Below are 57,671 nucleotides of genomic sequence, written 5' to 3'. Positions count from 1 at the left end.
TCTTGGCGACCACGACGTCGCCTGGTCGGGGTGCGATGTCCGGGTGGATCTCGGTGCCGGGGGCACCCTCGGTGAACAGCCCGGCCTGCACGGCCGCGGACACCACCTTGTTGCGGAGGCTGACTTCCCCGGGGACCGGCCGTAGAGCGATGACCACGTAGATCACCGGGATGCCCTGCGTACGGGCACCGTCGATGGCCTTGCGCAGGCGGGACAGATATCCGGAGCCGTCGTCGGCGATGTCCACGATCTGCTGTTGTACGTCCATCACCAGGAGCGCACTGTTCGCCACGCTTGCCGTCCCTTCGTCGCCGGGAAAGAACCGCCAGTTTGAGCATCGGCCGTATTGCGGCGGGGACTTCGCAGACTCCGCCGGTGTCGACGGGGGATCGCCAGGTCCCGAGGGCCGACGACGGCGACGTGACGGCGACGGCGACCGCGTCGAGTCGCGTTGGGCCGGGCCGGGTCGGCGAAGTAGGCGCCTTGCACCAGTTTGGGAGAGTCGATCACCGGAGCGTGCTGCACCGGAGCGCTTGTCTGGGGGACTGGGCGCTACCAATGTTATGGATATGTCGCATATTTGTGATCATTCAGCGGCCGTGCCCGGGGGTGTGGGCGGGCAGCCGCTCGGCATGACGCAGCACGATTCATCCCGGGAGTCAGGCGCCGACGAACTGGCCGCGCTGGTGCGGCAGGCTCGTCGGTGGAGCGAGTCGGCGCCGGATCCGGCATCCGGACAGCAGTCGCCCGACGCGTCCGGGGACTCGCTCCGGGCGCGGGTACGACGCCTGGTGGCCAACCGCCCCGACGCTGAACCACCCCGCACCGGTTCGTGACGACTCGGTCGAACCAGGGCGTACGTACGGACGTACGGACGGCCACCGTGCCACGGCCGCCGCCCCGACGACCGCTCATCGCGTACGAACGCCCCGCCGGCATGGTCGACCGGCGACGCGGCGGCCTGTTCGCCCGCGAAGCGCCACGCCCGGCGCTTCGCGGGCGACGGGTGCACGGCGGCTCGTCGGGCGCGCGCGTCGACTATGCTGCCCCGTTCGGCCCAGTCGGCGCCCGCGTCGACTCGGTCGGGCGCGGCGGGCCAGGGCCCGACGCTCGGACGGCGGCGATCGAAACGGGGTTCGGGATCATGGCCGGCGATCAGGTGACCTTGCGGCCGGTGGCCGAAGCGGACATATCCCTCCTGGAGCGGTTCTCGACCGACCCCGAGGCGGTCGGGTCGTTCGCCTGGTACGGCTGGTCGGACCCGGGACGGTGGCGGCGCAACTGGACGCAGAACGGCCTACTCGGCGACGAGGGTGGGCAGTTGCTGGTGGTCCTGGGCGACGAGGTGCTGGGCTTCGTGGCCTGGCGCAGCATCCTCACGTCGCGCGGCTCGCACTGCTGGAACGTCGGGATCAACCTGTTCCCCGAGGCGCGCGGCCACGGATACGGCACCCGCGCCCAACTCCTGCTGGTGCGCTACCTGTTCGCGCACACCCAGGTGGCCCGGATCGAGGCCGGCACCGAGGTGGGCAACCTCGCCGAGCAGCGCGCCCTGGAGAAGGTGGGCTTCACCCGCGAGGGAGTGGCCCGTTCCTACACCTACCGCGACGGCGAATGGCGCGACGTGGTCTTCTACAGCCTGCTGCGCGAGGAACTTCCGCCGCCGACGAGCTAGGCGCCTCAGCGCACGGCGCCTCCCGCCGACGGCCGCAACCCACCGAAGGATACTTCCCGCCCGAAGCCGCTGCCCTCTGACGCCTGAGAGCGCGCCGTCGAGGCCGCAGCCGGCCCGGCGTCGACGACCGTCCGCATGCCTCGCCTCCCCGGGAAGCCCGCCGACCCGCCCGCGATACCCGGGAAGCCCGCCACTCCCGGAAGCCCCGTCCCGCTTCCATGTACCGGCTGCGCCCCACCCGCGCCTGGTGGTGTGGCACCGAAACGCGGCCCGACCTTGGTCCGAAGCCACGAAGTCCGTGACCTTCCGATCGCTCTAGCCTCGGGGAAGCGCCGCCGAGAGGCTCCGACGCGACCGTTGAGCTCCAGCCCCGAACCGGCACCCGCCTCACCTCAGGCGGGGGCCGGTTTCGGTGAGTCGACCGGATACCCGTTGCCCGGGTCCGCGACCCGGCGCTCGCGGAACCGGGTCGACCCAGGATCGGGGGCCGCCCGGACGGGCCGACCAGGATGGAGAAAGCCATGGCACGACGTCTGCGTCTGGACGACCTGACCGCGATCACGGTGCCGGCCGAGCCGGCCGTGTCGCCCGACGGCACCCGGGTGGTCTACACCCTGGTCGGCGTCGACGCGGCGAAGGACCGCAACGTGCGCTCGCTGTGGTGGGTCCCGACCTCGGGCGGCGAGCCCCAGCGGCTCACCGAAGGCCCCTCGGACAGCACCGCGGTGTGGTCGCCGGACGGGACCCGGGTGGCGTTCCTGCGCGCCGTCGACGGCCCGCCGCAATTGTGGGTGCTGCCGATCGAGGGTGGCGACGCGCGTCAGGTGACCCGCCTGCCGATGGGCGCCGGCCGCGCGCTGTGGAGCCCCGACGGCACCCGCGTGGCGTTCGGTGCCGTGATCGACACCTACGCGACGGCGGACGAGGACGAGTCCGCCCGGGCCGCCCGGGCGAAGGCGCCGCTGGTCATCGACCGCGTGGACTACCAGGTGGACGGCGCGGGCATGCTGGGCAGCCTGCGCCGGCACGTGCACGTGGTGGACGTGGCTTCCGGCGAGGTCACCCGGGTGACCGAGGGCGCCTGGAACGCGACCGACCCGGCCTGGTCGCCGGACGGCACGCGGCTGGCCTACGCCGCCGGCCCGGACGCGAACGCGGACCTGACCATGCGTTCGGCGGCGTACGTCGTCGACCTCGCCACCCCCGCCGCGCCCGCCGAACGGGTCGGGTCGGCGGAAGGCATGGTGGGTTGGGTCGACTTCACCCCGGACGGCGAGTCACTGCTCGTGCTGGGCGCCGAGCAGACCCGCACCGGGCACACCCGGATACTGCGGGTGCCGCTCGCCGGCGGCCCCACCGTCGACCTGACCGGAGCCCTGGACCGCAATGTGATGCCGGGCGGCTCCGGCTACCCGGGCGGCCTGCCGCAGCCGACGCCCGACGGCCGCGAACTCCTGTTCTGCCTCCGCGAGGCCGGCAACACCCACCTGTACGCGCTCGACCTCGAAAGCGGCGACGCGCGCCTGGTGGTCGGCGACACCGGAAGCTCCGTCTCGGGCCTGTCCGTGTCCCGCAGCCCCGGTGGCGTCGCGTTCGTGCTGTCCACCACCACCTCGTACGGCGAGATCGCCATGGTCGATCCGGCCGGCGGCACCGAGCGGGTGCTCACCGCGCACGGCACGCAGGCCCTGCCGGACGTGGAGCTGTTCACCCCGATCGACCGCCGGTTCACCACCTCCGACGGAACCGTGGTGCACGGCCGCCTGCTGCGCGACCCGCAGGTGACCGGCCCCACCCCGCTGCTGCTGGACATCCACGGCGGACCGCACAACGCGTGGACCGGTACGGCCGACTCGGTGCACCTCTACCACCAGGAACTGGTCGCCCGCGGCTGGACGATCCTGACCCTCAACCCCCGGGCCAGCGACGGTTACGGCGAGGACTTCTACGCCGCCACCGTCGGCAACTGGGGCACGATGGACGCCCCGGACTTCCTGGAGCCGCTGGACGAACTGGTCGCCGAGGGCATCGCCGACGCGCAGCGGCTGGCCGTCACCGGCTACAGCTACGGCGGCTACATGACCTGCTATCTCACCAGCCGCGACCAGCGCTTCGCGGCGGCCGTCGCGGGCGGCGTGGTCAGCGACCTGAACAGCATGGCCGGCACCTCCGACCTGGGCTCCTACATGGGCTGGGCCGAGTTCGGCGGCACCCCGTGGGACGACGTCGACCTGTACACGCGGTCGAACCCGTTCACCAAGGTCGGCGACGTGCGCACGCCCACGCTGATCCTGCAGGGCGCCGCCGACGTGCGGTGTCCGCTCGGCCAGGCCCAGCAGTGGTTCGGCGCGCTGCGCGAACGCGACGTGCCCGCCCGGATGGTGCTCTACCCCGACGGCTCGCACCTGTTTATCCTCGACGGTCCGCCCTCGCACCGGCTGGACTGGAACCGCCGGATCGTCGACTGGGTCGAGCGCTACGCCGGATCCGCCGGCCGCACCCGGCCCGCCCCGCTGGACGCCGCGCACTGGCAGCGCCGCCTGTCCACGCTGGCCGAGCGGCACCGGATTCCCGGCGCGACCCTGGGCATCCTGCGCTTGGACGAGCACGCGCCGGACGACCTGGTCGAGGCCGCCTACGGCGTGCTCAACCGGAACACCGGGGTCCCGGTGACCGCGGACAGCGTGTTCCAGATCGGCTCGATCACCAAGCTGTGGACCACGACACTGGCCATGCAACTGGTCGAGGACGGCCTGCTCGACCTGGACCAGCCGCTGATCGAGGTACTGCCCGAACTACGGCTGTCCCGAACTGAGTTGGCCAAGCAGATCACCATGCGGCACCTGCTCACGCACACCAGCGGCATCGAGGGCGACCGGTTCATCGACAGCGGGCGCGGCGACGACTGCCTGGCCCGGTACGTGGCCGGCCTAGAGGACGCGGCGCAGGTGTTCCCGCCCGGCGGCGCGTGGTCGTACTGCAACACCGGCTTCAATCTGGCCGGACGGGTGATCGAACACCTCACCGGAAAGACCTGGGACCAAGTGCTGCGCGAGCGGCTGAGCGGGCCGCTGGGCCTGGAGCGCACGATCACACTGCCCGAGGAGGCCCTGCTGCTGCGCGCGGCGGTCGGCCACGTCTCGCAGGACGGCGGCGACCCGCAGGTCGCGCCGGTGTGGATGTTGCCTCGCTCGGCCGGACCCGCCGGTCTGATCGGTTCCACCTCGGCGGAGCTGTTGCGGTTCGCCCGCCTGCACCTGGCCGACGGCGTCACCGCCGACGGCAAGCGACTCCTGGGCGCGGAGCATGTCGTCGCGATGCGCGAGAAGCACGTCGACATGCCCGACCTCGCGGCCATGGACGCGTCGTGGGGCCTGGGCTGGCACCGCTACGCGTGGGACGGCCACGAGGTGGTCGGCCACGACGGCGGCACCATCGGGCAGTACGCGTTCCTCCGGGTCCTGCCCGAACAGGGCCTGGCGGTGGCGCTGTTGACCAACGGCGGAGACGCGCCGGAGTTGTACGAGGACCTGTTCCGGGAGATCTTCGCCGAGGTCGCGCAGGTCGCGTTGCCCGCGCCGTTCGCCCCGCCCGCACAACCTCCGGCCGTCGACCCGGAACGCTACGTCGGCGTGTACGAACGCGCCATGCAGCGCTTCGAGGTGCGGGCCGGCGCCGAGGGCGAGGGCTTGGTGCTGCGGATCGAACTGACCGGGGAAATAGCGGAAAGCCTGCCGGACGCGGTGCGGGAATTGCCGCTGGTCGCGGTCGCCGAGGACCTGTTCGCGATGCGCGAGCCCGGATCGGTGATCTGGCGCCCGGTGACCTTCGGAACCTTCGAGGGGGGCGGGCGCTACCTGTTCAGCGGTCAGGTCACCCCGCGTCGGGACTGAGCCTCCGGCTCCGCGCGAGCCCACCCTCGGCGGGCCGCGATCGCTCCGCTCCGCTACCGCTCCACCCCGATACCGCTCCACCCGATACCGCGTCTGCCCCGGACGCGGTCCCGATCACCGCGTTCCCCCCGTGACGCGGTGTCGACCGGCCCGTCGCCCCGGCTCCCTGTGCCGAGGCGGCGGGCCGGTTCGCGTGCGGCCCGGGTCGCGGGTGACGGGGGCGGTCGGGAACGCACTCGCGGGAACGGGGACCACCCGATCGGCTCTCGGCCGGATGCGGCCGGCCGGGTGAGCCATGCGGGTGCCGCGTGCCGGATCGGTCCGGATCGTCCGGTTCGGGCCAGCATGGGCCGGGAGACGCGATCAGCGGACCGTACCCGGCGCGGCCAAGGAGCACGACGATGGACGAGTTGACCACACGGGTCGACGGCATGCTCGACAACCTGTGCGACGACCTGCGGCGACTCACCCGGATTCCGTCGATCGCCTTCCCGGGGTATCCCTCGGAGCCGGTGACCGAGGCCCACGACCTACTGGTCGAGCTGCTGCGCGAGGCCGGCGTGCGGGATGTCGGCGCGTTGCGGCTGCCGGACACCGCGCCGGTGATCACCGGCCACATCCCGCCGCCGCACCCGGACGCGCCGACCGTGCTGCTGTACGGGCACTACGACGTACAGCCCGCCGGCGACGAGACGTTGTGGACGACGCGGCCGTTCGAGCCGACCGACGTCGACGGCGCGATCCACGGGCGCGGCGCGGCCGACGACAAGTCGAACCTGATCGTGCACCTGGGCGCGCTGCGCGCCTTCGACGGGCGTCCGCCGGTGGGCATCCGGATCGTGTTCGAGGGACAGGAGGAGTACGGCAGCGAGTTCGACGACTATCCGCAGGCCCACCCGGACGAGTTCGCCTGCGACGCGATGGTGATCGCCGACATGGGCAACATCCGCCCGGGCACCGGCACGCTGACCGTCGCGCTGCGCGGGGTGGTCGAGGTGATCGTCGAGGTGCGCACCCTCGAAGAGGCCAAGCACAGCGGCAACTTCGGCGGCGCGGCCCCCGACGCGCTGCTGGTGCTGCTGCACGCGCTGTCCGCGTTGCACGATGCGAAGGGCGACGTCACGGTGCCCGGTCTGCGCCGCGATCAGTGGTCGGGCGGCGGCTGGAACGAGGACGAGTTCCGCCGGCTTGCCGGCATCCGCGACGGCATGCCGCTGATCGGCACCGGGAACCTCGGCTCGCGCCTGTGGTCGGGACCGGCGATCACGGTGACCGGCCTCGACGCGCCCTCGGTTGCGAAGGCCGCGTCCGCCGTGGTGCCGGCCGCCCGGGCGAAGCTCAACATGCGCTGCCACCCGGCCCAGGATCCGGCCCAGGCACAGCGTCTGCTGATCGAGTTCCTGGAGGGCCTGCGGCCGTTCGGGGTACCGCTGACGGTGACCCAGGCCGGGGCGCCCGGGTCCGGATTCGCCGCGGCCACCGACGGGGTGGCCTACCAGGCGGCGCACGAGGCGCTGCGCACCGCGTGGGGCGCGGAGCCCGTACACGCGGCGGCGGGCGGGTCGATTCCGCTGGTCAACAGCCTGGCGGCGGCCCAACCCGGCGCGGAGATCCTGCTGTTCGGGGCGCAGGACAGCATGTGCAACCTGCACGGGCCCAACGAACGGGTGTTGGTGAGTGAACTGCGCGACGCGGTGGTGGCGGAGGCCGCGTTCTTCACCGCGTACGCCAAACGGTTCCGGCGCGGCTGAGCCGCGGAGCACGACTGCGGTTGTCGTTCGGGCCGTTCGTGCGGCGCCCGTTGACCCACCCCCGTAGCCACCAGCACTCGCAAGGAGCAGCGTGTGAGTACCGATCAAGCCCCGGCCGAGGCCGAGGACGAGGCACCCCCGCCCAAGGGCGGGTTCCGCTTTCCCAGCGCGCTGACGGTGCTGGCGATCGTGACGCTCGCGGTGTGGGCGCTGACGTTCGCGATCCCGGCCGGCGAGTACGAGCGCGGCGAGGACGGCAAGCCGGTCGCGGGCAGCTACCACCACATCAAGTCGCCGGAGGACTTCGTCCAGCGGCTCAACGACCTGTTCCTGTCGCCGGTCAACGGCTTGTACGGGATCAAGGACCCGCAGAGCGGTCAGGTCACCCCGGACAACTCGGGCGATCTGTACGGCAGTGCGGCGGTGTTCCTGTTCGTGCTGGCGATCGGCGCGTTCATCACCGTGGTGTTCGCGACCGGCGCGCTGGATCGAGGCATTGCCCGGCTGGCGCACCGACTGCGCACGCGCGGTGCGGTGTTGATCGCGGCGATCATGACGGTGTTCGCGATCCTCGGCTCGGTCGAGGGCTTCGCCGAGGAGACGCTCGGGTTCTACGGCCTGATCGTGCCGTTGATGCTGGCGCTGGGCTACGACCGGATGGTGGCTACCGGCACGATCATCCTGGGTGCGGGCGTGGGCGTGTTGTGCTCGACGGTCAATCCGTTCGCGACCGGCGTCGCGTCGTCGGCGGCGGGGATCTCGCTGGGCGACGGGATCGTGTTGCGGCTGGCGATGCTGATCGTGCTGACCGCGGTGACCATCCTGTACGTGGTGCGGTACGCCCATCGGGTCAAGGCCGATCCGTCCCGTTCGCTGGTCGGATTCCTGCCGGGGGACCGCGAGGCGGCGGAATCGGCGGCCACCGGCAGCGAGCCGCCACCGCTGACCCGTACGCATCAGCTGGTCCTGGTCGCGGTGACCATCACCTTCGTGTTCATGATCTTCTCGATCATTCCGTGGGCGCAGGTGCTCACCGGCGAAGCGGACGCCACCCCGTACGGCTGGGAACTGGACTGGTCTTTTGCCCAGTTGGCCGCGCTGTTCATCGTGGCGGCGGTGATCGTCGGGGTGTTGGCCCGGCTCGGCGAGAAGAAGCTGGCGGAGACGATCATCCAGGGCGCGGCCGACTTCATCTCACCGGCGCTGATCATCATGTTGGCGCGCGGGGTCACCGTCATCATGAACAACGCGCAGGTCACCGACACGGTGCTGCACTCGATGGAGGGCGCGGTCTCGGACGCCTCCTCGGCGCTGTTCGGCGTCCTGATCTTCTTGGTGAACCTGCCGCTGGCGTTCCTGATCCCGTCCACGTCGGGGCACGCGACCTTGGCGATGCCGATCCTGGCGCCACTGGCCGACTTCGCGGATGTGCCGAGGGCGTTGGTGGTGACGGCGTGGCAGTCCGCGTCGGGGTGGATGAACCTGTGGGTGCCCACCACCGCGGTGATCATGGGCGGCGTGTCGCTGGCCAAGGTCGGCTACAACCAGTACCTACGGTTCGCAGCGCCGCTGCTCGGGATCTTGTTCGTACTGATCTGCGGGTTCCTGGCGCTGGGCTCGGGGTTGTCCTGACCGGGAGGCGACGGGCCCGGCACGCACGGGCCCGTCGGCGACCGGTGACGTCAGGCACGCAGCGACGCGGTGAGGGCGGTCCACGAGGCTGCGCCGATTATGAGGTGGCCGATGCCCGGGGCTTTGCTGTCCCGGACGGGGACGAGCGTGGCGGCGACGCCGACCTCCACGCAGTTTCCGCCTGCTTGGTTGCTGTAGGAGGACCTGCGCCAGTCGACGGATTGGTATGCGGGCCTGGTCATATGTCCCCTGCCATATATTCGAGCATTTCCAGCGAGAGTACCGGCGGCAGGGCAAGCTGTTGAACGCGTCCGAAGGATGTTTCGTACCGTCGGACATCGGCCGGATCCTCGTACAGGCGACCGTAATCTGCGCCTTCCGTGTAGGCCGCCTCGGAGCCGTTGGGAAGCGTCAACATCGAGAGCGAGCCGCCCATCGAAGGATGCTCTCCCTCCGCGAAGCACAGTACGTGCACCGTGATCTCGGGCAGGTTTGCCATGGCCCGCAGGTGCCGAAGTTGGGTCACCATGATTTCGCGACTGCCGACCGGCCGCTGTAGGACCGACTCATCAAGGATCACCGACAGGCTCGGAGCGTCGGTGCTCTTCAGGCGCTTCTGCCTCGCCAATCTCAGGCGGACCTGCCTTTCCGTTTGCTCCGGATCCAACACGGTCCGCAGAAGGGCGCGCGCGTAGTCCTCCGTCTGGAGCAGTCCTGGCACGGCATGCGCTGCGTACTCCCTGATTTGGGTCGCCTTCTCCGCCAGTTCCATGAACCGCGCCACCCAGTTCGGGAAGCTCTCGCGATCCAGGTAGCCCCAGAGGTCGATCAACAACCCCTCCGCTCCCAGGACTTTGTCCAGGTCTGCCGCCTGTTTCTCCGTCGGAGGATGGCCCAAGGCGCGTTCGATCTGCCCGATGCGTGAGTAGTGCATTCGGTCGGCAGCGTGGCCCAGCTCTGTCTGTGTCATCCCCCGGGCCGTGCGCAGCAGGGCGACGCGTCGTCCGAACAGAGCAGCGAACGACGAGCCGGGGTTCATCTCGGCGACCAAGATCATCCGTTCTTAAGTCTCGAACCTTAAAAACTTGGGGCCTTTGCACCATAGTTCCGCGTGCCGATGCTTGTTCACAGAGTGGCCGAATCAGTACTGGCGGCAACCGAGAGGACAGGTATGCCCACTCCCCAGAGCTATCCCGAAGACCCCCGTGAGTGGACCACGGACGACGTGGCCCGTTTCTGGAAAGCCAACGCCAAGCGCGCCGTCCGTTGCGAACTCTCCGGCCGAATCGGCACGTTCGCCGCCGTCATCAGCCTCCAGGCGTTCGTGCGCCTGCCCGGCGGCACCGAGTTCCGCACCCATTGCGGCAACCTGCGGGTGCTGGAGGAGGCGGGGCGCGATGTATCGCGAGGGTGACTGGGTGGAACCGGCCAACGAGGCGGTGCGCCGGGTGCGTCACCCCGGACAGATCCTGATGGCGCAACCCCTCCCCGACGGGCACCAAAGGCTCACGGTCCAACCCCCGGGTGGCCGGATCGCCTGGGCGATGCCCTCAGACAGCGTGCGCCCGGTCCAACCCCCGGCCCGGCCCGCCCCCTGAACCGCCGCACCGCAGTCACTGGCCTGGCTGCGGTGCGGCCCCGCCTCCCACGCGCGGGAAGACCGAATCGGAGGTACGCCGATGAATGCGCACGACGCACTCGGCCGCATCGGCCACAAGGTCAAACACAAGGACGAGAGCCTGCGAACAACCCACCCGCCCGGCGAAATCGAGCACATCGACCCGCACACCGCCCAGGCTCACATCCAACCCTTCGACCCGACCCGCCCCCTATGGATCGCCCCCCTCGCCCACCTCGTCCCGGACGACGCCATCTGGTACCCGAGCGACGGCGCACCCCCCGCCAGATCCAAGCCCTTCCCCATTCCCCCCGGCACCCGAGCCCCACGCAGCTACGGCTGCTACCGCCTTTGACGCCCCCGCGACCATCAGCTCGCATCACGAGGAGCCGGCGGTATGCGCATCCCAGTCATTCGGCGATTGCACCTTCGTTCGCCCCTCGGAACAAGGTCCGGCCGCATCGGCGGTTGTGGTCGCCGGGGCCGGATCGGCTCCAGGTTCCTCGGTGCGGGAGCCGGCCATGCGGCGAAGCAGGGCGGTGACCGGCGCCGTCCGCCGACGCCGACGGCACCGGTGGACGGCCTGGCGCCCACTCCCACGCCGCCCACCGGGCTGCTCCCGTGGCAGGCGCGAGAGAGGGCTACTCTTCGTGCGATCGTGAAGATCACGAACCACGGGGGTGGCGAACGCATGGGATCACGATGGCGTGGCTGGACGGCCGTATTGGCCATGACATTCACCGCAGGCTTCGCGGGGGTGCCCGCCGCGCGCGCTCATTCGACGGATCCCAGTGATCCGCAGGCGAATACGGCGACGCGCGACGTGCGGAACTGGTTGGCCCATCTGCCCAACCGGGCGCAGAACCGGGTGGTGTCCGGGCAGTTCGCCGGGTACAGCGGGAAGACCTTCTCGTTGGCCCAGGTGAATGAGCTGAAGGCGCAGACCGGCGCGAATCCGGGGCTGTTGGGCTGCGACTACGGGCACGACGGAAACACCATCGACCACACCTGCAACGCGACCTTGAAGGACTGGTCGGCCGCCGGCGGACTGGTCACGGTCAGCGCCCACTTGCCCAATCCCGATCAGCCGGACTGGAACGGGCTGTTTACCAAGTTGCCGACCTTCGACCGGCTCACCGACCGCGGCACCGGCACGGGACAGCGTTGGCACGCGGAGCTGGATCGGGTCGCCGAGGGTCTGCGCGAACTCGCCGACGCGAACGTGCCGGTGCTGTTCCGGCCGCTGCACGAGATGAACGGCGACTCGTTCTGGTGGAGCGCGCAGGACCCGCAGACCTTCGCCGAGGTGTGGCGGGACATGTACACCTACCTGACCGACGTCAAGGGCCTGCACAACCTGCTGTGGGTGTACGCGCCGGACTGCAACTACGGCAAGCGCTCGTCCTACTACGCGGGCGGCGCGTACACCGACGTGGTCGGCCTCGACTGCTACGTCCGCGAGCCCGCGGCGGTCCAGGGATACGACGAACTGGTTGCGCTGGGCAAGCCGTTCGCGTTCGCCGAGATCGGTCCGCGCAGCGGTGCCGGTGGTTCGATCGAGGCGCCGCTCGACTACGGGAAGTGGATCGACGCGATCCGCACCCGATTCCCGGCCACCGCCTACTTCATGGCGTGGAACGACCAGTGGCGTCCGACCGCCAACACCGGCGCGGGCCGACTGATGACCGACCCGTGGACGATCGTGCGCGGCGAGATCGCGACCGCGGCGCGCACCGAGGGCGCACCCGCCCCGGTCGGCACACCTGTTCCGCTCGCCGACTTCGAAACCGACACCCAGGGCTGGGGCGGTTATCGCGTGCTCGCCGGACCGTGGTCGGTGGCCGAATGGGCCGCGCAGGGCAGCCGATCCCTCAAGGCGGACATCGACCTCGCCGCACTGGAGGCTTACCTGAACCGGGTCGCGCCACGCGACCTGTCCGCCTACCGGGCGCTGACCGCTACCGTGCGCACCGCCGAGTGGGGCGACCATGCAGCCGGTACCACCGCCAAGCTCTACGTGCGCACCGGCGCCGGGATGACCTGGTACGACGGGGGAGCGGTCCGGATCGGCCCGGACGGCGCCTTGTTGCGCCTGGACCTCGGTCGGGTCACCGACCTGCGGGACGTACGCGAGATCGGCGTGCTGTTCACCTCCGCACCGGGCGCGAGCGGACGAACAGCGGTGTACGTGGACGATGTTGCCGCGATCGCACCGCCGACCGTGGTGTCCGGCTTCGAGTCCGGGACGGACGGCTGGACCGGATACCTGACCGGCACCGCGCCGGCGAGCAGCGCCGAATGGGCGAGCGAGGGCACCCGCTCGCTGCGCGCCGAGATCGACCTGGCGGCACCCGAGTCCTACCTGAACCGCCGGGCCGTCCTGGACCTGACGGGACGTCGGGTACTCGCCGTCACGGTCCGTTCCGGCGCCTCGGGCGGCACCGCCAAGCTCTACGTGAAGACCAGCGCCTCGAACACCTGGTACGACGCGGGTGCCGTCCCGCTAAGTCCCGAGCCCCGCACACTCACCCTCAACCTGGCCGCCGTGGGCTCCCTCCACGACGTCCGGGAGATCGGCGTGCAATTCGAGCGCCGGAACGGCGGGTCCGGCACGGCTCCGATCTTCGTCGACGAGGTCACGGTGCGCTGATCGGGCGCTGAACGGGCGGCGATCGGGGGTTGATCGGGCGCCGATCGGCCGCTTGCGGGCCGAACCCGGGACCGGCGCGCCGGTGCGTCGGTCCCGGGGGTGCGGGGGTGTGCCGACGGGGCGCGGTCAGGCGGGTTCGGTGGCGCGCTCCGGCTCCGGTGCCCCCGATGCCTCGGCCTCGCCCGTCGCCTCGGCGGCCTGCTTCGCCTCGACCGCCCGTTCCGCCTCGGCCAACCGGTCGAGCAGGGCCGGCGGCAGCGGGCCGACCAGGGTGCCGGCGAAGGCGTGCCGCAGGGCGGCGGCGCGCATCTCGGCGACCAGGGTCTGGGTGACGGTGCCCGGGACGACCCAGCCGCCGTGCAGGTGGCCGAGTACCCGCATGCCGGCGGCGGGCACATCTGCCGCGCGCAGCCGGGCCAGGTACTCCTCGGCCTGGTCGCGCAGCGGGTCGTGTTCGGCAACGAAGATCAACGCCGGGGCCAGCCCCGACAGATCGGTGCCGTGCAGCGGCGAGACAAGCGGGTCGGTGGCGTCGGCGGAGTCGGCCAGGTAGTGCCGGGCGAATATGTTGAACTCGGTGGGCGTCAGGCCCGGTTTGCGCGGTGCACCGGGCACGACCGGCTCCTCCGCCATCGGAGTCAGGTCGACGGCGGCGGCGTCGAGCACCTGGAGGCTGGGCTGCGGCAGACCCCGATCGCGCAGCGCCAGGCACATCGCGGCGGCGAGGTTGCCGCCCGCACTGGCGCCCCCGATGGCCACCTTGGTCGCGTCGATGCCCAATGCGGCGGCATTCTCCAACAGCCACGCGTAGGCGGCGAGGCAGTCCTCCAGCGGGGTGGGGAAGGGATGTTCGGGGGCGAGCCGGTAGTCGACGTTGACCACGGCACACGGGACGAGCGAGGCGACCGGTCCGCACTCGGCCTCGGCGGTGTCCAGATTGCCCAGCACCCAGCCGCCGCCGTGCAGGAAGAAGTAGGCGGGCACCGGGGTTTCCGGCTGCTTGGGTCGCAACACCCTTACGGCGATGGTGCCGTCGGTGACCGGCACCCGGTGCTCGGTGACCTCGAGGTCGGGTCCGTACGGGAACTTGACCAGGGTCATCACGGCGGCCGACTGCGCGCGCCGCACGTTCAGGTCGGCGCTCTCGGGCTGGGCCCCGGCGGCGACACGCTCCAAGAGCCGGCGCACGGGCGGGTCGATGATCATGGGCTTCTCCTTCGCTGAACCGGCCGTCGAGCCGGGGTCGGTGGGGACACGGGCGGTGCTCTCGGTGCCGCTATCGATGCCGGTCGCGGCACCGCGCCCGGCGCCGTTCTCGACCTCGGGCGGCACATCGGTCTGGGCATCCCGCTCGTGCAGGGCGTCGATCCGCCCGGTGGTGATCACCCGCCGATAGGCGCGTGCGCTGGGGCGGACGATCCGGCGCAGGTCGTCGTCGCGGTCGATGCCGACCAGCCCGAAGCGGGGCCGATAGCCGTGCGTCCACTCGAAGTTGTCGAACGCGGACCAGTGCAGATAGCCGCGTACGTCCACGCCGTCGGCGAGCGCGGCCCGTACCGCCCGCAGGTGGCTGTCCAGATAGGCGACGCGCTCGGTGTCGTCGGTCGTGGCGATGCCGTTCTCGGTGATGTAGATCGGCAGACCGGTGACCTTGCCGGCCTGGCGGAGCATCTCGGTCAGGCCCCCGGGGTAGACCTCCCAGCCCATCTGTGTCGTGGGCGCGCCCGGCGGCGCGTTGCCGAGGTCGGAGTGCTCGGCGGCGGCGTCCGCCCGGGCCCGCGTGTAGTACTGGACGCCGACCCAGTCGCCGGGGTCGGCGGTGTCGCGCAGGTGCTCCAGGTGCCGCTGGACCAGCACGTCCCGGAACCAGTCGGCGAGTTCGGCGTCCCGGGGGCTGTCCGGGTCGGCCGGTTGGATGAACGGGAGTTGCAGGCACACGCCGGACCGGGTGTCCGGCGAGGTCGCCCGCAGTGCGGCCACCGCGGCGTCGTGCGCACGCATCAGCGTGTGGTTGACCGCGACGGTCTCGCCCCGATCGCGGTGCCCGGGTGGGTGGTTGCCCTTGAGATAGCCGTTGAACGCGACGATCTGCGGCTCGTTGATCGTGCACGCGAACGGGATTCGATCGCCCAGGCGTCGCCCGACCTCCTCGGCGAAGGCGCCGAAGACCTCGGCGGCGTCGTCGGCGAGCCAGCCGCCGCGCGCGGCGAACCAGCGCGGCAGGGTGAAGTGGTGCAGCGTGACGAACGCGGTGATGTCGTGCCCGCGCAGCCCGTCCAGCACCCGGGCGTAGTGGTCGAAGGCGGCGAGGTCCCACACCCCGGGCCCGAGGGCCAGCCGGGACCACTCGATCGACAGGCGGTGCGCGTTGTGCCCGAGTTCGGCCAGCAGCGCGATGTCGGTGGGCCAGCGCTCCCACTGGGCGATCCCGGGACCGCTGACCTCGGCGGTATGTCCGGCGTTCTCCCAGTCGACCCAGTCGTTGGCGCCCTGACCGCCCTCGACCTGATGGGCCGCGGTGGACGCGCCCCACAGGAAGTCGGCCGGGAAGTCCCGAACCGGGAAGTCCGCTACCGGGCAGCCGTGTTCCGCGAGGTCCCGTGCGCCGGGTGTACTCATCCTTGTACCTCCTCCTCGGGTGTGCCGGCGGTGACCGGCTCGGTGTCGGCGGCCAGGTCCCGGATCAGGGTTCGCGAGTACTCCTCGATGCAGACGACGAGGTCGACCATCTCGGGGTCGAGCAGCCACTGCGAGGCGATGCCGTCCAACGTCGCGAGGATCTCGATCGCCTTGAGCTGCGGGTCGACGTCGGGGCGCATCTCCCCGCCGTGCTGGCCGTCGCGGATCATCCCGGCGACGACGGTGCGCATGTCGCGGTAGCGGCGTACGAAGAAGTCGTGTTCGGGGTCGCCCGGGTCCAGGTTCTCCGCGAGCAGCACCGCGAAAAGCTTGGCCAGGCCCGGCTGGTCACGGTTGCGGTGAGCGAACGCGGGCATCTCGCGCAACGCCTGGAGCCCGCCCACTTCGGCGATGTCCCGGGCGAACGCCTGGCTTTGCAGGTCCCGGTGCTCCACCACGGCACGGAGCAGGCCCTGCTTGCTGCCGAAGTGGTAGAGCAGGCCGGGTTCGGTGATGCCGACGCGTTGGGCCACTTCCGTCATGCCGGTGCCGCGGAAGCCGGCGCGGGCGAACAGCTCGGACGCGGCGGCGACGATCTCCCGCCGCCGTTCGGCGCCCTTCGCGGTGGCCGCCTTGGCCGCCCGGGCGCGGCCGACGGTGGGTTTACGTGCATCCGAATTCTCAGTCACATCGCCACTCTAGATTATTTACTTAGTTGTTAGTAAGTTCCTTGGAGTCGAAAGTCCACGACATCCTGGATCGGAGCTCACGCCATGAGCAGATCGAGACTCGTCCTCGCGTTGGCCGCGCTGACCCTGACCCTGACCGTCGCACCGACCGCCTCCGCCGGGGGTGGGCAATCGGACAAGAGCCTGACCAGCCCCCTGGCCGAGACGGTCTGGCTGTGTCGACCCGGCCTGCCCACCAACCCCTGCAACCACCGCCTTCACAGCGCGTTACTTCAACGGGGCGACCACCACCCTCGACGCGACCGCCGTGCACCCCGACGGCTCGCGCACCCCCGAGCCCTTCGCCGGCCCCACCGACCCCCAGGTCGACTGCTTCTACGCGTACCCCACCATCGATCTGCTGCCCAACCCGCTGCTGCGCCTGGGTTCGCTGCCGCCCATCCCCTCGAACAGCGAACTCGCCGGCACCCTGATGCAACTCGGCCGATTCACCGACACGTGCCGCGTGTTCGCCCCCGTGTACCGACAGGCGTCGCTGACCGAACTCCTGGTCGGCGGCTTGGGCATCCCACCGGACGCCGAGACCGGGTCGATGGACGTACGCGACGCCTGGCGTGACTACTGGGCCAACCACAACACCGACCCGGTCACCCACAAGCGGCGTGGCGTGGTCATCCTCGGCCACTCGCAGGGCACCGGCGTGCTGACCCGGATGATGCAGCAGGAAATCGACGGCAACCCGGCCGTGCAGGACCGGTTGGTGTCGGCAGTGCTGCTCGGCGGCTACATCCAGGTGCCGATCGGCGGCACCCAGGGAGGCGGCAACGATTCCGCGTCCACCTTCCAACGCATCCCCACCTGCGTCCGGTCCGGACCCCAGGCGCCGATCCCGACGGGGTGCGTGGTCGCCTACAACGGCTACGCGCTGCCCGACGGCGGACCGTTGCCCGCCGGATCCGCCTTCGGGCGCTCCACGGTGCCCGGTCACCGGATCGCCTGCGTCAACCCGGCCGCACTGCTGCGCGGCGCACCCGCCGACGGCGTGACGCCGGTGGACATGTACATGCCGACCAGACGGCTCGTGAGCGGCAACTGGCTCAACCCGCGCGGTCACCTGGGTCACCTGCTCAGCTCGTACGACCTGGCCGACGACCCGTCCGGCTACACCCGATATCCGAACAAGGTGAGCGCGCGCTGCGCCTTCACCCAGGACTCGACCGGCACCGCTAGCTGGCTCGATGTCACGGGCGGTGACGGCCTGTTCCCTCAGGCCGGCCTGTCCGCCGTGCTGGGCACCCACACGGTCGACTACAACCTCGCCATGGGCGACCTGTCCGCCCTGATCAGCGCGCAGGCGAGCACCTGGCGCGCGGCCCACCCCGGCTAGCCGCACCCGAGAAGAACACGCGGTCGACCGCCGAGCGCACCCGTACCCGGGAGCCGCTCGGACGGTGATTCGAGCATGCCGCAAAAGTCGGCCGAAATGCCCGGCAGCCATGGGGTCGGACCTGCGGCGGCCACCATTTCGGCCGACCCATCGGATCGAAGAATTCGATTTCCGAATTCGTCCCGCGAATTCGACTAAGGACCAGTCATGACCATCCTGGGACGCCGCCGCGTAGCGGCCCTCGCCACCGCCGCCCTCGTGGTGACCGCCGCCGCCGGTTGCGGTGGCTCGAACACCTCGAAGTCCACCCGCGGCAAGACCCTGACGCTGGCCGCCGCGGCCGACGCGACCAGCCTGGACCCGGCCAAGGGCGCCGGCGGCAACGGACTCGCCTACCTGCAACCGCTGTACGACTCGCTCACGACGGTCAATCCGGACCAGAGCGTGGGCCCCGGACTGGCCTCCTCGTGGGCCTACACCGACCCGGAGCGCCGACACCTGCGGATGACCCTGCGCGAGGGCGTCACCTTCTCCGACGGCACACCCTTCGACGCGACCGTGGTCAAGCAGAACCTGGAACGCACCGCCGCCGCCAACGGCCCGTCCTCGTTCGCCGTCGCCGCGATCGCCGGCATCACCGTGACCGGGCCCACCGTGGTCGAACTGGCCCTGAAGACCCCGGACCCGTCGCTGCTGTACAACCTCGGCCTGGTCGCCGGGATGATGCTCAGCCCGACGGCCTTCGGCGACGCGAACGCGCAACCGGTGGGCAGCGGCCCGTACATCCTGGACACCGCGCACACCACTCGCGGCGACCGCTACACCTATACCCGCAACCCGCGCCGCCAGGACCACGCCGCGTACCCGTTCGAGAAGATCGTGATCAAGGCGATCCCGGACACCAACGCCCGCACCACCGCGCTGCTCACCGGCCAGGCCGACGCCGGACTCGGTGCGCCCGCCCGGATGGACGCCGCCAAGCACGCCGGGCTCACCGTCACCCGCCAGCCCGGCCAGGTCACCGGCATGTGGCTGGTCGACCGCGAGGGCAAGGTCGCCCCGCAGCTCAAGGACGCCCGGGTGCGCCGGGCGATCAACCACGCGATCGACGGCCCCGGCATCCTCAAGGCGATCATGGCCGGCGTCGGCAGCCCCACCACGCAGATGTTCGCCGCCGGATCCCCGGCCTACGACCCGGAATTGGACCGCGCCTACCCTTACGATCCGGCCCGGGCCAAGCAGTTGCTCGCCGAGGCGGGTCTCGCCGACGGCTTCAAGCTCACCCTGCCCAGCGAGAACGCGTTCGTGCCCGCGCTGTACCCCGTGCTGGCCGAGCAGTTGAACCAGGTCGGGATCAAGGTCGAATACACGCCGGTCAGCACCAACCAGCTCTCCCAGCAGTACTTCAGCGGCCGTTTTCCGGCGTTCATGTACGTCTGGGGCACGTCACAGAACTGGATCGACGCGTTCGCGCTGTTGTCCCCGGCGATGCCCACCAACCCGTTCAAGGTGGCCGACCCGGTGATCACCGACCTGCTCGCGCGCATCGCGACCTCCCCCGACGACGCGCAGGGCCCGCTGTACCGGCAACTCAACGCCCACGTCGTCGAACAGGCTTGGTTCGCACCGCTGTTCCGCGGTGACAACGTGCTCTTCTCGGCCAAGTCGGTCAGCCTGAGCAACCGACCCGGGCAGACGTTCATGTCCTTGACCGACTACAAGCCCGCCTCCTGAGCCGCGCGATGATCGGCTTCCTCGCCCGACGTGTGCTGTCGGCCGTCGTCCTCCTGCTGGTGGTCTCCGCGCTGACCTTCTTCCTGATGGACCTGCTGCCCGACCCCGGGCAGGGCATCCTCGGTGTCTCCGCGACGCCCGAACAACTCGACGCCAAGAAAGCCGAGTTGGGCCTGGATCGGCCGGTCGTGGTGCGCTGGCTGGACTGGCTCGGCGCCGCCGTGCAGGGCGATCTGGGCACCTCGTGGACCACCGGCCTGGACGTGAGCGACTCGATCGGCACCAAGTTGCCGGTGACCCTGTCGCTCACCCTCACCGCGACGCTCGTGTGTGCGCTGCTGGGCATCGGCCTCGGGCTGTTCGCGGCGATCCGGCGCGGCGCCGTGGACCGTTCGGTGCACATCCTGGCGGTGGCCGGCTTCGCGGTGCCCGGCCTGTGGGTGGGCATCCTGCTGGTCACGCTGTTCGCGGTCCGCCTGGAGGTACTGCCCGCGACCGGCTACGTGCCGTTCGCCGATTCCCCCGGCGACTGGGCACGTTCGCTCGTACTCCCGGTGGCCACGATCGCGGTCGCGGGCGTCGCGGCGATCGCCCAACAGACCCGCAACGCGGTCGCCGAGGTACTCGAACGCGACTACATACGCACCCTGCGCAGCCGCGGACTGCCCGCCCGGCGGGTGCTGTTCGTGCACGTGCTGCGCAACGCCACCCCACCCGCGTTGACCGTGGTCGGCCTGCAGTTCATCGGGCTGCTCGGCGGCGCTCTCGTCATCGAACAGATCTTCGCGCTGCCCGGCCTGGGCTCGTTGGCGATCGGCGCGACCTCGCAATCGGATGTACCCACCGTGCAGGGGGTGGTCCTGGTCAGTGTCTGCGTCGTGGTCACCGTCAACCTGGTCGTCGACCTGGCGACCGGCGCGCTCGATCCGAAAGTCGGCATGCGATGAACGACAACCAGACCCCCTCGGTCGCCCCGACGACCGCCGTGCTCCCGGCGCCGGCCCCGGCGGCCGGCGTCGAACCGGCCCCCGGCGCACCCGCACCGCCCGCACCGCCCGCCGCGCCCCGCCGGCGCGGCCCCGCCGGGCGCTTCGTCCGGGACCCGGTCGCGGTCACCGCCGCGGCCGTCCTGCTGCTCGTCGTCGTCACCGGCGCGGGTGCCGGCCTGATCGCCGAACACGGTCCGAACAGCGCGGCGTTGGACGCGGTGTTGGCCGACCCGTCCGGGAAGCACCCGCTGGGCGGCGACGGTTCCGGGCGCGACGTGCTCAGCCGGCTGCTGTACGGCAGCCGGACCAGCCTGCTGGCCGGCTCGATCACCACGTGCGTCGCGCTGCTGATCGGCGTCCCCACCGGACTCGTCGCAGGCTACGTCGGCGGCTGGTGGGACGCGGTGTCGAGCTGGGTCGCCAACGTGTTCCTCGCGCTGCCCGGCATCGTGGTCCTGCTCGCCCTGGTCGCGGTGCACGGCCCCGGCCTGGCCGTGTCGATGATCGTGCTCGGCGTGCTCACCGCCGCGCCGGTCTTCCGCCTGGTCCGCGGCGAGGTGCGGCGCGTGCGCGGCGAACCGTACGTGGACGCCGCGCGTGTCGCGGGCCTGTCCGATCTGCGGATCATGCGGCGACACATCCTGCGCGTGGTGCGAGTCCCGATCATCACCCAGGCGTCGCTGATCTTCGGCCTGGCCATGATCATCGAATCCGGCATCGCCTTCCTCGGCCTCGGCGAGGCCGACCGGGCGAGTTGGGGTGCGATGCTGGGCGACGCCTCCACACACGTCTACGACACCGCCCTGCTGTCGGTGTGGCCCGGCGCGGCGATCACGCTGACCGTACTCGCGGTCACCCTGTCGGGCGCGGGCCTGCGCGACGCCTTCGGCGAGGTGCCCCGGCCGGTCCGGGCGCCGCGCCGGCGGGCGATCCGAGGGGCGGCGCGCGGACCGGGCCGCGCCGCCGGGGCGGCGTCGGCCGGGGTGGCGGCGCCGGCGGGCACGACGACGGTCGGCACCGACGTACTGCTCGCGGTCGAAGGACTGCGGGTGGCCTACCCCACCCCCGACGGCGAGGCCGCCGTCGTCGACACGGTCACGCTCACCGTGCACCGGGGCGAAATCCTGGGCCTGGTCGGCGAATCGGGATGCGGCAAGACCCAGACCGCGCTGGCCGTGCTGCGCCTGCTGCCCGCGGGCGGCGCGATCCGCGCCGGCCGGGTCGAGTTCGACGGGCAGGATCTCGCCACGCTGTCCGAACGCGGCGTCAACGCGCTGCGCGGGCGCCGGATCGGCTACATCCCGCAGGACCCGATGTCCAACCTCGACCCGAGCTTTCGGATCGGCAGCCAACTCACCGAGCCGCTGCGTGCCCACCTCGGCCTCTCCCGCGACGCCGCCCGCCGACGCGCGCTGGAACTGCTGGACCGGGTGGGCATCACCGACCCACCCCGGGTGTTCGACGCCTATCCGCACCAGATCTCCGGCGGCATGGCCCAGCGCGTGCTGATCGCGTGCGCCGTCGCGTGCGAGCCCGACCTGCTGATCGCCGACGAGCCCACCACCGCGCTCGACGTCACCGTCCAGGCCGAGATCCTCGACCTGCTGCGATCGCTCCAGCGCGAGCACGACATGGGCGTCGTACTGGTCACCCACGACCTCGGCGTGGTCGCCGACCTGTGCGATCGGGTCGCGGTGATGTACGCGGGCGAGATCGTCGAGACGGCGACCTCGGCGGATCTGTTCGCCCGACCGGCCCACCCGTACACGGCCGCGCTGTTGGCCGCGATCCCGCCCGCCGAGGGCGGCGCCGACCGGGGCCCGCTGCGCACCATCCCGGACCGGGTGCCCTCGGTCCGGGACCGGCCCACCGGTTGCCGATTCGCGCCGCGTTGCGCGTACGCCGCACCCGAGTGCGCCGTCCACCCGCAACCGAGCAACCACGGAACCGGCGCGGTGCGCTGCGCCCGGGTGCAGAACGAGGTGATCGCATGGACACGTTGAGGCGGGAATCCGATGCGGCGGCGTCGAACGGCACGAAGCCCGCTCCCGATCCGCTCCTGCGCATCGAGAACCTGGTGGTCGAATACCGCACCGCCGGCCGGCGCAAGCCGCCGCTGCGGGTGCTGCACGAGGTGAGCCTGGACGTGCGTCCGCACGAAACCGTGGGTCTCGTCGGCGAGTCCGGCTCGGGCAAGACCACCCTGGGCCGTGCGGTGCTCGGCCTGGTCCCGGTCGCGTCCGGCACGATCGCCTTCGACGGGAGCCGGATCGACGGCCTGACCCGGCGCGCCCGACGCGCGCTGAGCCGGGACATCCAGGTGATCTTCCAGGATCCGTACGGTTCGCTGAACCCGTCGATGACCATCGGCGACATCCTCACCGAACCGCTCACCGCCGGGCGCACGCACACCCGAGCCGCCGCCCGGGCCCGGATCGGTGAACTCCTGGACGCGGTGGGCCTGCCGACGGACACGGCGGACCGGCTCGCCCGCGAGTTGTCCGGCGGGCAGCGCCAACGGGTCGCCATCGCCCGCGCCCTCGCGCCCGGGCCGCGCCTGATCATCTGCGACGAGCCGGTCAGCGCGCTGGACCTGTCCACCCGGGCCCAGGTGCTCAACCTGCTCGTCGAACTCCAGCAACGCACGGGCGTGGCCTACCTGTTCATCGCGCACGACCTGTCGGTGGTGGGCCACGTCAGCGACCGCGTCGCGGTGATGTCGAAGGGCGCGATCGTCGAATGCGACGACGCGCGGCGGATCACCACCGAGCCCGTGCACCCCTACACCCGCAATCTGCTGCTCGCCGCACCGGTGCCCGATCCGGCCCGGCAGGCCGACCGCCGGGCCGCGCGACATCGGCTCGCGCGGGAGGGCGCGGCGCGGTGATCCGCCGGGTGCGATCGAGGCGGCCGGCGCCCGGGTCGGCGCACGCGGGCATGCGGATCGCGCCCGGTGGTCGGCGGCGTCAGGCTCCTTGTTGGTGGTGCGTGAACAGTTGGGTGAGCAGGCGGGTCAAGGTCTGTCTGTCCTCGGCCGAGAGCGGTTGCAGCAGGTCGTCCTGCACCCGGTCGAGCGTGCGATTCATGCGCCGCAGTTGCCGGTGACCCGCGGTGGTGAGGGTGACCCGGTTGCGCCTTCGGTCGTCGGGGTCCGGTGTGCGCTCGACGTATCCCGCCTCGGCCAGTTCGTTGATCGCCGCCACGACGTCGCTGCGGTCCATGTTGCACCGGCGTCCGAGTTCGACCTGACTGGCCGTGCCGAACTCGTCCAGCGCGGCCAGGATCCGGTAGTGGTACCCGCGCGCGCCCACCTCCGCGAAGCCCTCGGACGCCAAGCGGTGGGCGTGCACCGCCACCTGGGTGAGCAGCCAACTCGGCTTCGCGACCATCTGCGCGGGAATCTGTTCCACGCCGGCCACGATACATCGTTGGCATAGCCAATGTTGGCCGCGCCAACGTAAGGGTCGCCATGTCCACGGCCGACGCCATGCGCGCGGGCGGGCGGCGGCGCCGGGCTCACAGCCAGTCGTTGCGGCGGAATGCCCGGAACATCACCGAACACGCGGTGACCATGACCGCCAGCACGGCGGGGTAGCCGTACGTCCACTTCAACTCGGGCATGTGCTCGAAGTTCATCCCGTAGATCCCGACGATCAGCGTCGGGACGGCCAGGATGGCCGCGATGGCCGCGATCTTGCGCATGTCGGTGTTCTGCCGGACGGTCACGCCGGCCAGGCTGGCCGAGAGTATGCCGTCCAGCAGTTCGTCGAACGCGGCCAGCCGCTCGCGGACCTGGGCCAGGTGGTCGGCGACGTCGCGCAGATAGGCGTCGAAGCCGGTGCCGACACCGGGCAGCGTGCCGCCGGAGAGCCGCTCCAGCGGCCGTGCCAGCGGCAACACCGCGCGCTTGAACTCGATCAGTTCGCGCTTGAGCTGGTAGATGCGCTCCGCGTCGTTGCTCGGCCGGGGCGCGAACACGTCGACCTCCAGCCGCTCGAAGTCGTCCTCGACCTTGTCCGCGACGCGCAGGTAGTCGTCGACGACCCGGTCGGTGATGGCGTGTACGACCGCGGCCGGTCCGTGCGCGAGCATCGCCGGGTCGGCCTCCAGCGACTGGCGCAGCTCGACCAGCGGCGGCGCGCTGCCGTGTCGGACCACGACGACGAACTTCTCGCCCGCGAAGACCATGATCTCGCCGGTGTCGACCACCTCGCTGGTCGCGGTGAGCGCGTCGTGCTCGACGTACACGATGGTCTTCAGGACCAGGAACAACGTGTCGTCGTAGTACTCCAGCTTGGGTCGCTGGTGGGCCTCGACCGCGTCCTCGACGGCCAGCGGGTGCAGGTCGAACGCGTCGGCGATGCCGGCCAGGTCCTCGGCGAGCGGGGCGTACAGCCCGATCCACACGAACGTGTCCTCGCCGGCCTCGGCCGCGTCCAGCGCGTCGCGCAGCGCCACCTTGCCCGGACGCCGCACACCCTTGTCGTAGAGCGCGCAGTCCACCACGACGGGCGCGCGCGAGGCCCCGGCGTCGGGCGCGGGGACCGCGCCGCCGCCTTGCCGGAATCGCCTGGGCGTGCGCCACGAGCTCATCGGTTCCTGCTCCCGGATCGAAAGTGTCCCCGCCGATGGTAGGCGCCGCCGACGCCTGCGGTGCGGGGAGCGGCGAATCGGTGCGGACGGATCGGTGCGAGCGAATCCTGCGGGTCCGGTGCGGGTGGGGCTTCCGGTGCGAGTGAGGTGTCCGGTGCGGACAAACACTGGCCGGAGGAACGCCCGGAGGACTGTCCGGAGCACTGGTCCCAGGAATGACCGGAGGAGCGCACAGCGGCGCCGACCGCGAAGCGGGCCGGCGGAGTGGGCAGCCGAGTCGACCTCGCGGTGAACGTGGAGTGAACGGCAAGCCCGGCCGGCAAAGGCCGCCGGCTCCGGTGCACCCCGGCGTGTTGCTAGATTGGCCCCGCCGCAAGTGACTGCGGCTTCCGCCTATTTTGGGGATCCCGTGCCGCACAGCACCACCGTGTCCATTCCGGAAATCGACCTCGCGGCCGCTCGGGCGGAGTACGCCGCCCTGGCGGCCGAGGGACTGCGCCTCGACCTCACCCGAGGCAAGCCCTCGCCGCAGCAGTTGGACCTGGTCAACGACCTGCTCACGCTGCCCGGCGGAGAGGACTTCAAGGCCGCCGACGGTACCGACTGCCGCAACTACGGCGGGCTCAACGGGCTGCCCGAGCTGCGCGCGATCTTCGCCGACCTGCTCCAGGTACCGGCCAAGCAACTGCTGGCCCTGGGCAACGCGAGCCTGACGCTGATGCACGACGTGATCGCCAACGCGCTGCTGTCCCGGGTGCCCGGGGCGGAGCGCCGCTGGGTGGACGAGCCCGAGGTGCTGTTCCTGTGCCCGGTGCCCGGCTACGACCGGCACTTCGGGGTGCTGGAGCGGTTCGGCATCGGCATGGTGCCGGTTCCGCTCACCGGCGCGGGTCCGGACATGGACCAGGTGGAGGCGCTGGTCGCCGCCGATCCGAGGATCAAGGGCATGTGGTGCGTGCCCAAGTACAGCAACCCCACCGGGGAGAGCTACAGCGACGAGACGGTGCGTCGGCTGGCCGCGATGCCGACGGCGGCCCCGGACTTCCGGCTCTTCTGGGACAACGCGTACGCCGTGCACCACCTGACCGACACCCCGGTCGAGCTGCTGTCGATCCTGGACGCGTGCGCCGAGGCCGGGAACCCGGACCGGGCGTTCGTCTTCGGCTCGACGTCGAAGATCAGCTACGCGGGCGCCGGCGTCGCGTTCGTCGGTGCGTCCGAGGCCAACGTCGCCTGGCTGACCGGGCTGCTGGCCAAGCAGACGATCGGCCCGGACAAGATCAACCAGCTCCGGCACGTGCGCTTCTTCGGCGACACCGAGGGCGTGGTGGCGCACATGCGGCTGCACCGCGACCTGCTCGCGCCGCGGTTCGAGGCGGTCTACGAGGAGCTGGAGCGCGAGCTCGGCCCGCTGGGCATCGCCACCTGGACGCGCCCCGAGGGCGGCTACTTCGTCAGCCTGGAGGTGCCGGACGGCTGCGCCGCCGAGGTGGTGCGGCTGGCCAAGGAGGTCGGCGTAGCGCTGACCCCGGCGGGTGCTGCCTTCCCCGGCGGGAACGACCCGCGCGACCACCAGATCCGGCTGGCGCCGAGCTACCCCACGGTCGACGAGGTCCGCCGCGCGATGCGAGCCGTCGCGATCTGCGTCAAGCTGGCCGCCGCCGAGGCCGCCGCAGCCTGACCCCACCCGCCCCGTCGCGCCACCCCACCGGAGTGGACCGGCGCGACGGGGCGGATGGTGCCGGTGCCTTCGGCCGGACCTGGGCTTGGGGATCGTGCTGTCGGAGCGCACCCGACCGACGGCCATCCTGATCTCGTGTCGGCGCGGCGGGAGCGCGGCCGACGCGTGCCCTCCGCTGCGACCGGGTGCCCGGCAACCTCTGCGCCGGATCGACCTCCGCCGATGGCGAGCACGACCTCGCGTCGGCACGGCAGACATACGGCCGCCGCGAGTCTCACCTGTTGCCTTCGGGAGGGCCGGGGGCTTGGTGATCGTGGCGTCGGATCGACTCCGTCGACGATGCGCGGATCTCGCGTTGACGCGGTGCGTACGGCTGACGCGAACGCTGCCTTCGGCCTTCGGCTGAACCGCGCCTCGCGATCTCCGCCCCGCGTGCTCGCCTCGATGGACGCGGTAGCAGTCCCGCTGCCGGCACCACGATTTCGAACGCCGCGGTCCTGGTCGCCGCGGAGCGCGACCCGGACGCCCCGAGTGAGCTTCGCCGGCCCGAGCGTCGGCTCCACCGGACCGCCGCCGCCCGGCACCGGCCTCGCTGCGACCGAGCCCGCGCCGCCGGTGTCGTCGGGTCCGGATACCCGATTTTGCTGGGCCCGGATACCCGAGCCGCATGCCCGCGCCCCGGCCGGCGAAGCCCGTTCGACCTCCCGGAGCGCGGCTGCCCGGGACCCGGCCCGACCGCGGCTGCCCGGGACCCGACCCGACCGGGGCTGCCCGGAGCCGGCCCGACCGCGGCCGAGCCCGCGCCGCCGGCGGTGTCCTTGGCCCGGGGTCGGACCGGAACGCTCGCGCCGGCGACGCCCATTCGGCTTGCGGGTCGTGGTTGGGCGGGATCCGCCCCGGCTGAGGTGCCGTTGAGGGTGCGTCGTGTCGGATGGCCCGGTTTCCGAGGGGGCGCCGATGGCGGCGATCGCAGGTCGGGTGCGAGATGGGCCGCTGAATGGGTGAACTTTTGTTGCCCGGCCGACCAGTTGGGGAGGGACCCATCGGAACGAGGTTCCACCGCGCCCCGGTTGTGTCGCCGACCGATCGGGGGCGGGGGTCCACTGATCTCGAACTCGCCTGCGCGGAGAGTTCGTTGCCCGGGAATCGGAGAGCATCGATGCGCTTACTCGAACACTTCGGCCGAATCACCCTGACCGTCGGTGTCGCCCTCGCGCTGGGCGTCACCTGCGTCACGAGTGCCCAGGCCGCCACCGGGACGCTGACCTATGTGTCGGTGACCGGGGACGACTTCACCCTGTCCGATCCGGAGAACGGGGAGTGCTACCTGCTGTTGCACGGGGCCACGTGGGTGGACAACGGCACGGACACCCACGCGCAGTTGTACGGCGATCGGGGTTGTGAGGAACCCATGGCATCGCTCCCGCCGGGCACGGCGGGGGGCTTCGATCCGACGGTGCCGCACAGCGTGCGGTTCGGGTGATCCGACCGGGTGTCGGGGAGGAGGTGTGCACGGACGCGTCCTTCCCGACACCTGGCGGGTGGTTGCTTGACAGAGCACTGGCTAACGGTGTTAGCTCTGCGGCGGAAGGCATCACCACACGGACGCATGGGGGAAGACATGACGGAGTTCCTGGAGGTCGACGGCGGCCGGCTCGCCTACGACGTGAGCGGGCAGGGTCGATTGATCGTGCTCGCACCCGGCATGGGCGACACCAGATCGGCCTACCGTGAGGTCGCCGAGCGACTGAAGGCGTCCGGATACCGGGTCGCCTGCGCGGACCTGCGCGGCCACGGCGAATCCACCGTCGGATGGGCCTCCTACACGCGTACCGACACCGCCGGCGACCTGCTCGCGCTGATCCGGCACCTGGGCGGCCCCGCCGTGATCGTCGGCCACTCCTTCTCCGGCGGCTCGGCCACCATCGCCGCCGCGCGGGAGCCGGAACTGGTCGACGCGATCGTGGAGATCGCCCCCTTCACCCGCGCCCAGAAGGTCGACGCCAAGGCCCTGCTGCGCAACGGCCGCTACCGCAAGGGCATGACCCTGCTCATGGGCGCCGCCGTACTGCGCAATGTCGGCCTGTGGAAGCGCTACCTCGACCACGCCTACCCGGATCCCAAGCCCGCCGGCTACGCCGCACACGTCGCCACCTTGGACACCGAACTGCGCCGGCCCGGCCGGATGGCCGTGGTTACCAAGATGGGCCAGTCCGCGCCCACCGATGCCGGCGCCGTGCTGGGCGACATCCGCTGCCCGGCCCTGGTGATCGAGGGCACGCTCGACCCCGACTGGCCCTCCGCCGAGGCCGAGGGCGCGGGCATCGTCGCGGCCATGCCCGAGGGCCTGGGCCGCCTCGAACTGGTCGAAGGCGCGGGCCACTACGCCCACGTGCACTTCCCCGACCGCGTCGCGGAAGCCATCCGAACCTTCCTCGCCGCCGAGGTCCACAGCTGACCGACCCCCCGACCGCGCGTGGTGACCAGGCGTCCCGATTCGGCGTCCGCGCCCGACCGCACCTCGAACCCGGCATCGCGGGGCCCCGCACCCGGACTCCGTGTCCCGCCCCCGAGCCCGTCCGCCCGTCCTGCTCCCCGCTTCCGCTCCCCGTCTCCCGAATCAGCGCTCCCAGCCTTCGGCGAGTACGCCCCACAGCGCGGGATCCTCGAAGCCTAGGGCCCACAGGCCGCTGCCCCGCACACCGTGTGTGCGCATGATCGCCAGATGGGCGGCGACACCCTTCGCGTCCTGGTACCAGACCTCGTGGGTGTGTCCCTGGTCGACGTAGGTGAAGTGCGGGGTGCCGGATTCGGGGTCGAGGCGGTAGGTCGCCTTCTTGTCCAGGCGCAGCGCCTCCGCCTCCAGGGTGGTCAGGTGTCTGGCGCGGTCGGTGGAACCGACGGTCCAGTCCCAGCCGTACGCCGGCAACGCGACCTCGATCCGGTCGACCGGGACGGCGTTCGTGGCGTGGCGGAGGAACTCGTCGTACCACGCGAGGGAGGACAGCGGTCCGGGTGCGCCCTCGGCGTGGTGCAGGTTGTAGCCCATGATCCGCAGGCGGTCGACGACGCCGCCCAGGTGCGCGTAGTCGTAGGCGTGCCCGGAATCGCGGGTGTAGGGCATCACGGTGACCACGCACTGTTTGCCGATGGTGTGGAGGCGTCGACACAGCTCGCTGGCGAGGGTGTTGTAGCCGAGGCGGACTTGCCCGCGCAGGTCCTCGTCGTCGGTTTCGGCCATGCGTTCGTAGTCCAGGTCGACGCCGTCGTAGCCGGGGCTCTCGGCGAGGCGGACGAGGGTGTCCACGTGTGCCGTGCGGCGGGTCGGATCGTTCAGGAGGTCGGCCATGGCCCGGGCGTCGAGGGTTTCGGTCACGGTGGGCACGACCTTGATGCCCCGGCTGTGGAAGCCCTCGACGATGCGCTGGTCGCCCGCTCCGGGATGGGGAGCGATGGTGGTCTCGGACGTGGCCTGGTACCAGAACGGACTGACGGTGTGCAGTTGGGCGGCATGCGCGAGCGCGTCCTGGTAGGCGGCTTCGCCGCCCCAGTGGGGCAGCCAGGCCGAGGTGACGCGTGCGGGTGCCGGCGCCGGTGCGGCGGATGGCGCGGGTCGAGAGCCCGGTGCGGCGGCGTCGGTCCCGGCGCCCGCGATGCCGGTCGTCAGTACGAGGGTGGCGGCAAGGACGCCCGCGAAGCGCGTGCGGTTGGCCGAGGCTGTGCTCATGCCCCGACCCTGTTGCACACCGGCGGTGTCCGACACCCGGCCCGCCGACGAAGGCCGGAATCGGACCGATCGGCCCAACCGATCGGCCCGACCACCCGCCCGCCGCGCCGCGCGGCCGGGTGGTCCCGTACGGGACGAGTCGTGGATGCTCACCGGCCGCGTCTTCCCAGGCGGCCCGAGTCCCCACGACCGCGCCTCGGATGGCCGGCGACACGTCCGCGGCTTCAGGACCGCGCGGCCTCGCGGCCCTGTCCCCGCAGTGCCCGGGCGGTCCCGGACGCCTGGGCGGCGATCGCGGGGATGCTCGAGGTGATGAACGACCCACCGCCCGCCAAGTCCCCGACCACATGCAGGTGCGGGTCGACGGGGACCAGCCCGCCGGCCGGATGGCGCGTGGCCAGTCCGCTGTCCACCAGGGAGCGCACCAGTTGCCGGGCCGCGGCGGGGACGGAATGCGGTGCCGGGTTCACGGCGTTGACGACGGTCGTCGTGGTCCGCTCGCCGCTGCCGGTGCGCACCCGGAACCGCCCGCCTGCCGGCTCGATCGCGTCGACGCCGCGTGTGACGGCGAGTTGGCCGGAATCCAGCAGCCCCATCAGGATGGACGCGTTCACCGGAACCATGGGCGACACCACGCTGTTGACCGTGCGCACGTGGCGGCGCAGCCACGTGCGGTCGGCCTCGGGCAACAGCCGCCAGGCGTAGGGGCCGACGCTGTGCGCCGCCTCCTGTAGGACACGGCGGCCGACTCGCGGATCGTCGATGGACGCGATCTGGCGCCGGAGCCGCCGGACCGGATCCTCGGTTGCGGCGCTGCCCAACACGGCGGCGAACTCATCGAAGTCCTCGCCCACTTCCGCGAGTTCCTCGCGCATGAGGCCGATGAGGTCGTCGAGCGAAACGTGCCCCCGCGCCCGGCGCAGCTCGGTCACCCGGTCGGCGGTCACGTGCCGCGGGCGCCTGTCGGTCGGACGCTGCCAGACGTGCGGCAGCACTCCGCCGCGCGAGAGCATGGTGATCCGGCCCGTGTGGCCGCGTGCGGCCAGCGCCACGACGACGTCCACGGCGGTCAGGCCGCTCCCGATGACCGCCACTTCGTCCTCGGCCCGAACGCGGCCGAGTGTGTCGGCGAGCGGGTAGGGGTCGGCGGTGAAGCCGGGATTGCCGGCGAGACCGTAGAGGTCCGCGGGTGTTCCACCACCCACACACAGCGCCACGTCGGTGACTTCGTGTTCCTGCGCGTCGTGTGTACGCAGTACCAGGCGGGCGGCGGAACGCACAGCCCCGGTCACCCGGGCACGCACGAGGCGTACCTCCCAGCCGTGTTCGCCCAGGGCCGCCATGGCCTTCTCCGCGGTGTGCTCGAGGTACTCGCCGTAGAGCGCCCGGGGGACCAGCGGCCGGCCCAGGAGCTTGTCGTCGTGGTCCGCGCCGCGTTCGCCCAACCAGGCCGCGTAGTGGCCGAAATCGCCGTTGCGGATGGACATGATGGCCGGTGGCGCGTTCACCAGGACCGCGTCCAGGTCCGGGCCGTAGGGCCGTCCCCGCCACGGATGGGGTGACGGGTCGAAGACGGTGACCGTTCCCCTCGTGTCCGCGGCGGCGCCGCTTCGCGCGGCGGTCGGGGCTAGGGCGTCCAGGAGGCCGACCGCTGCCGCGCCGCCTCCGATGATCGCGATGTCCATGTTCTCCCTCTCCGGTGGTCGTGTCATCGACCTTGGCGGGAGCTGTCCGCCGGTCCCATCCCGCACGGACGGGTGATCGGCCCGGAACAACCCCCTCGAACGGGGGGTTTACGCCGGGGAGGGCCGGCGGGCAGGCTGACCCGCGGAGGGATACCCATGAGCGAGCCACGCCGACCGGTGCCGTCGTTCGGCGAACGGGCGGTCGACGCTGTCGAGTTGTTCCGGATGACCTCGGCCGGGCTGCGGCGGCGGGTGCCGTTCGACTGTGCCGTGTGGACCGCCGCCGACCCCGAGACCGGTCTGATCACCGCGCCGATGCTGGTGGAAGACCTCGGTTCGGGTGAGGGCTGCGCCGCGTACTGGGAGAGCGAGCTCCTGGAGGAGAACGTCCTGCCGTTCCGCGACCTTGCCCGCGCGTCGGTACCGGCCGCCGCGTTGCGCGCGGCCACCGGAGACCTGCCCGGCCGTAGCACCCGTTTCCGACGGCTGTTGGCCAAGGGGGGTGTACACGACGAACTGCGCGCCGTACTGCGGATCGGGGATCGGCCGTGGGGCCTGGTGAGCCTGTTCCGCACCGCCGACGCCTTCCGCCCCGACGAGACGGCGGTGCTCGCCGAGTTGTCCCGCCCGATGGCCGAGCGGCTGCGCGGGTTCGCCAGGCCGGCCGCGTCCGTACGCGCCACCGACGCCCCCGGGCCCGGCCTGATCCTGTTCGACGAGTCGGGGGAGGCCACGTCGATCAACGACGCGGCCCGGCAGCACCTGGCCCTGCTGCCGGAGGGGCCGTCCTTCCCGTCACCGCTGGGTCTGCGGCTGCCCATCTGGGTGATCGGTACGGCCCTCCAGGCGCGGGCCGTCGCCGACGGCCGCGAGCACGGCGACGCGCGCATCCGTATCCGGACCGCGGAAGGCCGCTGGCTGACCTGCCATGCCTCGTGCCTGACCGGCGTCGGGGGCCGCCCCGGTCCGGTGGCGCTCGTCATCGAGACCGCCACGCTCGCCGACCTGTCGGTCCTGATCGCCGAGGCGTACGGCATGACCTCACGTGAACTCCAGATCACCCAGCTCGTCGCACGCGGGCTGACCACCGCCGAGATCGCCGCGACGCTGTTCATCTCCCCGCACACGGTTCGCGACCACCTGAAGACCGTCTTCACCAAGGCGGCCGTCTCCAGCCGAGGCGCGCTGGTGGCGCGCCTGTTCACCGAGCACTACTGGCCCGCCCTGCCGAAACGAGGCGCCTGACGGGGCGAGCCGACCGTGCGACGCCCGGTCGTGGGCGGGCAAGAATGCCCCTGTGCCGCTTGTATCGTGACGGCGGGTCGCCGCGCGCCGGCGGCGACGGCCAGCGCCTGCGAGTGAGGGGTCGCGCAGATACGCGCATTCGACGGCAGTGATGTCGTGGTCGGGCTCGATTTCGGAGGCACCACCTTCAAGTCCGCGCTCATCGAGCGGGACGACACCCACGAGTTCGTCGGCCGACACCGGCCCGAGCGCGCGGGGGGCCGAAGAGGTCCTGGCCGGCATCCTCGACCACGCGGCGGAGTCCGTGGCCGAGGATGCCGGTGGGGCGCGGTGGTGCGTGCGGTCGGGGTCGCCTCGTGTGGAGTGGTGGACGAGGCGGCGGGGGTCGCGGCCTTCTCGGCGGCCTACAAGTGGCGCGACGTGCCGCTGCGCGAGCGGCTCGGGCTGCCGGTGGCGCTCGGGCACGACGAACGGGCCGGCGGCGTCGCGGAGGCGCGGTTGGGCGCGGGCGTCGGGTACGACGTGTTCCTGTCCGTGCGATCGGCACCGGTGTGGGGGCGGCCGTGATGATCGGCGGTCGCCCGTTCGTCGGAGCGCACTGGCAGGCGGGCGAGATGGGGCACATGGTCCTGCGCCCGGGCGGCAGGCGGTGCGGGTGCGGGCAGCGCGGGTGTGTCGGCACCGTGGCGGCGGGCCCGCCATGGAGCGGCGATACGGCGAGCTCACCGTCGCCCCACGCGCGGCGTCGACACCGACGGCGTGGCCCGCCTCGCCGCCGCCGACGACCCGATCGCGGGTCGGGCATGGGCCGAGATGGTCGACGGGCTCGCGGAGACCTTGGCCGCGTCCGTGTCGATGCTCGATCCCTCCGCCGTGGTCCTCGGTGGCGGGATCGCCCGCTCGGGCGAGTTGTCGTCGCGCCCGCGGCGCGCGGAACTCGAACGGCGCCTGACGTTCCGGGTGATGCCGCTGCTGCCGGCGCGCTTCGCGAACGAGTCGGGTTCGCTGGGCGCGGGGTCGCTCGCCTGGGACCTGTCGGCCGCCCCGCCCGCGCCCGCCCCGCCCGCGCCCGCCCCGCCGCGTCGGCCCCGAGGGCGAGCAGGCGCGAGTCGCGGTTGGCGGGGGCGCGTTCGGGGTGGGTGTGCACCGACAGCCGACGAGCGACGGCCATCGGAAACGGCCTCGCGCGGCGATGGCGGCTTGCCATTGGCCGCGTGGGCGCGCGGATCGGGGTCGCGGACACAGGGGGAGCGGGCGCGCGGATCGGGGTCGCGGACAAAGGGCGCGCGATCGCGCGTGGATCGGGGTCGCCGGACAAAGGGCGAGCCGATTCGTCGTGTTCGAGAATTCACCCTCGGCACGAGCGCCCGGCCCGTGCCCGGCCCGAGTCGACCGGGCTGCCGGGGCGGGAGGCACCGCCCGGCCCGCCGTGCTGCCGGGTCGGGGAGCACCGCCCGGGTCAGCGGCTCCGGAGGCGGGTGATCGCCTCGGCCTTCGGGGTGTAGGCGCGGGGCAGGCGCAGGCCGGCCGTCAGGGCCGCCAGCACCTCCTCCTCCGCCCGGTGGTAGGCGAGCGCGTCGGCGAGCAACGTGTCCGCGTCGGCGGCCGGCAGCGCCACCGCGCCGCCGTCGTCCAGCAGGATCGGATCGCCGTCCGCGAGCGCGGTGTCGCCGATCTCGATCGGACCGCCGATCTCCGCGACGTGCACCGCGCCCCCCGGGCCGGCCGTCGCCTCCGCCAGCGCCCACAGCCGCAACCCCAGCCGGGCCACCGCCGGTATGTCCCGGACGCTGCCCTCGACCAGCGCGCCGACCGCCCCTCGGCCCAGCGCGGCGGCGGAGAGGATCTCGCCCCACACCGCACCGGGAGCCGCGTCCGCGCCCGCGATCACCACGACCCGCCCGGTCAGGTCCTCCGCGAGCAGCGCGTGCAGCGGTTTGAGGCCGTGCGCGCCGGCGCCGGCCGCGATCCGGACCGTGCGGGCCACACCCAGAACCGCCGCGTCGCCGCGATGGAACGGCCGCAGCGGCGGGGTCAACCAGCCCGTGCGGCCCCGGAGTTGGAGCAGGTCGGCGAGTGCTGCGGTGGCAGGCGGCGACGATGTGCCGGTCACGGTGTGGTCCTCTCGGTCAGCAGGAACTTGCGGATCTTGCCGACGGAGGTCCTCGGCAACTCGGCCACCCGCTCGAAGCGCACCGGGCGCTTTGCCTTGGCGAGCCGCTCGGCGCACCAGTCGGGGAGATCGTCGAGCGCGGCCGGGCCGGCCTCGGGCACCGCAACCACGAACGCGACCGGCACCTCGTCGCGCACCTCGTCCGGCGCGCCCACCACGGCCGCCTCCAACACCGCCGGATGCTCGGCGAGTACCGCCTCGATCTCCACGACCGAGACGTTCTCCCCGGCGACCTTGAGCACATCGCCGCGCCGCCCGGCGAAGTGGAAGTAGCCCTCCCGGTCCACCCGGGCGCGGTCGCCGGTGACGAACCAGCCGTCCCGGAAGGCGGCGGCCGTTGCGGCCGGGTCGTCGAGGTAGCCCGCGAACAGGCTCACCCCGGGCTCGCCGCCGACCACGATTTCGCCGTCCGCCACCGGTGCCCCGGTGGCCGCGTCGTGCACGGCCACCACGCAGCCGGGGGTGGGCCGACCCATCGAGCCCGGGACCGGCGCGCCGGCGGGGTTGCTCAGCACCGCCGGGATCGTCTCGGTCATCCCGTACAACTGGCGCGGTCGACAGCCGCCGAGCAGCGCCGCGAACCGCTCGTACTGGTCGTCGGTGACGTTCTGCGCGTACCAGCAGTGCCGCACCCGCAGCCCGGGCGGCGCGTTCCGGGCGCCGGTGCGGGCCAGGATCATCCGGATCGGCGCGGCGAACAGGCTCACGTGGGTCACCTCGTGCCGCGCGGCCTGCGCCACGAACCGGCTCGCGGAGAACGCGGGCAGCAGTACGACGCTCGCGCCGACGGTGATCGCGGCGGCGAACGAGTAGTACTGCGCGTTCGCGTGGAACATCGGCAGTACGACGAACTGGCGGTCTGTGGGCTTGAGTTCGGCGGCCTCGGCCATCACGGTGCCGGTGAAGGCATAGTTGGCCTGGGTGACCATCACGCACTTGGGCTCGGCCGTGGTGCCGGAGGTGAACATCAACCCGGCCAGGTCGTACGGGCCGGGTGCGGGCGTACCCGCGCTCGGGGGCCGGCCCAGCAGGAGCGTCAGGTCGGTGTCGTCCTCCGTCACCTCGACCACCGTCGTGCCGGTCTCGGCAGCGGCCGCCCGGTAGTCGGCGGCCCGTTCGGGCGCGCAGAAGCCGAGCCGGGCCTCGGTCCGGCGCAGGTGCGCGGCCAGTTCCGGGGTTCGCGCGGAGGGGTCGGAGCACACCATCGCCGCGCCCAGGCGGACCAGCGCGAGCCACAGCGCGACGTACGCCGGGCAGTTGCGCAGCGCGATGCCGACCCGGTCGCCGGGCCGGACACCCCGGGCGATCAGCCCGCCGGCCACGCGCGCGACGAGGGCGTCGAACTCGGCGTAATCCCAGCGCGTCACCGCCCCGTCGGGCGCTTCCCAGATCAAAAAGGGCGCGTACGGGTGGGCCGCCACCGTGTCGGACCAACGCGCCGCGAAGGTGGGCGGAACGGACGCCATGGCGACCTCCAGAACATCGACCAAGCAAGCGAAAAACCGAAAACCAACACCAGCCAAGCCTCGCAGTCCACCCCCATACCCGCCCCGCCCACACTCACCCGGATCCACACCCGCCTGCCCCAACCAACGCCCGTCCCACGGACCCACACCCGACAACCACAGGCCGACCGGTCACCACGCGGCGCGCGACCCGAGCCGCGCGCCGCGATCACCCCGAGCCGGCGCCTACACCGCGCTCACACCCGCATTCGCACCCACACCCACACCCACACCCACATTCGCACCCACACCCACACCCACACCCACACCCACACCCACACCCACACCCACATTCGCACCCACACCCACACCCACACCCACACCCGCACCCGCAGCACCCGTCTCCCCGACCGGGGTCCCGTAGCCGCCGCCGCCCGGCAGCTCCAGTCGCACCACGTCTCCCGGCTGGAGGGTGATCCGAGCCTGGGTGCGTACCGGTTCGCCGTTGACCAGGAACCGACCGGTGGCGCCCTCGCCGCCGCCGAAGATTCCGCGCGGGCCGCGGGCGAGTCGGCTGGCCACCGCGTTGAGGACCCACGGCGAGGGCGAGTCGACGGTGAACTCGATGGTCTGGCCCATCCCGCCCTCCTGCGCGCCCGCGCCGCCCGAGCCGCGGCGAAGCTCCTTGCGCAGGAAGCGGATCGGGGCGGACGCCTCGACCACCTCCAGCGGTACCGCGGAAACCCCGGTCGGATACGACGTGGTGGACAGGCCCGGCTTGCCCGCCCGCGCGCCGACGCCGCCCGCGTAGGTGAACATCGCGGTGATGAACGGCTTGCCCTCCGCGTCGTGCCCGCTCACCTGCATCGTCCACACGGCCGCCGAGCCCTCGGCCATCACCGCCTCGGGCAGCGCCTGCGACATCGCGTTGAGCAGCGGCATCGGCAGGAACATGCCGACCACGTGCCGCGCGGTGCACGGCGACGGGGACACCGCGTTGACGATGCTGCCCAGCGGCGCCTCCACCTTGATCGGCGCGAGCGACCCGGCGTTGTTGGGCACGTCCGGGTTGAGCAGGCTGCGCAGGGTGAACGTGGTGTAGGCGTGCGTGTAGTTCTTGACCACGTTGATCCCGAACGGGCTCGCGCCGGACGAACCCGCGTAGTCGACCAGGATCTCGCCGGCGTCGGGGTCGATGGTGACCGCGACCTTGATGGTGATCTCCGAACCGTCCGCGAGGTCCAGGATCGACGCGGCCTCGTACGTGCCGCCGGGCAGCGCTCGGATCGCCCGCCGGGTGGCCTCCTCGGAGCGGCGGATGACCTCGTCTCCCAGGTCCTCGATGTCATCCAGCGCGTACGCGTCCAGCAGCGTCTTCAGCCGTGCCGCGCCCACCTCGCCGGAGGCCATCTGGGCGTGCAGGTCACCGGCCATGTGAGTGGGCTGCCGGACGTTGGCGAGCACGAAGTCCCAGACCGGCTCGTTGCGTTCGCCGCCGACCATGAGCTTGCTGATCGGGATCCACAGGCCCTCCTCGAACACGTCCCGGGCACCCGCGCCGATGCCGTAGCCGCCGACGTCGGTGTGGTGGATGGTCGAGCCGAAGAACGCGATCACCCGCCCGCCGCGCCAGACTGGCACCAGGACGGTGACGTCGAGGAGTTGACCGGCGGTCTGGTACGGGTCGTTGGTCACCAGCACGTCGCCGCGGGTCAGCGAGTCGACCGGATGCCGGTCCAGGATGTTGCGACACGCGATCGCGAGCGAGTTGATGTGGCCCGGTGTACCGGTGACGGCCTGGGCGACCATCCGGCCGCGCCGGTCGAACAGCGCGTTCGCCAGGTCGCCGGCCTCACGCACGATCGGGCTGAACGCGGCCCGCTGGAGGGCCTTGGCCTGCTCGTTGACGGTGGCGACGAGGGAGCCCCACAGGACCTCCAGCTCGATCGCGTCGAAGGTACGGGTCACGCGGATCCCTCCTCGGTCGTGGCGGTCGTGGTGGCAGCGGATGTGGTGGCAGCGGATGTGATGGCGGTGGCGATGATCGAACCGTCCGGCGCGACCTCGCAGGACCAGCCGTCCGGGATGACCGATGTGGTCTCGCGTTCCTCGACCAGCGCCGGTCCGACGAAACGATCGCCCGCCCCCAGTTCGGCGCGCCGGTGGACCGGTACGTCCACAGCGGGCGTACCGAGCCGGAAGCGGGCCGCGCGACGCCGGTTCGGCGTGGGGCTGCCCGTCCCGACCGGCACCGTGGGCACCTCGAAGCCGGGTGCGTCCGACCACGCGGCGACCCGCCAGGTGACCACCTCGACCCCGACGTCGGGGATCCGCAGGCCGTAGATCTTCTGGTACTCGGTGTGGAACTGCTCGACGGTGTCCGCGAGCGAGGTGGGCCACGCGTCGCCCTCGCCGACCCACAGGGTGATCTCGTTGCCCTGGCCCTCGTAGCGGGCGTCCAGGCCGTAGCGGAAGCTCACGTCGCCCGCCTGCGCACCGGCGGCGGCGAGCACCCGGCGCGCCTCCTGCCGCATGTCCGCGAGCAGCGTGTCCCGGTCGGCGGACACGCTCTCGTCCAGGGTGCGGACCATGCTCCGGGCCAGGTCGATGCGGACCGGGCTGACCAGGGTGCCGAACGCGGACAACACGCTCGCGTTGACCGGGAAGATCACCCGAGGTGCCTCCAGGAGCGTGGCCACCCCGCACGCGTGCACCGGTCCGGCGCCGCCGAACGCGATCAGCGCGACGCCCCGCAGGTCGATGCCGCGCTCCACCGCGTGCATCCGCGCGGACGCGGCCATGTTCTGGTTGATCACCTCGTACACCCCGACCGCGACGTGATCCGCGTCCGAGCCCGCGCCGAGCCGCTCGGCCAACGGCGCGAACGCGGTACGGGCGGCGGGGAGATCGAGCGGCATCTCGCCGCCGAGGAAGTACTGCGGATCGAGCAGGCCGAGCACCAGGTCCGCGTCGGTGGTCGCCGGGATGGTGCCGCCCCGGGCGTAGCCGACCGGGCCCGGGTCGGCGCCGGCGGAGTCCGGGCCGACCTTGAGCAGACCCAGTTCGTCCACCCGGGCCAGGCTTCCGCCGCCCGCGCCGATCTCGACCAGGTCGACCGAGGGGATCGAGCAGGGGTAGCCCGAGCCCTTCTTGAACCGGTAGACCCGGGCCACCTCGAACGCGTTGGTCAACTCCGGCCGGTAGTCCTCGATCAGACAGGACTTGGCGGTGGTGCCGCCCATGTCGAAGCAGAACAGCCGCTCCTCGCCCAGCCGTCGGGCGTACCAGACGCCGGCCAGGGCACCTGCGGCCGGACCGGACTCGACCAGTCGGATCGGTACCCGGCGGGCGTCGTCGGCGGAGACCACGCCGCCGTTGGAGAGCATCATCAGCACCGACGCGCCGAAGCCCTCGGCGGTCAGCCACTCCTGAAGTTCGGCCAGGTAAGGGCCGATCACCGGCATGGTGGCCGCGTTGCACGCGGTGGTGACCATGCGCGGGTATTCGCGGATCTGCGGGGTCACCTCGTGCGACGCGCACACCGGCACCGACAGCCGCTTGGCCAATCCCTCGGCCACCGCGCGTTCGTTGGCCGCGTTGGCATACGAGTTGAGCAGGCACACCGCGACGGCCTCGACGTCGTCAGCGGCCAACCGCGCTGCCAACGCGTCGAGTTCGGCCTCGGCGGGTGCGGTACGGACCTCGCCGGTCGCGGTGGTGCGCTCGTCGATCTCGAAGACCAGTTCGCGCGGGATGGGCGGGGCCGGGAACTCGATCTGGAGGTCGTACATGTCGTAGCGGTGCTCGTTGCGGATCTCCAGCGTGTCGCCGAAGCCCGAGGTGGTCACCAGCGCGGCCCGGCCGGTCTTGCCCTCGATCAGGGCGTTGGTGATCAGCGTGGTCGCGTGCACGATGGGCCGGGTGATGTCGGCCGGGGTGATGCCGGCCTTGGTCAGTGCGGAGGTCACGCCCACGCGGACCCCGCCGAGCGGGGCGGACGGGGTGGTCAGCGTCTTCTCGACCACCACGCGGCCGGTGTCGGCATCCAGCAGGACCACGTCGGTGAAGGTGCCACCGATGTCTACGGCAAGGCGCCAGTCGGTCACGTCAGGCCTCCTCTTCTTCTCGGTGTGTCCGGAGTGTTGTTTCGGTGTGTCGGGGCGCGTCCACGCGTTCGGCGCCCGTGCGGCCGCCGCGCACGCGATCGGCGCCCGAGCCGGTGGCGTTCATCCGCTCGGCGCCCGGGCCGGCAGCGCGGTCACGGCCGGCGGGTCGGACACCGGTTCGGCGTCCTCGCGGCCCGCCGTGGCCTCCCCGGCGGCGTCCAGGTGCCACAACCAGTCGGCGGGCAGGTCGTCCACGTGGTAGATCGCCTCGACCGGGCAGACCGGCTCGCACGCGCCGCAGTCCACGCACTGCTCGGGATGGATGTAGAGCATGCGGTCGCCCTCGTAGATGCAGTCGACCGGGCATTCCGCCACGCACGTAAGGTCCTTGACGTCCACGCAGTTCGCGCCGATGACGTACGTCACGCGGGATCACCTCCGGCCGATCTCGGTTCGGGCACCGTCCAGGTGTCGCCGCCGCCGAGCAGGTCGGCGACACTGCCCGGCCCGCGCTCGGCGAGCGCGCGCCGGCCCTGTTCGAGCACCTGGCGGTCGTACGCGGGCCGCCGCACGCTGCGGAACACCCCGATCGGGGTGGGTCCACCCGCCTCCGGCAACCGGGACAGCGCGAACGCGGGCACCGGGTCGGCGGTGTGCGCGTCGTGCGTCACGGCGGTGTCCTCGGGACCGCCCGGCCGCAACCCGCCGCCCGGGTCGCGCACCACCGTGCGGGCGCCGTCCGGCCCGTAGCGCATCGGCTCGCCGTGTTCGAGCCGCAGCAGGAAGTCGTCCCGAATACCGGGCGTTTTGAGCTGCTCGAACGCGCCGTCGTTGAAGATGTTGCAGTTCTGGTAGATCTCCACCAGTGCGGTGCCCTCGTGCGCCGCCGCCGCGCGCAGCACCGAGGTCAGGTGCTTGCGATCGGAGTCGATGGTGCGGGCGACGAAGCCCGCCTCGGCGCCGAGCGCGAGCGAGACCGGGTTGAAGGGGTGGTCGAGCGAGCCGGCGGGGGTGGACTTGGTGATCTTCCCGGCTTCCGAGGTCGGCGAGTACTGACCCTTGGTCAGGCCGTAGATCCGGTTGTTGAACAGCAGGATCTTCAGGTTGACGTTGCGCCGCAGCGCGTGGATCAGGTGATTGCCGCCGATCGAGAGCGCGTCGCCGTCACCGGTGACCACCCAGACACTCAAATCCGTTCGGGAGACGGCCAGTCCGGTGGCGATCGCCGGGGCACGGCCGTGGATCGAGTGCATGCCGTACGTGTCCAGGTAGTACGGGAAGCGGCTGGAGCAGCCGATACCCGAGACGAAGACGATGTTCTCCCGGCGCAACCCGAGTTCGGGGAGGAAGCCCTGTACGGCGGCCAGGATCGCGTAGTCCCCGCAGCCGGGACACCAGCGCACCTCCTGGTCGCTGCGGAAGTCGCGGGCGGACAACGGTTGTTCAGCCGTCGGCCCGGCGTTGGTCAGGAGTGGTGACTCAGACATCGGCGGCGACCTTCTCGATCGCGGTGCGCAGTTCGGCCACCTTGAACGGCATGCCGCGCACCTGGGTGAGGGATTCGACGTCGACCGGGTACCGGGCACGCAGCAGGTGCGCGAGCTGACCCAGATTCATCTCCGGGACCAACACCCGCCGATACCGGGCGAGCAGGTCGCCGAGGTCGGCCGGCAGCGGGTCGAGATGGCGCAGGTGGGTCCGGGCCACCGAGCCGCCCGCCGCGCGAACCTCGGCGCACGCGGCGGCGATCGGCCCGGCCGTGGAGCCCCACCCGAGCACCAGTACCTCGGCGGTCCCGTCCGGGTCCTCCACGGTGAGCGGCGGCAGATCGCGGGTGATCCCGTCCACCTTGGCCCGCCGGGTGCGCACCATGTACTCGTGGTTGGCCGCGTCGTAGGAGATCTCGCCGGTGCGGTCGGCCTTCTCCAGGCCGCCGACCCGGTGCTCCAGACCCGGCGTGCCGGGTACCGCCCACGGCCGTGCCAGGGTGTGCGGATCGCGCAGATAGGGCTGGAAACACGGCCGGCCGGCCGCGTCGACCGCGTTCGGCCCGGTGGCGAACGCCGGGTCGATCGTCGGCAGTTCCTCCGAGTCCGGGACTGGCCACGGCTCGGATCCGTTGGCCAGGTAGCCGTCCGAGAGCAGCACGACCGGCGTACGGTAGGTGACCGCGATCCGGACCGCCTCGACCGCCGCGTGGAAGCAGTCGCCGGGCGAGGAGGCGGCCAGCACCGGGACCGGCGACTCGCCGTTGCGCCCGTACAACGCCTGGAACAGGTCGGCCTGTTCGGTCTTGGTGGGCAGCCCGGTCGAGGGGCCGCCGCGCTGGACGTCGACGATCACCAGCGGCAGTTCGAGCGAGACGGCCAGTCCGATCGTCTCCGCCTTGAGCGCGAGCCCGGGGCCGGACGTGGTGGTCACTCCCAGGGCGCCGCCGAAGGCCGCGCCGAGCGCCGCCCCGACACCGGCGATCTCGTCCTCGGCCTGGAACGTGGTCACCCCGAAGTGCCGGTGCCGACTCAGCTCGTGCAGGATGTCGGAGGCCGGAGTGATCGGGTACGAGCCCAGGAACAACGGAAGTTCGGCCCGGTCGGCGGCGGCGATCAGCCCGTAGGCGAGGGCGCGGTTGCCGGTGATCGTACGATGCCGACCGGGAGTTCGCGGAGCGGCCGAGACCTGGTATCCGCCCGCGAACGACTCGGTGGTCTCACCGAAGTTCCAACCCGCCGTGAACGCCGCGACGTTGGCGTCGGCCAGTTTCGGTCGGGCGGCGAACTTCTGCCGCAGGAATGCCACCGTGGCCTCGGTCGGGCGGTGGTACAACCACGACACCAGGCCCAGAGTGAACATGTTCTTCGCCCGCTCGGCGTCCTTGCGTGGCAGTTCGAACGCGCGCAGCGCCTCGACGGTCAGGCCGGTCAACGGCACCGCGTGCAGCCGGTATCCGGCCAACGAGTCGTCGATGAGCGGGTTCGTGCCCGCCGGGTAACCCGCCTTGACCAGATTGCGCGGGGTGAACTCGTCGGCATCCGCGATGATCTGCGCACCACGCGGGAGATCGGGCAGGTTCACCCGCAGCGCGGCCGGATTCATCGCGACCAGCACGTCGGCCGCGTCGCCGGGGGTGGTGACCCGATGGTCGGCGAACTGCACCTGGAAGGCGGAGACGCCGTGCAAGGTGCCCGTCGGGGCACGGATCTCGGCCGGGAAGTCGGGAAAGGTGGACACGGCGTTGCCGAACAGCGCGGTCTGCGCGGTGAACCGATCCCCGGCAAGCTGCATGCCGTCGCCGGAGTCACCGGCGAACCGAACGACCACCCGGGATACGGATATGACCTGTTGAGACATGATCGCGACTCCTGATCACAGGCATGGCGAAGACAACACCTGGCACAAAAGAAAGAAAAAACCCGGGACGACCAACCAACCCAACCCGCCCGCCCCCACCACCCAACAACCAAGCCGCCCTGCACCCATCAACCCGGTCCGGCACCATCCACCCGGTCCGGCACCTTCTCAGCCCGTCCGGCGTTTGAGGACAAGCGGGCCGCAGGCCGGCCATGCATGCGGCGCGGCCCGTTCACCGGGTCCGGCACCATCCACCTGGTCCGGCACCATCCACCCGGTCCGGCACCTTCTCAGCCCGTCCGGCGTTTGAGGACAAGCGGGCCGCAGGCCGGCCATGCACGCGGCCCGGCATCCATCCAGCCCCCCGGCGCGTGAGGACACGCGTTCGAGGATCAAACCGGCCCGCAGCCCGAAATCAACCCCCCACCGCTTCGCGGTGAACCGCATCGCGCAACCGCTCCACCAGCAATTGCGGCTTGGCCGACCCCCACACGTTCCGGCCGAAGGCCACCCCCGCACCACCCGCCTCGACCACCCCGCGAGCCAGCGCGACGACCTCGTCCTCGCTGTCCGACTTCGGCCCGCCCAGTGCAACGACCGGCACCGGACACGCCGCGACCACGGCGGCGAACTCCTCGGGCCGGCCAGGGCACACCGTCTTGACGATGTCCGCGCCCAGTTCCGCGCCGATCCGCGCCGCGCGGGCCACGTTTTCCGTGGTCCACGGCACCGCCTTGCCCCACCCACCGGGGATCATCTCGGCCATCACCGGCAGGCCGAGCTGTTCGCACTCCGAGGTGAGCCGGGCCAGCCGTTGCAGCGACAGGTGTTCGTCGGGCGCACCGGGAAACGCCAGCACGACCACACAGTCCGCGCCCAGCTTCAGCGCCTGCTCGGGCAGGTGCATGATGTCGGTGACGTCACCGGGCGCGAAGTCGCCCAACTCCGAGGCGCCGCCGTCGATCCGCAACACCAGCCCGGAATCGGCGAACGTGTCCGCGTAGGCCCGGGCCAGATGCCAGGTCGCCAGCACCGCGTCCGGCCCGCCGGCCGCGATCTGCGCCATCGGCTCGCCCAGCGGCGGCCCCTCGCCCATGTAGGCGGCGTGGTCTATCGCGACGAACACGGCGCGGCCGTCCGCGCCGAACATCCGGCGCATCCGGCGGAGCTTGCCTGCCCCAGTGGCGGAAAAGGTGTGCACAATCGTTCCCTTCGATGGTCGATGGTCGATGGTTGGCGGCAGTGATCAGCGGTTCTCGGTGCCGGCGACCTGCCGCTCGAACTCGGCGCCGTCCCAGTAGTCCACGCGATGCGCGATCAGGTCGGCCACCACACGCAGTCGGAAAACCCCACGGATCCGCACCGGTTCACCGGTCGTCGAACCGCGCGGGCGAAAGGTCATGGTGTACGCGAGGGCGGCCCGATCACCGTCCACGAGCAGGTCCTCGACGGCGTAGCGCAGACCCTCGAACTCGGCTAGGAACACCGGCAGTCGCTCGCGGTACGCGGCCCGCCCCCGCAGGCTCCGGCCCAGCGCCGAGGTGTGCTCGTTGTGGAAGTCCTCGCTCACACACGCCGCGATCTGCTCCGGATCACCGGAGTTGAGCGCCGCGACATACGCCTCGACGGCCTCCCGGGTCCGCGCCGGGTCGCTCACGCGTCGGCCCGGTCGCCCCGGCCCACCCGATCGTCCCGGTCCGCCCGGTCGCCCCACAACTCGCGGACCTCCGCGAACACCCGCTGGTTGTGCGAGATCTCGACGACATTGCCGTCCGGGTCCTTGAGCGCGCAGATATAGCCCACCGGCGGCGGCACGTCCATCGGCTCCCAGTGCAGGCATCCGGCCGCGCGGGCCCGGTCCGCGATGGCGTCCACGTCCTCGCGGGCGGCCACCTCCATGCCCAGGTGCGCGAACGGCGTCAGTTGCGGCTGCGGGTTGCCCCGGTCCTTGTCGAAGGCGACCAGGACCAGCACGAACGGGGTCTGGACCTGGTTGGGGTTGGACAACCACGCGTTCGAGCCGGCGGCATCGCTGTGCCGTGAGACCACCACCAGCGGGGTGAAGGAGGTGTAGAACTCGATCGCCGCCTCCAGGTCGGACGACGGCAGCGCGATATGGGTCCAGCGGGCCTCGGTCAGCGTCGGTTCCATCGCGGTGGCTCCTCTCACGTTCCGGTGTGTCGGGGTTGGTGCACTCTGCGGCGAGACGCACGCGAAGGGTCGGTCGATGTCATCGACCTCGGTCGATGGGCCAATCGTCCGTCGGCCGATCGGTCAAACCGACCGCGGCCGATCGGTCAAACCCACCGCGGTCGATCGGTGAACCGACCGTCGGCCGATCGGCCGGGCAGACCGTCGACCGCTCACTCGATCGGCCCGTCGAACTCGTCCGCCGCCAGCGGCGTGGCCACGTCCTGCCGGATCTGGCGCATCATGTGCTGGGCACGGCCCTCCCACGCGCTGGGCGGACCGACCCGATAGAACGGCGAACGCAGGTTCTCCATGAGCACGGTCACCATGTCCGTATCCTCCTTGTTCGTCAGCTCCAGGTTGACCAGCTCGCGCTCCTGGAGCCCGATGTCGTCGGTCAGCCCGTAGATCCGGGAGAACAGCCGGGTCCGGTCCGGCGCGAGCGGGTCCGCGCGGACCATGATGAGCTGGGACGCGTAGGGCAGCGGCGTCAGATTGGGATAGATGAACTCCGCGTAGCTCCCGCGCAGGTCCTCCTCGCCCAGGTCGGTGCGCCCGAGCGACATGTCGTACGCGTCGCTGTGCGGCTTGTACCCGCTGGTGGTCCGACCCTCGAAGCGCACGATGGTGTCCATCTGCTTGCGCACCTTGTTGAGCCGCCGGTGCACGAACCGCACGTGGTAGTCGTCGTTGGAGTTCTCCACGAACGCCTTCCAGTTGAACGGGTACTCCTCGTCCAACTCGCGGTGGTAGCGGTGGTACTCGCCGATCTTGTACGCCGTGTAGCGCGGCAGCAGCGGCGCGATCCACTCCTCGAACGTCGGCGCCTTGTGCGACAGGCACGCGAACACCAGCTTGTCGAAGGCCACGTGCACCCGGATCGGCACCAGGCCGTACTGCTGCACGGGGAAGTCCGGACCGTACATCCGGTTCATGTCCGGAATCGACAGCAGCTTGCCGTCGAGACCGTAGGTCCAGGCGTGGTACGGGCAAGCGAACGCCTTGCCGCAGTTGCCCGCCGCGCCGAACGCGACGCCCGAGGCACGGTGCCGGCAGTTGTTCAGGAAGCCCTTGATCGAGCCGTCCCGCTGCTTGACCACCAGGACCGACTGGCTGCCGATCCGTCCGGTGATGAAGTCGCCGGGCCGGCGCAGGTCCTCCGTGTCGCCCAGCCACACCCACGAGCGGGCGAACACCCGGATCATCTCCAGGTCGAACAGGTCCCGGTCCCAGACCTCCCACGGCTGCAACATCTCGCTCGGCAGGGGAGCGACCACGAGCCCGTCGCCCTCTCGCGCCGCCGCGGTCCGGCGAAGTTCCGCCACCCGCTCGTCCAGGGCAAGTTCCGCAGCCCCAAGCTGGTCAGTCGGCACAGCTTCCTCCCCGTCACCTGGGATGTTTGCGATACGACCGAAGGTAGGCGCCGGGAAACGGCCCCGATATGTGCTTGAGGCACGAACAAACGGCCCGTGCGCTGCGCCGGGACCACATCGGTGCACACGCGCCGCCGTGCCAGCCTCGGGGGAGGACGTCCGATGATCACCTTTGGAGGGCACCCGTGGAGTACACCTCGCTCGGTCGCACCGGCATGCGGGTCAGCCGACTGTGCCTGGGCACGATGATGTTCGGCGCGTGGGGCAACCCGGACCACGACGCGTGCGTCCGGATGGTGCATCGCGCGCTCGACGCCGGGATCAACCTGGTGGACACCGCCGACGTGTACGCGTTCGGCGAGAGCGAGGCGATCCTGGCCAAGGCGCTCAAGGGGCGGCGTGACGACGTCGTGTTGGCGACCAAGTTCGGCGAGGCGATGGACCCGGACGCGCCGCTGCACCGGGGCGCCTCCCGACGCTGGATCATCCGCGCGGTCGAGGACAGCCTGCGCCGCCTGGACACCGACTACCTCGACCTGTATCAAATGCACCGCCCCGACCCGAGCGCCGACCCGGACGAGACGCTCGGCGCGCTGAGCGACCTGATCCGCCAGGGCAAGGTGCGCGCGATCGGCTCCTCCGCACTGCCCGCGGAGGCCATCGTCGAGGCGCAGTGGGTGGCCGAGCGGCGCGGGCACGAGCGCTTCACGGTGGAGCAACTCGCGTACTCGGCGTTCGCCCGGCATGCGGAGACGGCCGCACTGCCCACGTGTGGGCGGTACGGCCTGGGCGTGCTGGTGTTCAGTCCGCTCAATGGCGGCTGGCTGACCGGCAAGTACCGTGCGGGGCAAGCCGTTTCGGCCGATTCGCGGGCCGTGCGCAACGCCGAGCACTTCGACCACGCGGACGCCGCGGTGCGGGCCGCGAAGACCGCGCTGGTCGAGGAGTTCGCCGCGATCGCCGAGGACGCCGGCTGCTCGCTGCCGGAACTGGCCCTCGCCTTCGCGTTGGCCCACCCGAACGTCACGTCGGCGATCATCGGCCCGCGCACCGAGGAGCAACTGGAGTCCCAACTCGGCGCCTGCGACGTGCGGTTGACCCCTCAGACGCTGACCCGCCTGGACGCCCTGGTGCCCCCCGGCACGGACGTCAACCCGGCGGATTCCCCCTACCCGCGCCCGATCCTGCACCGGGGCTGAGCTCCGGCCCGCCCGGGTGGGGGAACGCCTCCGCCGGTCCGGCGGCCTCCCACCGCCGACCGAACTGCCGACCGTCTACCGCCGGCCGCCCAGGCGGGCGCGCAGCAGGTTGGGGTCGGCGGCCGTGAAGAAGGCAGCGCTGAGCACATACACCTCGCGCCCGCGCACCGCGACGGACGTGGGGTTCTGCAGCCCGTCGCCGGCGACCAGGACGGTGCTCACGGCGCCGTCCGATCGCACCCGCACGACCCGGTTCGGGGCGTTGACCGCGGCGAGCAGCTCGTCGCCGGTCCCGGTGAACGCGATGTCGTCGATGCCGGCCAGGCCGGATGCCTTGACCTGCGGCGTTCCGGCGCGGTTGTCGGCGCGAATCGGAATGCGCAGCAGGGTGCCCCGGTCCAGATTGGTCACCCACAACGCGCCGTCGTGGACCTTCGCGCCGTTGGCCCCGAGGAATCCGGTCGAGGCGAGTTCGGGGGCGGTGGACCACGCGGTCGGCGTGCCGCCCGCGACCGGGACGGTCCAGATTGTGCCGAGCACCGAGTCGGCGATGTAGAGGCGCTTGGCCTGCGGATCCAGGGCCAGACCGTTGGGCACGCCGTCGGCGGGCAACGCGGCGATGCGCCGGGGGGCGCCGCCGGGGCGTATGCGCCACAACCCGGTCAGGTCGGCGGTGCCGGCCGCGTACAACACGTACACCGTGCCGTCGGAGGTGCGCACGATGCCGGTGGCCATCGGCGCGTCGAGAGCCGGCGGGTGCGCGCCGCCGTCGGCGGGCGCGGGCAGGGTCGCCAGGATGCGGGTCGTGCCGCGTGCGTCGACCCGGGCCACCTGGCGGCTGCGGGCGAAGGTGATGTACGCCGAGCCGTCGGGCGACAGGCTGATGTTCTCCGCCTGCTGCCCTGCTGCCCTGCGGCCAGGTCGAAGTGCGCGGCGATCCGGACATCGGTAAGCGGCCTGCCGGTCACCGGCGCCGCGCCGGCCGGAGCGGCCGTGACGAAGCGTAGGTCCGCAGCCCGACGTCCTCGGGTCGCAGGCCACCGCGGCGGGCGCGGAGGAAGTCGGCGAGATGCCCGTTGGTGTTCATGCAGTCGAGTATGCGAACCGTCGACGCCCGGCGCCGCACCCTGCGGGGGTACGGGTCCGCAGGGCGTGGATACGCCCGTACCCGCGATCAGGTGCGGATCGTGGGTACGGGCGTACGGGCGTACGGCCGTCCGGTGCGGCGTTACCTCACTTCTCCCACATCACGATCTGGTTCCCCCACGGGTCCAGGAACGAGGCGTGGTGCCCGCCGAACTCCTCCCAGAAGCACTGCTCCCACAGCGCGGTCGCGCCCAGCAGCACGGCCTTGTTCAGGTATTCGCTGGGTGCCGCGTCGACCAGGATGTAGACGCGGGCGTGCAGACCGGCGCGCGCCTGCTGGGGCAGCGGCGCCGGGTCGGGCACCTGGGCGACCTCGTCGTACAGGCCCAGGTGCAATCCCTCTCCGGGGACTATCTGGTGGAAGACGCCCTGCGGGCGCGGGTTGATGGTCCAGCCGAACAACTCGCGGTAGAACTCGGTGGTGGCGTCGACGTCGGGCGTGGGCATGTCGACGAAGACCAGGGTGTTGGTCATGCGGGGGTCCTTTCCGGGGGAACTCGGGTGTACCGAACGGGATGTGACGCGGCATCGGACTCGGGATCCGACGCGGGCTCAGACCTGGTGGGCGTGCCCGTGGGTGAAGTAGGTGCCCTTGTCGCGCCACAGCACGACCTCGTTGCCCCACGGGTCGCGGAACGCCGCGTAGCGGGCCTCGAACTCGGCCCACGGCTTCTCCTCCCACAACACGCTCGCACCGGCCGCGACCGCCTTGTCGAGGTAGACGGGCGGCTCGTCGACCATCACGTAGATGCGCGGCACCGGCCCCACCGCCGGGCGCGACTCGCGGCGGATCCCGAGGTTGGGCTTGACCCCCGGGAGCACCTCGCTGAACTCGCCGGCGGGTCGCCGCTTGAAGTCCCAGTCGAACAGCTCCGCGTAGAACGCCGAGGTGGCCTCCACGTCGGGGGTCGGCAGGTCCATGAAGATCACCGGATTGGGCACGTCGGCTCCTCGGAGGGGGTCGGAACGGGGGTGTCGGACGATGTGGGTGATGCGGCCAGGCGCGCCTGTGCGGCGTCGCCCAGTTCGAGGAAGCGGCGCAGACCGGCCGCGTACTCGGGGTGTGGGTGGGGATCGAGCACGGTCATCGCCGGTCGCGGCCAGTCGCCCGCCGACCCGGCACCGGGCGCGGGCCACCAGTGCGCCCCGGCGCCGGCCGCGAGCGCCGCGCCGTAGGCGGCGAGGTCGGTCTCCGCGGGCACCTCGACCGGCACACCCAGTACGGCGGCCTTGATCGAGCACCACAGCGGACTGCGCGCGGGCGAACCGGCGCAGACCAGCGTGTCCAGGCGGGCGCCCCGCGCGCCGAGTCCCGTCGCGATGTGCGCCAGGCCGTACGCGGTGCCCTCCAGCACGGCGCGGGCCAGCTCGCCGGGGCCCGCGCCCGCGCTCAGCCCGAAGACCTCGCCGCGCAGTTCGCGGTTCCATCGGGGCGCGCGTTCGCCCTCCAGATAGGGCAGTACCAGCACGCCGCGCGCGCCGGGCGGTACCGCGGCGGCCAGCGTGAGCAGGTCGCGCACGTCGCGCCCGGTCAGGTCGCGCAGCCACTCCAGGATCAGGCCGTGCGCGGCGACCGGGCCACCGACGATGTCGACGCCGGGCACCGCCGAGGGCAGCGCGTAGGCGTCCGCGGCGGGTGAGCCGGCGGCCACCGCGACGGCCAGGCCGCCGGTGCGCCCGCCGGGGTCCATCGCCCGGCCGGGCCGATCCAGGCCGCCCGCCCAGAACGCCAGGTACGCGTCCTGCGCGCCGGCCACCAGCGGGGTGCCCGCCGCGACGTCGTGCCCGGTGCCGACCGTGCCCACCACCGATCCGGTGGCCGCGATCGGTCCGTAGTCGGTCAGCGGCGGATCGCCGGGCCAGCGGGCCTGCGCGCGCTCCGCGCCGAACCGCGCGGCCAGCCAGTCGTAGAGTTGCCAGGCCCGCACGTCGGGTCCGTGCGCGGCGCGCAGCGCGGCGTGCTGCGCGTGGTGCTGTTCGACCGGTGAACCGGTCGCGCCCGCCGGGTGCCGGCAGGTCAGCGCGGCATCGGAACCGGTGTGCGGCACGCCGTCGGGAACGGTGGTCGGACTCTGCCCGCCCAGGCACAGCGCGGCGGGACGGGCCGCGCCGGGCACGAGCGCGCGCAACTTCGCGAGCGCCTGCGCGGTGGCCGCGAACCACGCGTACGGATCGGCGTGTCCGGGCCGCCAGGTCGCCGCGCCGGGGTAGCCGGCGGTGGTCGCGCCCAGGACTGCGCCGTCCGGGTCGAGCGCGAGGGCGCGTACCGAATTGCTCCCGACGTCGACGCCGACGACGACCCCGGGGGTGCCGGCCACGCTCAGCCGCCCACGAGGACGCGATAGACCGGCGACTCGGCGGCCAGTCGGAAGGCCGCGTCGACGTCGGTGAGCGCGTACGTCGCGGTGACCAGCGCGTCCAGTTCGGCGGCGAGCCGGCCCGAGGCGATGATCGCGGCGGCCTCGGTCCAGTCCTGCGGCTCCTGGCTGTACACGCCGACGATGCTCAGTTCGTGGTGGTGCACGTGGTCCGGGCCGACCCCGGCCAGGACGTCCTTCGGGAAGGCGCCGAACAGCACCACGGTGCCGCCGTCGTCGCACAGGGACAGCGCGGTCTCCAGCGCGCCCGGGGCACCGGCGGTGACGAAGACGACGTCCTGCTTCCCGCCGGCGGCGGCCTCCTCCGGGGTGCTCGTCCAATCGGCGCCGGCCTCACGGGCCTGGGTCAGGCGCTCCGGGCTGATGTCGATCAGCCCGACCGACGCGGCGCCCTTGAACCGGGCCAGGGCCAAGTGCAGGCGACCCATGTATCCGGCGCCGATCACCGCCACCCGGTCGCCCGCGCGCAGTCCGCCCAATCGGGCCGAGTGCGCGACGCACGCCAGCGGTTCGCCCATCGCGGCGTGCGCGATCGGCGCGTCGCCGGTACGGAACGCCTGGAGCGCCTTGACCTTGACGAACTCGGCGAAGCCGGCACCCATCGATATGGTGCCGTCGGCCAGCGCACCGCCCTGCGGTCGTTTGCACAGCGCGCTGCGCCCGCGCCGACACGACGTGCAGGTACCGCACCGGGTGAGCAGGTCGACGGTGACCGTGTCGCCGACGGCCGCGACTCCGGGCAGCCCGGCGACGGCGTCGCCGACCGCGACCACCTCGCCGGCGACCTCGTGGCCGGGGGCGACCGGGTAGATCGGCTTGGTGCCCAGGTAGAGCCGGCGCTCCATGGTGCACAGTCCGGTGCGCCCGACCCGCACGAGCACGTCCTCGGGCCCGACCTCGGGGACCGGCTCCTCGCGCAGATCGACCTGCTCGGGGGCGGTGACTACGGCAACTCGCATGTGGGGCTCCTCGGTTGGGGATTGGGTGGCGATCAACGGCGGGTGCGGAAATCGGGACGCGGGCGGCGGGCGAACTCGGTACGCGGGCGGCGTCGGAACCCGGGTCGCGGGCGGCTTCGGCACCCGGTACGCGGCCGCGCCGGCACTCAGGACGCGGGCAGCGTCGGCCACCGCGACCGCAGCGGTACGCCCGCCCGGGCGAGCAGCGCCCGGGACGCGCGCGCCGCCTCGGTGCGCAGCGCGCCTTCGTCGACGGTGACGCACACGTGGTCGCGGACCACGGCCCGTCCGCCGATCAGCACGTCGCGGACCGAGCGGCCGTCGCCGGACCACACCAACTGCTGGGCGATGTCGCCACGCGGGGTCCACTGGGGACCGGTGGCGTCGTGCACGACCAGGTCGGCGTACTTGCCGGGTTCCAGCGAGCCGACCCGATCGGCCATGCCGACCGCCTCGGCGCCGCCGATGGTGGCCCATTCCAGGGCCTCGGCGGCGCCGGGGCCGGTGGGGTCGACGGCCATGTCCTTGGCCAGGCCGACCGCGAGCGCGGCGGTGCGCAGCAGGTCGGCCGAGTCCGCGGCGTTGCCCGCGTCCGTGCCCAGCGCGAGCCGGCCGCCGCGGCGCAGCAACTCGGCATGCCGCCCGGCCCGGGTGACGCCCTGGCCCAGCCGCAGGTACGCCCACGGGCAGTAGGCGACCGCGCTACGGCTCGCCAACAGCGCCTCGATCTCGGCGTCGTCGAGCCACACCGCGTGCGCGAGCAGCAGGTGCGGGCCCAGTACACCCAGGTCGGCCAGGTGCAGTACGGGCCGGCGCCCGGTGCGCCGCAGGTAGTCGTCGGGGTCGGCGCCGGACGGCGACAGGTGCATCGTCATCCGCGCGCCGGTGCCCCGGGCCAGGTCGGCCGCGCCGGCCAGCAGTTCGTCCGAGGCCAGGCCGTGCCCGACCAGGGTGACCCAGGCCTCGACTGGGCCGCCCGCCGGGTAGGCGTCGACCAGCGCGGCGAGCCGGTCCAGCACCTCGGCGGCGGGCGCGGCGAACGGGGCGCCGGGCACGTCCCAGCCCCACGCGCCGATCCCGCCGCGCACACCGACCTCGGTCATCGCGGCGGCCACCCGGTGCGGGTGGGCCACGGTGCCCGCCTCGATGATCGTGGTGACGCCGTTGCGCACGCTCTCCACGCCGGCCAGCAGCGCGGACAGCGTGTCGTCGGCGGGTCGGTGCGCCGCGTGCAGCGGCACCGCCCAGGTGTCGACGGAGGCGCCCGGCGGCAGGTCGTCCGGGATCCGGGCGCGCGCCAGCGGGTCGCCGGTCTGGTGCAGGTGCGCGTTGACCATGCCGGGCGTGACCACGCAGTCGCTCGCGTCCAGTTCGGGGGTGCCCGGCCAGCGCGCCCGCAGCTCGCCGGTGGCGCCGACGGCCAGGATGCGCTCGCCCGCGACGGCGACGGTGCCGCCCAGCAACACCTCGCGGCGCGCGTTCATGGTGACCACGTCACCGCCCACGACCAACAGGTCGGGCCGCGTCGGCCCGGCGCCGTTCACGTTGCTCTCACCTGCGAACTCACCATGTCTGGGGACACTAGGCCCGGTGCCGTCCGCAGGCATCGTGGCCGGGAGCACAATCAAGTGGGCCCAGTACATGCCGGGGACACAATGCGAGCACAGGGCGACGAGGGCAAACCTGGCCTGGTGCCGCGCCCGGCGCCGGGCGACTTTCGCCGGCGCGGCACCGGTGCCGTGTCGGGCGAGGCATACCAGGTTGCGGCGCCCGGCACGGCGTACGGCTCGAAGGTTCGTCCGCCGCGTCCAGGGAGTTGCCGCATGTCCGACACCACCACCAGCGAGCCGCGCATCCGCGCCGACTGGCTGCGCCCGGACCCGTATCCGCAGTTGATCGGCGGACACGAGTCGTTCGACGGTGCGGCGCGGCCGGTGTTCGACCCCTCGACCGGCGGGCAGGTCGCCTCCTGGCTGGCGGCGAGCGACGCCGAGGTCGAGGGCGCGATCGCCGCGGCCCGGGCCAGTTTCGACGCGAAGGTGTGGCAGCGCATGCCGGGCCCGCGCAAGGCCGAGGTATTGGAGGCGGCGGCCGCGGCGATCCGCGCGGACGCGCCCCGGCTGGCCGCGCTGGAGGCGATGGACACCGGGAAGGCGGTCTCGGGGGCGCTGACCAACGACGTGTATGAGGCGGCCAACGCGTTCTCGTACGCGGCGGCGATCTGTCGCACCACGCACGGTGACGTGCGCCGCTCGTCCTTCCCGCCGGACCTGCTGCCCGGCGGCGGCCCGGACCTGTTGACGTTGCGGCTGCGCGAGCCGGCCGGCGTGGTGGCCGAGTTGTTGCCGTGGAACGGGCCGCTGATGACGGGCAGCCAGCGGATCGCCTCGGCGCTCGCGGCCGGGTGCTCGATCGTGGCCAAGCCGCCGGTGGACGCGGTGGTGACGCTGGTCGAGCTGGGCCGGATCCTGACCGCCGCCGGGCTGCCGGCGGGGGTGTTGAACATCGTGCTGGGCCCGGGCTCGACGGTCGGCGAGCGGTTGATCACCGACCGGCGGATCGACCTGATCAGCCTGACCGGCGGCACCGAGACCGGCCGACACGTGCTGGCCGCCGCCGCGCGCAACCTCACCCCCGTACATCTGGAACTGGGCGGCAAGTCGCCGGTGGTGGTGTTCGCCGACGCCGACTTGGACCAGGCGGTGGGCTGGGCGATGATGGCCGCGTTCGTGAACATGGGCGAGGTGTGCGTCGCGGGCAGCCGGCTGCTGGTCGAGGAATCGGTCTACGACCAGGTGGTGGAGGCGGTCGCGGCGGCGGCGGCCACCCTGCCGGTGGGCGACGCGCTGCATCCGGACACCTTCATCGGACCCTTGATCAACGAGCGCCACGCGGACCGGGTGCGCGGTTTCGTGAGCCGGGCCCTGGACGCGGGCGACGCCTCGGTGGTGGGCAAACCCGCCCTTCCGGACGGCCTCCTGCCGACCTATGTCGCGCCGACCGTGCTGGGCCGAGTGCGCCATGGGTGCGAGGTGGAGCAGGAGGAGGTGTTCGGGCCGGTGCTGGCCGCGATGCCGTTCCGCGACGAGGCCGAGGCGATCGCGCTGGCGAACGGCACCCGGTACGGCCTCAACGGCACGGTGTTCACCCGCGACATCGAGCGCGCGTTCCGCTTCTCGGACGCGCTGGACTGCGGCGAGGTCAACGTGAACTGCCATTTCGCGCCGGACATGAACGGCGGACGCGGCGAGCCGCGCCGGGCTAGCGGGTTCGCCCGGACCGGCGTGGACGCGTACACCCGCACCAAGGCGGTGAACGTCCAGGTGCACAGCGGGTGAAGCGTGGGGTTGTGCTGGGAGACCAATGACCACACCTGACCGAGCTTCATACCTTCTGATTGTCAGACCAACAGCCTGACCCACACCCTGAGGAGGCCCGATCGTGGCCGTTACCGGGATGAACCACGCGGTGCTGTACGTGCGCGACGCACACCGGACCGCCCGGTTCTACAACGAGGTGCTGGACTTCATCACCGTCATCGACGGCCCGCCCGGCAGTTACGTCTTCATGCGGGCCCCCGCCTCCGAGAACCACCACGACATCGCGTTCTTCACGATCGGTGCCGAGGCGGGCGACTCGCAGGCGGGCCGGCGCACCGTGGGGATGTACCACGTCGCGTGGGAGGTGCCCACGCTCGACGCGCTGGCCGAGGCCCGCGAACGCCTGGTGGCGGCGGGCGCGTTGATCGGCGCGAGCGACCACGGCGCGAACAAGAGCCTGTACGCC

48 protein-coding genes and 1 pseudogene (2 of these 49 only partly in view) are annotated in these 57,671 nt (G+C 72.0%); 23 read left to right on the top strand and 26 right to left on the bottom strand.

Going from position 1 to position 57,671, the window contains the following annotated elements:
- Window positions 1-292: the 5' portion of a cysteine hydrolase family protein gene (locus tag ACIBSV_RS38230; protein WP_395871484.1), read on the bottom strand. Its footprint begins 272 nt before the window's first position; the window shows 292 of its 564 coding nt (coding positions 1-292); the start codon lies at window positions 290-292; its stop codon lies off the left edge, out of view.
- A gap of 340 nt (window positions 293-632) precedes the next feature.
- Here ACIBSV_RS38230 and ACIBSV_RS38225 point away from each other — a divergent pair, with 340 nt between their 5' ends.
- The 5 genes from ACIBSV_RS38225 to ACIBSV_RS38205 all read left to right on the top strand — a co-directional run bounded on the left by ACIBSV_RS38225 (window position 633) and on the right by ACIBSV_RS38205 (window position 8,951).
- Window positions 633-836: a hypothetical protein gene (locus tag ACIBSV_RS38225; RefSeq protein WP_395871482.1), complete on the top strand. Its 204-nt coding sequence runs from the start codon at window positions 633-635 to the stop codon at window positions 834-836.
- A gap of 308 nt (window positions 837-1,144) precedes the next feature.
- Complete coding sequence (locus ACIBSV_RS38220; RefSeq protein ID WP_395871480.1) at window positions 1,145-1,675, top strand: GNAT family N-acetyltransferase; 531 nt, start codon at window positions 1,145-1,147, stop codon at window positions 1,673-1,675.
- Between the two features lie 521 nt (window positions 1,676-2,196).
- Window positions 2,197-5,568: a serine hydrolase gene (locus ACIBSV_RS38215; protein WP_395871478.1), complete on the top strand. Its 3,372-nt coding sequence runs from the start codon at window positions 2,197-2,199 to the stop codon at window positions 5,566-5,568.
- A 401-nt stretch (window positions 5,569-5,969) separates the two neighbouring features.
- The gene (locus tag ACIBSV_RS38210) at window positions 5,970-7,319 is read left to right on the top strand and encodes a M20/M25/M40 family metallo-hydrolase (protein WP_395871476.1); all 1,350 of its coding nucleotides are present in this window, start codon (window positions 5,970-5,972) and stop codon (window positions 7,317-7,319) included.
- A 93-nt stretch (window positions 7,320-7,412) separates the two neighbouring features.
- Window positions 7,413-8,951 carry a YfcC family protein gene (locus ACIBSV_RS38205; protein ID WP_395871474.1) on the top strand — a complete coding sequence of 513 codons (1,539 nt, stop codon included), beginning with the start codon at window positions 7,413-7,415 and terminating at the stop codon, window positions 8,949-8,951.
- 50 nt (window positions 8,952-9,001) lie between these two features.
- On the opposite strand, the gene ACIBSV_RS38200 is transcribed toward ACIBSV_RS38205, so the two are convergent.
- The gene (locus ACIBSV_RS38200; protein ID WP_395871472.1) at window positions 9,002-9,193 is read right to left on the bottom strand and encodes a DUF397 domain-containing protein; all 192 of its coding nucleotides are present in this window, start codon (window positions 9,191-9,193) and stop codon (window positions 9,002-9,004) included.
- On the bottom strand, window positions 9,190-10,008 hold the full coding sequence (locus ACIBSV_RS38195) for a Scr1 family TA system antitoxin-like transcriptional regulator (protein ID WP_395871470.1): 819 nt from the start codon (window positions 10,006-10,008) through the stop codon (window positions 9,190-9,192). The genes ACIBSV_RS38200 and ACIBSV_RS38195 overlap by 4 nt, the downstream gene beginning before the upstream one ends.
- 114 nt (window positions 10,009-10,122) lie before the next feature.
- Here ACIBSV_RS38195 and ACIBSV_RS38190 point away from each other — a divergent pair, with 114 nt between their 5' ends.
- The 3 genes from ACIBSV_RS38190 to ACIBSV_RS38180 all read left to right on the top strand — a co-directional run bounded on the left by ACIBSV_RS38190 (window position 10,123) and on the right by ACIBSV_RS38180 (window position 13,219).
- Window positions 10,123-10,365, top strand: coding sequence for a hypothetical protein (locus ACIBSV_RS38190; protein ID WP_395871468.1), 243 nt, complete (start codon window positions 10,123-10,125; stop codon window positions 10,363-10,365).
- A 265-nt stretch (window positions 10,366-10,630) separates the two neighbouring features.
- Window positions 10,631-10,924 carry a hypothetical protein gene (locus ACIBSV_RS38185; RefSeq protein ID WP_395871466.1) on the top strand — a complete coding sequence of 98 codons (294 nt, stop codon included), beginning with the start codon at window positions 10,631-10,633 and terminating at the stop codon, window positions 10,922-10,924.
- 375 nt (window positions 10,925-11,299) lie between these two features.
- Entirely contained in the window at window positions 11,300-13,219 is a 1,920-nt protein-coding gene (locus ACIBSV_RS38180) for a glycosyl hydrolase (protein ID WP_395871464.1), read from the top strand.
- A gap of 126 nt (window positions 13,220-13,345) precedes the next feature.
- Here the strand turns inward: ACIBSV_RS38180 and ACIBSV_RS38175 are convergent, their stop codons facing one another.
- Both ACIBSV_RS38175 and ACIBSV_RS38170 read right to left on the bottom strand, forming a co-directional pair.
- Window positions 13,346-15,838 carry a family 1 glycosylhydrolase gene (locus tag ACIBSV_RS38175; protein WP_395871462.1) on the bottom strand — a complete coding sequence of 831 codons (2,493 nt, stop codon included), beginning with the start codon at window positions 15,836-15,838 and terminating at the stop codon, window positions 13,346-13,348.
- Window positions 15,835-16,527, bottom strand: a complete 693-nt coding sequence (locus ACIBSV_RS38170; RefSeq protein ID WP_395871460.1) for a TetR/AcrR family transcriptional regulator — start codon at window positions 16,525-16,527, stop codon at window positions 15,835-15,837. The genes ACIBSV_RS38175 and ACIBSV_RS38170 overlap by 4 nt, the downstream gene beginning before the upstream one ends.
- A 307-nt stretch (window positions 16,528-16,834) precedes the next feature.
- Between ACIBSV_RS38170 and ACIBSV_RS38165 the strand changes: the two genes are divergently transcribed.
- From ACIBSV_RS38165 to ACIBSV_RS38145, 5 genes are all read left to right on the top strand, one after another.
- Window positions 16,835-17,914, top strand: coding sequence for a DUF3089 domain-containing protein (locus ACIBSV_RS38165; protein WP_395871458.1), 1,080 nt, complete (start codon window positions 16,835-16,837; stop codon window positions 17,912-17,914).
- A gap of 207 nt (window positions 17,915-18,121) precedes the next feature.
- Entirely contained in the window at window positions 18,122-19,648 is a 1,527-nt protein-coding gene (locus ACIBSV_RS38160; protein WP_395871457.1) for an ABC transporter substrate-binding protein, read from the top strand.
- 8 nt (window positions 19,649-19,656) lie between these two features.
- Window positions 19,657-20,595 (top strand): ABC transporter permease, encoded by a 939-nt coding sequence (locus tag ACIBSV_RS38155; protein WP_395871455.1) that lies wholly within the window; start codon window positions 19,657-19,659, stop codon window positions 20,593-20,595.
- Window positions 20,592-22,640, top strand: coding sequence for a dipeptide/oligopeptide/nickel ABC transporter permease/ATP-binding protein (locus ACIBSV_RS38150; protein ID WP_395871453.1), 2,049 nt, complete (start codon window positions 20,592-20,594; stop codon window positions 22,638-22,640). The genes ACIBSV_RS38155 and ACIBSV_RS38150 overlap by 4 nt, the downstream gene beginning before the upstream one ends.
- A complete protein-coding gene (locus tag ACIBSV_RS38145) occupies window positions 22,628-23,524 on the top strand; it encodes an ATP-binding cassette domain-containing protein (protein WP_395871451.1) in 897 nt (298 codons plus the stop codon). Before ACIBSV_RS38150 ends, ACIBSV_RS38145 begins: the two co-directional genes overlap by 13 nt.
- 79 nt (window positions 23,525-23,603) lie before the next feature.
- Here the strand turns inward: ACIBSV_RS38145 and ACIBSV_RS38140 are convergent, their stop codons facing one another.
- Window positions 23,604-24,047 carry a MarR family winged helix-turn-helix transcriptional regulator gene (locus ACIBSV_RS38140; RefSeq protein ID WP_395871449.1) on the bottom strand — a complete coding sequence of 148 codons (444 nt, stop codon included), beginning with the start codon at window positions 24,045-24,047 and terminating at the stop codon, window positions 23,604-23,606.
- 106 nt (window positions 24,048-24,153) lie between these two features.
- Window positions 24,154-25,230 carry a magnesium/cobalt transporter CorA gene (gene corA, locus ACIBSV_RS38135; protein ID WP_395871446.1) on the bottom strand — a complete coding sequence of 359 codons (1,077 nt, stop codon included), beginning with the start codon at window positions 25,228-25,230 and terminating at the stop codon, window positions 24,154-24,156.
- A gap of 427 nt (window positions 25,231-25,657) precedes the next feature.
- On the opposite strand from corA, the gene ACIBSV_RS38130 reads away from it, so the two are divergent.
- The 3 genes from ACIBSV_RS38130 (at window position 25,658) to ACIBSV_RS38120 (ending at window position 29,369) form a co-directional block, all read left to right on the top strand.
- Window positions 25,658-26,911: an aminotransferase class I/II-fold pyridoxal phosphate-dependent enzyme gene (locus tag ACIBSV_RS38130; RefSeq protein WP_395871444.1), complete on the top strand. Its 1,254-nt coding sequence runs from the start codon at window positions 25,658-25,660 to the stop codon at window positions 26,909-26,911.
- Window positions 26,912-28,070: 1,159 nt separating this feature from the next.
- Window positions 28,071-28,394 (top strand): hypothetical protein, encoded by a 324-nt coding sequence (locus ACIBSV_RS38125; RefSeq protein ID WP_395871442.1) that lies wholly within the window; start codon window positions 28,071-28,073, stop codon window positions 28,392-28,394.
- 138 nt (window positions 28,395-28,532) lie between these two features.
- The gene (locus tag ACIBSV_RS38120) at window positions 28,533-29,369 is read left to right on the top strand and encodes an alpha/beta fold hydrolase (protein ID WP_395871440.1); all 837 of its coding nucleotides are present in this window, start codon (window positions 28,533-28,535) and stop codon (window positions 29,367-29,369) included.
- Window positions 29,370-29,531: 162 nt separating this feature from the next.
- On the opposite strand, the gene ACIBSV_RS38115 is transcribed toward ACIBSV_RS38120, so the two are convergent.
- Together ACIBSV_RS38115 and ACIBSV_RS38110 are read right to left on the bottom strand one after the other, a co-directional pair.
- On the bottom strand, window positions 29,532-30,638 hold the full coding sequence (locus ACIBSV_RS38115) for a glycosyl hydrolase family 18 protein (RefSeq protein WP_395871438.1): 1,107 nt from the start codon (window positions 30,636-30,638) through the stop codon (window positions 29,532-29,534).
- A gap of 224 nt (window positions 30,639-30,862) precedes the next feature.
- Complete coding sequence (locus ACIBSV_RS38110; protein ID WP_395871435.1) at window positions 30,863-32,323, bottom strand: FAD/NAD(P)-binding protein; 1,461 nt, start codon at window positions 32,321-32,323, stop codon at window positions 30,863-30,865.
- 156 nt (window positions 32,324-32,479) lie between these two features.
- On the opposite strand from ACIBSV_RS38110, the gene ACIBSV_RS38105 reads away from it, so the two are divergent.
- The 4 genes and pseudogenes from ACIBSV_RS38105 (at window position 32,480) to ACIBSV_RS38090 (ending at window position 35,050) form a co-directional block, all read left to right on the top strand.
- Window positions 32,480-33,568 carry a LuxR C-terminal-related transcriptional regulator gene (locus tag ACIBSV_RS38105; RefSeq protein WP_395871433.1) on the top strand — a complete coding sequence of 363 codons (1,089 nt, stop codon included), beginning with the start codon at window positions 32,480-32,482 and terminating at the stop codon, window positions 33,566-33,568.
- Window positions 33,569-33,898: 330 nt separating this feature from the next.
- A complete protein-coding gene (locus tag ACIBSV_RS38100) occupies window positions 33,899-34,135 on the top strand; it encodes a hypothetical protein (protein ID WP_395871431.1) in 237 nt (78 codons plus the stop codon).
- Window positions 34,135-34,206: pseudogene (locus ACIBSV_RS38095) on the top strand (hypothetical protein); the annotation flags it as partial. The gene ACIBSV_RS38100 and the pseudogene ACIBSV_RS38095, both read left to right, overlap by 1 nt.
- A gap of 34 nt (window positions 34,207-34,240) precedes the next feature.
- Window positions 34,241-35,050, top strand: a complete 810-nt coding sequence (locus ACIBSV_RS38090) for an ROK family protein (protein ID WP_395871429.1) — start codon at window positions 34,241-34,243, stop codon at window positions 35,048-35,050.
- Here the strand turns inward: ACIBSV_RS38090 and ACIBSV_RS38085 are convergent.
- The 11 genes from ACIBSV_RS38085 to ACIBSV_RS38035 form a co-directional block, all read right to left on the bottom strand.
- Window positions 35,028-35,681, bottom strand: a complete 654-nt coding sequence (locus tag ACIBSV_RS38085) for an RraA family protein (protein WP_395871427.1) — start codon at window positions 35,679-35,681, stop codon at window positions 35,028-35,030. The genes ACIBSV_RS38090 and ACIBSV_RS38085 overlap by 23 nt on opposite strands.
- A complete protein-coding gene (locus ACIBSV_RS38080; protein ID WP_395871425.1) occupies window positions 35,678-37,207 on the bottom strand; it encodes a class I adenylate-forming enzyme family protein in 1,530 nt (509 codons plus the stop codon). The genes ACIBSV_RS38085 and ACIBSV_RS38080 overlap by 4 nt, the downstream gene beginning before the upstream one ends.
- A gap of 225 nt (window positions 37,208-37,432) precedes the next feature.
- Complete coding sequence (locus ACIBSV_RS38075) at window positions 37,433-39,154, bottom strand: hydantoinase B/oxoprolinase family protein (RefSeq protein WP_395871423.1); 1,722 nt, start codon at window positions 39,152-39,154, stop codon at window positions 37,433-37,435.
- Window positions 39,151-41,292: a hydantoinase/oxoprolinase family protein gene (locus ACIBSV_RS38070; RefSeq protein ID WP_395871421.1), complete on the bottom strand. Its 2,142-nt coding sequence runs from the start codon at window positions 41,290-41,292 to the stop codon at window positions 39,151-39,153. Before ACIBSV_RS38070 ends, ACIBSV_RS38075 begins: the two co-directional genes overlap by 4 nt.
- 120 nt (window positions 41,293-41,412) lie before the next feature.
- The gene (gene fdxA, locus ACIBSV_RS38065) at window positions 41,413-41,718 is read right to left on the bottom strand and encodes a ferredoxin (RefSeq protein WP_395871419.1); all 306 of its coding nucleotides are present in this window, start codon (window positions 41,716-41,718) and stop codon (window positions 41,413-41,415) included.
- Window positions 41,715-42,779 carry a 2-oxoacid:ferredoxin oxidoreductase subunit beta gene (locus ACIBSV_RS38060; RefSeq protein ID WP_395871417.1) on the bottom strand — a complete coding sequence of 355 codons (1,065 nt, stop codon included), beginning with the start codon at window positions 42,777-42,779 and terminating at the stop codon, window positions 41,715-41,717. The genes fdxA and ACIBSV_RS38060 overlap by 4 nt, the downstream gene beginning before the upstream one ends.
- Window positions 42,772-44,640, bottom strand: a complete 1,869-nt coding sequence (locus ACIBSV_RS38055; RefSeq protein WP_395871415.1) for a 2-oxoacid:acceptor oxidoreductase subunit alpha — start codon at window positions 44,638-44,640, stop codon at window positions 42,772-42,774. The genes ACIBSV_RS38060 and ACIBSV_RS38055 overlap by 8 nt, the downstream gene beginning before the upstream one ends.
- A 415-nt stretch (window positions 44,641-45,055) precedes the next feature.
- Window positions 45,056-45,799 (bottom strand): class I fructose-bisphosphate aldolase, encoded by a 744-nt coding sequence (locus ACIBSV_RS38050; protein ID WP_395871413.1) that lies wholly within the window; start codon window positions 45,797-45,799, stop codon window positions 45,056-45,058.
- Window positions 45,800-45,886: 87 nt separating this feature from the next.
- Window positions 45,887-46,297 (bottom strand): nuclear transport factor 2 family protein, encoded by a 411-nt coding sequence (locus ACIBSV_RS38045; protein WP_395871411.1) that lies wholly within the window; start codon window positions 46,295-46,297, stop codon window positions 45,887-45,889.
- Window positions 46,294-46,791, bottom strand: coding sequence for a VOC family protein (locus ACIBSV_RS38040; protein WP_395871409.1), 498 nt, complete (start codon window positions 46,789-46,791; stop codon window positions 46,294-46,296). The genes ACIBSV_RS38045 and ACIBSV_RS38040 overlap by 4 nt, the downstream gene beginning before the upstream one ends.
- Before the next feature lie 212 nt (window positions 46,792-47,003).
- Complete coding sequence (locus ACIBSV_RS38035) at window positions 47,004-48,203, bottom strand: aromatic ring-hydroxylating dioxygenase subunit alpha (RefSeq protein WP_395871407.1); 1,200 nt, start codon at window positions 48,201-48,203, stop codon at window positions 47,004-47,006.
- 185 nt (window positions 48,204-48,388) lie between these two features.
- Here ACIBSV_RS38035 and ACIBSV_RS38030 point away from each other — a divergent pair, with 185 nt between their 5' ends.
- Window positions 48,389-49,402 (top strand): aldo/keto reductase, encoded by a 1,014-nt coding sequence (locus tag ACIBSV_RS38030; RefSeq protein WP_395871405.1) that lies wholly within the window; start codon window positions 48,389-48,391, stop codon window positions 49,400-49,402.
- A gap of 75 nt (window positions 49,403-49,477) precedes the next feature.
- Here ACIBSV_RS38030 and ACIBSV_RS38025 read toward each other — a convergent pair whose 3' ends face one another.
- From ACIBSV_RS38025 to ACIBSV_RS38000, 6 genes are all read right to left on the bottom strand, one after another.
- Entirely contained in the window at window positions 49,478-50,233 is a 756-nt protein-coding gene (locus ACIBSV_RS38025; RefSeq protein WP_395871403.1) for a hypothetical protein, read from the bottom strand.
- A 402-nt stretch (window positions 50,234-50,635) separates the two neighbouring features.
- Window positions 50,636-51,022, bottom strand: a complete 387-nt coding sequence (locus tag ACIBSV_RS38020; RefSeq protein ID WP_331771502.1) for a VOC family protein — start codon at window positions 51,020-51,022, stop codon at window positions 50,636-50,638.
- A gap of 78 nt (window positions 51,023-51,100) precedes the next feature.
- Entirely contained in the window at window positions 51,101-51,490 is a 390-nt protein-coding gene (locus ACIBSV_RS38015) for a VOC family protein (protein ID WP_395871400.1), read from the bottom strand.
- Window positions 51,475-52,866 carry an FGGY-family carbohydrate kinase gene (locus ACIBSV_RS38010; protein WP_395871398.1) on the bottom strand — a complete coding sequence of 464 codons (1,392 nt, stop codon included), beginning with the start codon at window positions 52,864-52,866 and terminating at the stop codon, window positions 51,475-51,477. Before ACIBSV_RS38010 ends, ACIBSV_RS38015 begins: the two co-directional genes overlap by 16 nt.
- Window positions 52,867-52,868: 2 nt before the next feature.
- On the bottom strand, window positions 52,869-53,885 hold the full coding sequence (locus tag ACIBSV_RS38005) for a zinc-binding dehydrogenase (protein ID WP_395871396.1): 1,017 nt from the start codon (window positions 53,883-53,885) through the stop codon (window positions 52,869-52,871).
- A 146-nt stretch (window positions 53,886-54,031) separates the two neighbouring features.
- A complete protein-coding gene (locus ACIBSV_RS38000) occupies window positions 54,032-55,429 on the bottom strand; it encodes an amidohydrolase family protein (RefSeq protein ID WP_395871394.1) in 1,398 nt (465 codons plus the stop codon).
- 279 nt (window positions 55,430-55,708) lie between these two features.
- Between ACIBSV_RS38000 and ACIBSV_RS37995 the strand changes: the two genes are divergently transcribed.
- Together ACIBSV_RS37995 and ACIBSV_RS37990 are read left to right on the top strand one after the other, a co-directional pair.
- Complete coding sequence (locus ACIBSV_RS37995; RefSeq protein WP_395871392.1) at window positions 55,709-57,223, top strand: aldehyde dehydrogenase family protein; 1,515 nt, start codon at window positions 55,709-55,711, stop codon at window positions 57,221-57,223.
- A 103-nt stretch (window positions 57,224-57,326) separates the two neighbouring features.
- Window positions 57,327-57,671 carry the 5' portion of a VOC family protein gene (locus tag ACIBSV_RS37990; protein WP_395871391.1) on the top strand. The gene runs 141 nt beyond the window's last position, so 345 of the gene's 486 nt are visible here — the first part of the coding sequence; the start codon lies at window positions 57,327-57,329; the stop codon falls past the right edge of the window.

Origin of the sequence: Embleya sp. NPDC050154 (assembly GCF_044460165.1) — a bacterium.
Lineage (GTDB): Bacteria > Actinomycetota > Actinomycetes > Streptomycetales > Streptomycetaceae > Embleya.
This window is presented reverse-complemented; position numbering and strand designations above follow the sequence as displayed.

Bases quoted from the DNA above. Each gene is read 5' to 3' on its own strand.
- ACIBSV_RS38175 (WP_395871462.1), bottom strand. From the start codon at position 15,838: ATGAGTACACCCGGCGCACGGGACCTCGCGGAACACGGCTGCCCGGTA.
- ACIBSV_RS38190 (WP_395871468.1), top strand. From the start codon at position 10,123: ATGCCCACTCCCCAGAGCTATCCCGAAGACCCCCGTGAGTGGACCACG.
- ACIBSV_RS38220 (WP_395871480.1), top strand. From the start codon at position 1,145: ATGGCCGGCGATCAGGTGACCTTGCGGCCGGTGGCCGAAGCGGACATA.
- ACIBSV_RS38020 (WP_331771502.1), bottom strand. From the start codon at position 51,022: ATGACCAACACCCTGGTCTTCGTCGACATGCCCACGCCCGACGTCGAC.
- ACIBSV_RS38180 (WP_395871464.1), top strand. From the start codon at position 11,300: ATGACATTCACCGCAGGCTTCGCGGGGGTGCCCGCCGCGCGCGCTCAT.
- corA (WP_395871446.1), bottom strand. From the start codon at position 25,230: ATGAGCTCGTGGCGCACGCCCAGGCGATTCCGGCAAGGCGGCGGCGCG.
- ACIBSV_RS38105 (WP_395871433.1), top strand. From the start codon at position 32,480: ATGAGCGAGCCACGCCGACCGGTGCCGTCGTTCGGCGAACGGGCGGTC.
- ACIBSV_RS38050 (WP_395871413.1), bottom strand. From the start codon at position 45,799: ATGCGCCGGATGTTCGGCGCGGACGGCCGCGCCGTGTTCGTCGCGATA.
- ACIBSV_RS37995 (WP_395871392.1), top strand. From the start codon at position 55,709: ATGTCCGACACCACCACCAGCGAGCCGCGCATCCGCGCCGACTGGCTG.
- ACIBSV_RS38195 (WP_395871470.1), bottom strand. From the start codon at position 10,008: ATGATCTTGGTCGCCGAGATGAACCCCGGCTCGTCGTTCGCTGCTCTG.
- ACIBSV_RS38215 (WP_395871478.1), top strand. From the start codon at position 2,197: ATGGCACGACGTCTGCGTCTGGACGACCTGACCGCGATCACGGTGCCG.
- ACIBSV_RS38110 (WP_395871435.1), bottom strand. From the start codon at position 32,323: ATGGACATCGCGATCATCGGAGGCGGCGCGGCAGCGGTCGGCCTCCTG.
- ACIBSV_RS38150 (WP_395871453.1), top strand. From the start codon at position 20,592: ATGAACGACAACCAGACCCCCTCGGTCGCCCCGACGACCGCCGTGCTC.
- ACIBSV_RS38115 (WP_395871438.1), bottom strand. From the start codon at position 30,638: ATGAGCACAGCCTCGGCCAACCGCACGCGCTTCGCGGGCGTCCTTGCC.
- ACIBSV_RS38210 (WP_395871476.1), top strand. From the start codon at position 5,970: ATGGACGAGTTGACCACACGGGTCGACGGCATGCTCGACAACCTGTGC.
- ACIBSV_RS38060 (WP_395871417.1), bottom strand. From the start codon at position 42,779: ATGTCTGAGTCACCACTCCTGACCAACGCCGGGCCGACGGCTGAACAA.
- ACIBSV_RS38120 (WP_395871440.1), top strand. From the start codon at position 28,533: ATGACGGAGTTCCTGGAGGTCGACGGCGGCCGGCTCGCCTACGACGTG.
- ACIBSV_RS38005 (WP_395871396.1), bottom strand. From the start codon at position 53,885: ATGCGAGTTGCCGTAGTCACCGCCCCCGAGCAGGTCGATCTGCGCGAG.
- ACIBSV_RS38040 (WP_395871409.1), bottom strand. From the start codon at position 46,791: ATGGAACCGACGCTGACCGAGGCCCGCTGGACCCATATCGCGCTGCCG.
- ACIBSV_RS38145 (WP_395871451.1), top strand. From the start codon at position 22,628: ATGGACACGTTGAGGCGGGAATCCGATGCGGCGGCGTCGAACGGCACG.
- ACIBSV_RS38200 (WP_395871472.1), bottom strand. From the start codon at position 9,193: ATGACCAGGCCCGCATACCAATCCGTCGACTGGCGCAGGTCCTCCTAC.
- ACIBSV_RS38080 (WP_395871425.1), bottom strand. From the start codon at position 37,207: ATGGCGTCCGTTCCGCCCACCTTCGCGGCGCGTTGGTCCGACACGGTG.
- ACIBSV_RS38055 (WP_395871415.1), bottom strand. From the start codon at position 44,640: ATGTCTCAACAGGTCATATCCGTATCCCGGGTGGTCGTTCGGTTCGCC.
- ACIBSV_RS38155 (WP_395871455.1), top strand. From the start codon at position 19,657: ATGATCGGCTTCCTCGCCCGACGTGTGCTGTCGGCCGTCGTCCTCCTG.
- ACIBSV_RS38185 (WP_395871466.1), top strand. From the start codon at position 10,631: ATGAATGCGCACGACGCACTCGGCCGCATCGGCCACAAGGTCAAACAC.
- ACIBSV_RS38160 (WP_395871457.1), top strand. From the start codon at position 18,122: ATGACCATCCTGGGACGCCGCCGCGTAGCGGCCCTCGCCACCGCCGCC.
- ACIBSV_RS38225 (WP_395871482.1), top strand. From the start codon at position 633: ATGACGCAGCACGATTCATCCCGGGAGTCAGGCGCCGACGAACTGGCC.
- ACIBSV_RS38125 (WP_395871442.1), top strand. From the start codon at position 28,071: ATGCGCTTACTCGAACACTTCGGCCGAATCACCCTGACCGTCGGTGTC.